The sequence below is a fragment of the Paenibacillus stellifer genome (assembly GCF_000758685.1).
Classification (GTDB): Bacteria; Bacillota; Bacilli; order Paenibacillales; family Paenibacillaceae; genus Paenibacillus_AQ; species Paenibacillus_AQ stellifer.
The window spans coordinates 204410-261734 of the sequence record NZ_CP009286.1 but is presented as its reverse complement, the minus strand read 5'-3'; the positions used below and the strand labels follow the sequence as shown (position 1 = coordinate 261734).

Sequence of the window (57325 nt, the reverse complement as noted above, 5' to 3'; positions counted from 1 at the left end):
CAGCGCAAGCGCCGCCAGCCTGGGAGCGAGGTCATCATGCAAATTATTTCGAATTTGGCGGCGCTCCTCCTCCCGGGCCAGCACCAGCTTTTCGCGCGATTCCTGCAAATCTTTTGCCAGCAGCTTCATGCCCAGCGTCATATTGACGTTCTCGACAATCGGTCCCGCCTGCCGCAGCAGAACATCGAGAAACTTGCCATCCTCCGGCGTGAACGCTTCTCCCGGTGAGCGGCTGGACACATAGAGCGTTCCGATCTCCTCACCTCTATGAATGACGGGGAACGAATGCACCTCGTTCACAGGCTCGCCCGCCGCAGCTACCATCTTCTGCTGACCGCCTACACCGATGGAAATGCCCGTGTAAGGAAGGCGCAGCGCATCTTTCACCGTCCTGACGACGGCGTCCAGCATGGCCTCCGGCGCAAGCGGCCGGATCAGCTGGTTCCCGAGCTCCAGAAGGACCGAGTAGGGATCGTCATGCCGTCCATTCATAAGACGGTTGATTTGGCGTTGAAGCCACTCCTTGAGCGGCGCGAACACCACGGCAACCATGGCGGTCGCCAGAAGGGATACGAGGAAGTTGTCCCTTGTCTGAAACACCTGGCTCAAATAAAGGACGATGATGCTGTACAGCAGAATAACGCAGACGGACAAGGCCGCATACACCAGCGTCCGGTTCACCAGTGGATCGATATTCCACAGCCTCGTACGCAGAATCGCCAGCATCAAGGTGACCGGTATGGCGGTTAACAATAAATTCAGGATCGCATTCAGATAGACAAAAGCGGCGGCTGAGCCGTCATTGAAGGTGGGGTCGAAGAGGATGCTCATGCCGACAAATCCCGCAAAACCGATCGAAACCCCATACACCACCCATTTGGTCTGCTGCCGCTGGGTAGGCCGGGAAACTTTGCGGAACCGGTAGACCTGGGAATAGATCAGGATCATGGTGGAGCCGATATACCACAGCAATGAAATAAACTCCGGCACATCAAAGCGACTCCACACTTGGCCGCGGTATAGAAATTGAAGGACATCTACGGCGAGGATGATGAGGAATACGGACCGGGTCCATTTCGGAACGAAGCGTCCGTCGGGAAAAAGGAAGAAAAACAGCGACAACGAGATCCAGCCCAGCATGGAAACCAGCATGAACCATTGCTGTGCCAGAAAGTGGCCTTCGGAGGCCACGATCGCGAGCGAAGGAAAGGTGGTCCCGAAAGCAACCATTGCGGCGGCAGCCAGTAAGCCCATCGGCTCGCGGAACCCTTTCCAGAGCATGGCCGCCGAGGTCACGTAATACACAAAGGTAAAGGCGCAATCGATCAGAACGAGCAGCAAAGCGTAGTTTTCCAGCGTCAGCCCTTGAGCGGGCATCGTCAAGGCTGGAACGGAAGTGCCGCAGCCATGGAGAATACAGGTCGTAACCATGGACGTGTAATATTGCGGAATGCTGGCGATATAGGTAACCATTGTGATCACGCAGAAAGACAGGACCAGCCATTGCAGGCTTGCCCATATCCAACGATTCGACTTCCAGGAGTTTGCCGCCATCGCCATACCCTATACACCCTCCTGAACAAAAGGATATCCCTCATTATAGCGTCCGTCCGCCGGACTTGACTACGGATGAGGCCGATTTTCCCGCGCAGCTTCCCGTTCTATTCCCGAGAACGGCTTCATTTTTCCCTATAAACCGGGAATCACATTCTCTGGCAGCCGGGAATTCCCGGCGATTAAGATCAATACATGGCAACACGAAAGCATATGGGAGGCTGAATGAAATGAATGAACATCATGTCATCAAATGGCTGGGAATGATCTGTATTCTTGCCGGAATTGCGCGCATAGGCATGACGCCAACGTCGATTATTTGGGGGACGGACAGTCCCCAGGAGCTGACGTTCGGATTAATCGCCTGTATTCTGATGTCGGTCGGCACAATCGTTACGTACACGGTGCAATCCCGTGAGACCGGAGTAACGGGCTTTATTACAACACTCGCGATTATTATCGCGAACATTGTCACGACCGCAATGGTATGGTCCCAATTTACCGCCGTCGCCGGCGCACCGATGCCGGAAGGCTTGGTAGTCAACATCTCTAGGATGATCAACATGATCGGCTTGATGGGAGGCTCTCTCGTCTTCGCCATCCTCACCTTCCGGGCCAATGTCTTTCCCCGCTGGGTTCCGGCCTTGCTGTTGCTGATGATCCTGATGCTGTTTATCCCGGTTGCGGATAACAAATTCTTCGCGGCCTTCTGGGGAATCGCCTATGTAGGGATGGGCTACTGCGTCTGGGCGGGTAAGCTCAATCAATCGGCCGCTGTGAGAACGGAATCTTTGAAGCTATGATGGATTTCGACCGAAAAAGGAAAGTATAATTAAGGAAACGCAGGAAGTCAAAACATAGGAGGAGATCATGGGCCGATTAGTTCATTTCGAAATTCATGTAGATGACATGGAGCGTGCCAAGAACTTTTATGGTGAGGTATTTGGATGGACATTTGAGGATTGGAGCGAATATGCCGGAATGCCCTATTTTGGGGCTACGACGGGCGATGCAGGCGAACTCGGAATCAATGGGGCATTGATGAAGCGTCAAGGACCTTCTCCTGAGCCTGGACAGGCTGTTAACGGTTATGCATGTACGATCGGAGTGGGGGATTACGATTCTACGGAGGCCCTGATTTTAAAGCTTGGCGGCAAGCTCGCACTGCCCAAATACGCACTGCCCGGGATGGCGTGGCAAGGGTATTACGTGGATACGGAAGGCAATCTGTTCGGCATTCATCAGCCCGATGAGCAAGCAAAATAAAATTATATAATTGCATAGATCTAAAAGCCCGGCCTTGTGAGGTCGGGCTTATCTGCCGTAGCCAACTGGCAGCAGCCTACTCGCCTGAAGATCACATCCAGCAATTTTGTTTTCGATAGCTTGAGGGGGAGAGTGTCGTATGCCTCTTGAACATTCTCCAGAAATGCGTGGTATTGTGAAAGCCGACCCGCTCCATGATTTCCGAGATCGGAAGCATGGTATCTCTCAATAATGTTGCGGCTATTTGCACGCGGTACTTGACCAAATAATCAATGATAGACAGATTTGTGAGCTGGAAGAACTGATGATTCATAGTGGTTCGATTCATATGAAACATCCGGCTGAGTTCATTCAGCGTTATTTTGTTCGAATAGTTCGTATGCAAATAAACTAAAACCTGGTTTGCAATGTCATTAGGGTCAGCATCTTCTTCTGGCGGACTTTCCTCTTCATGTATTAGCTTTGAGAGGAGAATAAGAACTTCCAAAAACAGCGAGCGTGCGCGACAAGGCCAATGGAAATTGCTCTGGGACACCAGTGTCTGGTTCATTTGCCGCAAGAGCTTAGTGATATGTTGTGCATTTGCAGTATCTATTGTGAACAGACCGGGAGATTTGCTGCCGCTCCCAATGAATGGCTGCAGCAGGTAAAGGTCCTGCTCTTCCGTGGCGGAGAAATCAGTATGCGCATGGCGAACATTCTCGAAGTTGAATTTGCTATTCACAACCAATGGATCAAAATAAACGGACTTCATGGATATATCCGAGGGCGAGCTTAGCTTAACAACTTCCTTTTCATTGATGCACAGCACTACCGGCGAAGTAAAGGGGGTATGCAGTCCCCCGGAAGATATAATGCCTGACCCCTTCTCGATTAGGATGAAGCCCCATCTGCTTAAGCTTACGGTGTTCTCTATACAAGATTCATCTTCAGTGAAAAATAGAGGAATACGGTATCCGGAATGCACTTCTCTACCAATGGTTACAAACTCCATATCCTTCACCCCAGTTGGCTATGTAAGACATTTTCAAAGCCTGCTTATAAGCAAACAACTATTGCGGATACACCATTCTTACAGCATAGCAGATCAGGTATGATGCCCTTGTAAGTTAAATCACCCGAGGGGGTCAAATTATGAAGCTTGAAAGCAAAAATAAAAACCTGGCTGTGCTCCTAATGATCTTGATCTGTTGTTCCCTGCTGGCAGCGTGCTCGAAAACGGACAAAACAAGCGTAAAAGCTAACGCGGGACCAACCGTCGCAGATATAGCATCTCCAGCACCGGCAAGCAGCGAACCCAGCGCTGAACCATCTGCCACAAGCGCACCATCTGCAGAACCGGCCAAAAAAGGTCCCTTGACGATCAAATACGTGGGGAATTCATGCTTTTACTTAACATTTCCTGATGGAACCACAATCCTGACCGATCCATATCCCGCGCAATTTACGACATTTTTTGGCCCAGCCCCCGATATGAAGGTGGACGCCTACACCGTCTCCCATTATCATGAGGATCATGTTCCGGGTCTAAAGCAGCTTAAGGGAGATCCCAAAAAAATCACTCCTGCCTTGATGGATAAACCCATCCAAGTCGGTGGCGTCGAAATAACCGGGTTCCCATCCAAGCATGTGGCCTCCTTAGGAGACAACGAAATTTACGTATTTCAATTCGGTGATCTGAAGATTGTACACATGGGAGAGACAGATCGGATAGAATCGCCAGATGCACTGAAGGCCGTGAAAGATGCGGATGTTATGTTGACCTATGCCGGTGAATACGGCCCAAGCACGTTTCATGATGCCGATATTTTCAAGACCCTGTATGGCATGAATATAAAAGTTCTGATCCCGCAGCATTTCAGCAACAATCCGGAAGCAATATTCTACGGAGAGCCGACAATTACCCAGATCCTGAAAGAAGTACCGCAAGGTATCGAAACGTCCACGCTGGATGAACTGGTTGTGACGAAAGATATGAAGAAACAATTTGTTGCGCTGTCGCAAATGAATGCGAAATAATTGTTACTAATAGCTGTTGGAATCTCTTGCTAACTGCAGCGGAGGAGTGTCAGCACAGCAGCAAAGCCAGTGGAACGACGGTTAATATGTCCATTGGCTTTGCTCTTCTCCGTATCCGTTTTAGAACGAAGTCCAAAAAGTCTCGTTATAGCTGCCAAAGGGCGGATAGTTTAAGGGTAGCAATTTCCGTTTTTTACTTAACAAATATGCTTTAGTATAATAGTGATGAAATATATAGCATAATTCTAAGGAGGACTTCGCATGGACATTAAAGCGAAAATTGATGAAATTGTTACCAAAGTTAAAAATGATAAAGATTTCTCATCGAAATTTATGAGCGACCCTGTTTCGGCGATCGAATCCGTTATCGGGATCGACCTGCCAAATGACCAGATCAACGCATTGATCGATGGCGTGAAAGCAAAAATAACGTTGGACAAAGCTGGCGACATGCTTGGTTCGATCAAGAAGCTGTTCTAATCAACCAAAGCATTATACATGCAGAAAAGCGACCATTATAGGCCGCTTTTCTGATCCTCCATATGAAACGTCTACTTCCGGTCAGTGCCGCCATAGAACAATAAATATTGCTCAACCTGGCTGCTCCAATAAGCATCATTATGATGTCCGCCTTCAACTAAATGGAATTCATACGATTTCGTTTTCTTGTGGCTCAACACTTCATCCAGCTTCTTCGCCGGAGTTTGGAAATCATCCTGATTACCAATGTCGAGGAAAATCTCTAGCTTAGCTAAGTTTTGGCTCTTGGCCAAATAGATCGGATCGCGCTCCTTTCTTGCCTGATCGGTCGGGAAGATTTTATCATGCAGCGGCTTCCACATATCATTAAGGAATAATGCAGGAGCATGTGCACCTACTTTACTAAATACTTGAGGATTGCGGAAAGCTACGTGCAGAGCAGCAAAGCCCCCCATCGACACGCCTCCAATATAACGTCCTTTTCTGGATGGTAATGTGCTGAAATGCGTATCCACGTAATGGATTACATCCTGGGTAATATAACTTTCATACAACCCTTCATTCCACAGTAATTACCTGCAAATCTACAGCATTATCCTTTCATCATCCAGCAATGCTGATTACGGAATTCTGCTGGCGTGCAGCTTGCATATTTACGAAAACTGCGGATGAAATGAGCGTCATCGACAATGCCGACTTTGCTCATAATTTCCGTTGTGGGGAGCAGTGTATTGCGAAGCATAGAACTGGCCATCTGCATACGGATCGTGTTCAGGTAGGAGATAATCGACAGCCCTGTAGCTTATCGAAAATGTTTGTTCATCGTTGTGTTGTTGATATGAAACAAGGACGTTAAAGTTTCAAGTTTGATTTTCTCGCGGTAATGCGTATGTAAGTATTCAATGATCGGCTTGATTTGGCTGATTTCGCTCGTATTGGGAAGTTTATTCGGTGTCGTATCGGCACTTAGATGAATTCGACGAATGAGGAACAGTAGTTCCAGCAAAAAGGATCGGCTGCGACAGGGCCACTGTTGGTCCGGCTGTAAGGACAGATTCTCGTCGATCTCATCGACCATCTGCGCAATATGGATGGCCACTGCCGGGTCCACCGGGATGCAGCCGTAGTAATTTTCCTGCCGCTCCATAAAAGGATCGAAATACCATCTATCCTGAAAGTCAGACTGAAATAGGCCTGCCTCTTCGGTCGATTCAGGAGTCGAGAGAATTCTGGCATTTACAACCGTTGGAAGAAACCGGAGGGCTTTGGCCTTTACTTGATTTCCTGCGACCAGCACTAGCGATTCGTTCTCATTCAAGCAATACACAGCTGGGGCAACAATCTGATAAAGATAGTCTCCGACCTGCACAATGCCGATACCCTCCTGAATCAACACAATGCGGTATCCACGGTTCTCTTCTTCATCTTGCTTCAACGCTTCTTCCGGCATAGTCGACAATGTGAGTAGAAATCCCGGATAATAACTTCTGCCCAAGGTCCACAATTCCATCAGCTTCAGCTTCCTCTCATGCAATCTCACTCACTAAATCTTATGATCCCAGCAAAAACATATTTTCTCCTTGTTGTCGTCCCCCACAACGATGTTTTCTAATAAATACAATACAGCAAATGGGAATATTTCCCTACAGCAAAAGAGAAAAATATCGGAAGGCAAAAACCACAGTTTGATTAAAGTCTACTGGCGGCTGCAGCTGCAAAAGAAAAAGCAGCCGTCGCAGAGGAATCTCTGCAACAACTGCTTTCTCCGTTCGGAGACCACTCGCTATACGTGTTGTAGGTACAGTTTGGATGTTACTCAGGCCTGGGCCTAAATATTATCGCTCTTCCGAGTGTTCTTTCAATATATGAGCAGTCCTCTCTAACGAATGTAAGCCATTTGCAATATCCACTATAAACTCCACTGCATATTCACGTTCCATTCGCAGATGGTATCCATTCAGCATTAAGAATGACTTGGTTACGAGATAGGCTGTACGCTTATTGCCATCGTGAAAGCAATGATTTTTCACCAGAGACTCCAGTATAGCTGAGGCCTTGTCAAATAAAGTCGGGTAAGCGTCCTCTCCAAAAACGCTTTGCTGTGGCCTATGTACCGCAGAATCCAGCAGGCCGCGATCCTTAACACCCGCTTGCTCTGCGTCGTTCATTCGTTTCATCATGTAATAGTGTGCTGAAATAACCTCTTCTTTGGTAAGAAAGATAATCATATTATCGATCCCTTAAGTCCTCAAGAATGCCTGTATCTTCCTCGAATACATCAAAGAACGCTTCAAGAACTTCTGGTCTTACATTATCGGGAAGCTGGACTTGCCGTACTTTTTTCAATACCACTTCACCGCGATCATTTTCAACAAATTCGATTTCATCCCCTTGTGAAACATTCAGCTTCTCTGCCAAAGCCTTAGGGAGGCTTACTCCCAGGCTGTTGCCCATGCGTCCTATTTTACGGGAATAACGGGTCTTGTTCGCGTCATCCTTCATGCCTTCGACACACCATTCATTTGATCTTTTCCTCCTATATAGTATGAACTTTTAGCCGAAAGTTATACCTTATAACAGTAATAATAATTATAACGTATGTACATTTTAACAAAATCCTGTGTGAGTTTAAAGCTGCTCTTACAAGCAGAGAAAGGACCACCGGCACATAAGCTTCTACGAGTCTTCTACGAGTGTATTCCCAGTTGTGATGTCACCCACGTAACGTCCCGTGACCGGTTATATGTTGGGTCAGCCTGATTGTTTTCTTCTTCTGACCCCAGACGGAGGTTTTATGCTAATCGCTCTTCCTTACGGCTAAAGAGATCGACCCTTACCATTTGATAAATGAGCCGCTGCAAAGCACAACAAAAAAGCGGTGAGGGTTTTCTCTCATCGCTTTTTTTGCGTTACTATAACCCTGCTTCCTCTGGCAGAGGGTAGGGGGAGGGATTATACAGTCACTCGCCCTTATAAGCCTTATGCAATGCTGCAAGGTCGAATTTTTTCATCTGCAGAAAAGCCTTCGTAACACGCGCAATTTGCTCCGGTGTTCCCTTCTCCAGCATCTCGTCCATCTCGGCCGGAACAATCTGCCACGACACACCAAACTTATCGGTCAGCCAGCCGCATTGCTCAGCCTCGGGAACTGCAGAAAGCTTCTCCCAGTAGTGATCAATCTCCTCTTGCGAATCACATTTCACCATAAAGGAGATGGCTTCGTTGAAATTGAATTTATGATCATGCGCGCTGTCCATTACGGTGAACCACTGCTTCTCCAGCATGAAGTCAGCGAACATAATGGTTCCTTCCTGGTCAGGCTCTGAGCCTTTAGGATAGCGGGCAATCGTTCCCTGCCGCGAGTTGCCAAATACAGATAAATAGAGAGACATGGCCTCTTCCGCCTTGCCACACTTATCACCGACAAACAGTAACGACGGGATAATAGCCGGCCGCTCCTCACCTTCCGGATTCGTAAGGATCAGCTGCCAGGACACGCCATATTTATCCTGAATCCAGCCGTACCGCTCACTGAATGGATACTTATCAAGCGGCATTAGTGCTTGGCCGCCCTCTGATAATTTGTTCCAGACCTCATCTATTTTCTGTGCTGCGTCCATGTCGCGTGACGGATCAAAATTAACGAAGAAAGACACTGACGGATTTAACTTGAAATACGGCCCTGCACTGATGGCCATAAACTTCTGTCCCCATATTTCAAATGAGACTTGGTCACAGTCACCTGACGGTGTGTCGTGAAGTGTCGTAACACTCGTAACCTTGGATTCGGGGAAAACAGAGGCGTAAAAATTAGCTGCTTCTACCACTTCTTTGTCATACCATATATGCGGCACGATGGTCTGATTCTCGTTTGCCACAAATCATTCCTCCTCAGCTGCTGTCCATCCGGACAGTAGGCGTATTGTGGGCGGAGTGAAAACTGCATAATGTTATCCCTGTGGCTGCTCCCCTGGGACATTCACTTGAAAAGTAACGCCGAACTTGTCCTTAACAATCCCATACAAAGGGCTCCAATCCGTCTTCTGCTGGGGCATGACCACTTGACCACCGTCTTGCAGTGCAGCGAAAATCTCCCGTGCGACTGCTTCTTCTGTAGGATGGATGGCAATCTGAACCGTATCCCCGTCTGCTTGATGCGACGTACCCGGAAAAGTATCGGAGAACATGAGATCTGCATCACCAACCTTCAAATGCGCATGCATCACAAGGTTTTTCATCTCATCGGTCAGCGGATGATTCGGATCTTCCGGCAAATCCCCGAACGTCATGATCCCGACCACACTCCCGCGCAGCGCTTTTTCATAAAAATACAGAGCTTCTCTTGTGTTCCCATTAAAGACAAAATACGGGTTCAAACGGATTGACATTATTCTTCATCCCCTTTGGATCAAGTTGGACAATCAGCTTTATTATACACAAAATTTGAAGGAAATAAACACTTTTTGCGAACATACGATCCCTTTTTTTCAAAGAAATAATCCGCCTCCTGCCCGAAGATAATGCCACATAAGATTCTACGAATGTAGTTACAGTTTTGATGTAACCCGAGAGACGCCCCGTAACCAGCTATACGTTGGGTCAGCCTGATTATCTTCTTCTGCTGACCCCAGGCGGAGACCAAACTCCCCCAAATTGGCCCCAACATATATCATTTCTTGTCTACATCTAAATATTGCTTAGCTCTACTTTGAAGTTGTTCCATAATAGATTCAACTTGTCCCGAAGAAAGCCTTAACTCATCAGAAATCTTTTTTAGATCATTCCCATTAATTAAAAGATGAGTAACTCGACTTTCTAAGGATGATAATTTCCCCATAAATATATCCACATCGATAGTAGTATCATCATATGGAATTGATCTTATAAATTCTAAGTGTGTGTGAGATTCATTGTGAGTGCGCACTGGTGCATCCAAAGAAAAAATAGATTCTATTCTCTTAACAGCCCATGCTTCTTTGTTTTTTTGGTTCATAATTATTTTCAACTGTGTTAGAAGATAATCTTCAAAGCAACCAAATTGGGTACTATAGGTACGGATAGCATGGATAAGAGCCACCCTACCCTCTGTGATCCTATCTTCTGCTTCCAAACCTTTATATGAATTTTTACATTCTCTAACGACCAGCGGAATGTAGTGCTTTACGACATCTGCCTCAGTAATTTTCTCTTTCACTGTATATCTTTCTTAGGAAGCATATTACGGAGTCCATTTTTTCTGGGTTTCTTAGGAGTTTTTTGGGGAGTAAGTGGCACTTGCTTTGGAGGAACTAACGCGGCAAACCATATATCATCTTTTTTTTCAACAATATAATTTGCTGGAAAAGAAATCCCGCGTTTTTCGATTTGCCTAATCAATTCATGGTCTTTAATTTTTCCATTTTTCAAAACTTGATAGCCTTTTTCAGCTATCCCTAACAATCCAATAATTTTTCCGTCTGAACTTATTCCTACTGTTAACTGTTTAGGAATAAATTCATAAAGCTTACTGTTTAAACAAAATCCCTTTTCATTAGATACATTTATTGAAAATACCGGCTTAGGAGGACCAGGTAAAAACCATTCTAACTGCTGGATATCAGATCCTTGATCTTTAAAATCATCGCTCATAACCATTCTCCCTTTTATATCAATTTGGAATTCCTAACCATAATTCACCTGTATTATCACTATTTTTCTATGACAATATATCTTTGAAAAATACATACATTGAACTAAAATAGTATAATTATGCTCTTGTAGCAACATAGCATCTATACTATGCTTAAAGGGTATGAGTCAGATAACTTTATCTGTGGATTGAAATAATGTGTGTATTTTTCAAGTCAAAATCGAATAAGCCACCAACTTGCTGTCTGGTGGCTTATTTGATTTGTTAACCATTTTTTTGTTTAACTCAACAATAAACGTCAGTTTTAAACTGTACTTCAACCTGCCATTATCAATGACTTCTCTATAAAGTAGTATCGCGAAACATTAATAACAAAAGAGCGCTTTTTCACCATAGGATACTCCTATTTTTCTTACTTCCTCAAAGCATTAATCTCTTGTTCCGATAATCCAGTGGCCTTTGCGATAGTCGCTATATCCATATTCATTTCAAGCATATTTTTAGCTACTCTTTTGATTCCAGCCAACTCTGCACTTTCCAGCATAGAGGCTTCATCATGCAAATACTTCTGCCTGGCCTCGTACAGCCGTCTGGCATCCGAATCCTGACTTAGATATTGAAGAGTATCCATCGCCTTTTCCAAACCCGGCTCATTCATCTTCAGCACCTCCCAGTGTGATGTATCGGCGCCTTTCAGAAACAACAACCAATTGATCAATCCGCCTTCAGACGGAACACTACGTTCATCCAGCTTCGGTAACTCCAGGAAGTGCACCTCAATGTCGTCAATCAAGGATATCCCTGTTCGGTCTTCCCGCAAATGAAATACATTATGATATTGTGTTTATGATCAAATAGAAATGGAGGTTTCGATCAGCGAAAAATCCCTGGTGTGATCAACAGGAAATCCCTGATGCGATCATCAAGAATTCCCTGATCGGAACTGGAAATTCAGAGTGTGGAATTCCCCCGGGTCATCCTGAAATTTCGTACAATTCTCCTTGTTATGCAAGGAGGAGAAAGGATGACGAAGAGCATGGAGCAAGTCCACCGCATTAAAGAGTTGCAGCTTCAACAGAAGGGGCCCTATCAGATTGCCCAAGAGGTCGGGATGGACCCCAAGACCGTACGCAAGTATATGGCGCAGGAGGATTTCTCACCGAAGCCCCCAGCGCTGGAATCTCGAATCTCCAAGCTGGACCCCTATAAATCCACCATTGAGTCTTGGCTCAAAGAAGATGAACAGAATCGCTACAAACAGCGTCATACCGGCAAGCGGGTCTATGACCGGTTGTGCCAAAGCGTTCCTGAATTCGACTGCTCCTACCCGACGGTTGTACGCTATGTAAGAGAGATTCGCAAGCGGCAACAGCTCAGCAAAAACGGCTTCCTGGAACTCCAGTGGCACCCGGGAGAAGCGCAGGCCGATTTCGGCGAATGCGATGTCATCCTGAATGGAATTCGGAGCGTCTGTAGGTATCTGGTGGTTTCCTTTCCCCAAAGCAACGCGGCTTTTGTCCAGTGTTTTCTCGGCGAAACCGCCGAATGTCTCTCTCAAGGACTGATGGATGTCTTCCGTCACATTGGGGGAGTGCCGTGGCGACTGGTGCTGGATAATGCCACGGGAGCCGGACGGCGAATCGGGGAAAGCGTACGGCTCACTCAACTGTTTCAACGCTTCCAGTCCCATTTTGGCTTTGAGGTCACCTTCTGCAACCCGGCCAGCGGCCATGAAAAAGGCAATGTCGAGAACAAGGTCGGTTATGTGCGCCGAAATTACTTCGTCCCTCTGCCGTCGGCGCCGTCCCTACCCGAGTGGAACACCGAACTGCTCCAGATGTGCGATCTGGACAACCTGAGGGAGCATTACAAAAAAGACACACCCATTTGCGATTTGTTTCAGGCCGACCAAGCCGCACTGCTGCCTCTCCCCCGGTTGCCGTTTGAAGCCTGCCGCTATGTAGAGGTGAAGACCAACGGCTACGGCAAGTTTGTGCTCGAAGGCAAGCATACCTATTCGTCGTCACCCATGTACGCGGAGCAAGACGTCATGGTACGTGTGAGCGCTCATTTCATTGAACCGCTGGACGAAGCCGGTGAAGCCATCTCCCGGCATGCCCGGCAGTTTGGCAGCGAACGGACGGACACCGTCGATTGGCTGACCATGCTGGACTCCTTGATTGCCAAACCTGCCGCCTGGAAGAACAGTGTCATGCGCTCTCAGATGTCCTATGATGTGCGGGATTACATGGACGATCTTGACCGCAGCGGGCTTAGACAAGCTCTGCGTATGGTCAAGGATCTGTCGGATCGCTATGGACTGGACGTGGCCGTGAGCAGCCTGCAGGAAGCGATTGTCCGCCGCCGTGCCGATGGCCTTTCCGTGAATACAGCGGTCATTGCCGCCCGGATGGCAGGCTATGGACTGGATACGGCAGCCTCGCCGGGGCCGGACATGCGTCTTTACGATGAAGCTCTATTACCTCACCCGACGACAGGAGGCGAGCTCTATGGACCGCAGTGAAATCCGCAGTGAAATCTCACGGTTTTGCCGACAACTGATTCTTAGCCAGAATGCCGTGCGCCTGTGCGATGTGGAGGCGACGCCCAAGCAGGAAGAGTTTGTACACCAGGTGTTTCGAGAAGAGCTCGAGCACCGGGAGAGGATGCGGAAGCTCCGTCTGTTTCAGCGTGCCGCCTTTCCCATCCGTAAAACGCTGGAAGGCTATGAACTGAATGCCTTACGCCTGCCCTCCGGGCTGAGTACGGACGAACTGACCTCGTGTCAGTTTGTCCGGGACAAAAAGAATCTGGTGCTGTACGGCCCCGTTGGCACCGGAAAAACGCATTTGGCGATTGCCCTAGGCGTGAAAGCTTGCGAACTTGGGCTGTCCACCCGCTTTTTCACGGCGGCGTCGTTGGTAACCCGCCTTAGTGAAAGCAAACGTGCCGGGTCGCTGGAACGAACGATGAAGGATTTGGAGAAGGCGGAGCTTGTGATCCTGGATGAATGGGGATATCTGCCGATGGACCGGGAGGAAGCCCAACTGTTGTTTCAGGTGATTGCCGCCAGCTACGAACGCCGCAGTCTGGTTCTGACCACGAACCTGGAGTTCTCCAAGTGGGGCTCAATCTTTACTGACGACCAGATGGCTGCCGCGATGATTGACCGGCTCGCCCACCATGGACAACTGATTGTCTTTGAAGGGGAGAGCTACCGCCTGAAGCACGCCCTGATGCGCCAAAAGTAACAGAAGCAACTGGAAATTCACCAGGGATTTTTGATGATCCGACCAGGGAATTTCTGATGATTACACCAAGGAATTATTTTGATCCGACCAGGGAAAAACCGATGATCCAAACAGGGAATTCCACTTGACAAAACACAATATTGTTTATTCTTCAAGAACGCATAGTTTAAAATGTTAATCGTTACGCATTTCTTTAGCTCTGGATACTTGTCTCTCTCACTCAGTTGACTCGCATATCGTTTGCTCCAATAGAATAGCGTTCGTTTCTCGATGTCGTACTTATTAAACAGTTGCATCTCTATATCAATCAGTTTGCCTTCCGAGGTCTTAGCGTAAACATCAAAGATGGATTGTTTGTCGAGTGGATCATCTTTATCCGTGTAGGGATTCATCAGAATAATCTCGGTCAGCGGCGGCTCGCCAGCTTCGGTGAAAATGCGATTAAGAAAAGCCAACAGCACATCCTTGTTGTTCTCGCTGCCAAATATCCGTTTGGATACAAAATCAACACGCGGGTCCAGCAAATCCATCGGCATCAGCTCCATTCGTTATTATTATACCATCTTTCAAGGGCACTAAGCCTTGAAGGAAAGTAACTAAAACGAAAAAAGACACCATTCAAGGTGTCTTCTACTTTACTCTATATGGGGCCGAAACATGGACGTGCAGAGCCATAATTTGAGGGGAGTTGCTGCTGGAATTACAAGTACAATTCCAAAGCTCCCGTAGCCCATGTAGGAATCTCGTCTCGGCAAAAGCTAATCTGTGAACGTTTAATTTCCGCCACAACTTCAGGTTCACTGGTGTTGTCGATAATGGTGACTTCATCTGAAATCTCCATGGCAGGCATCAGGTTACTTAAAGATTGGCCATATCTCCACCGGATATCTTCTTCCGCAATCCAGTGCCCGCCCTGTTCCACTCTTGAAGCTACCCGATCAATATGCATTTGCACATCCTGTAAACCAATATAATACATGACGACTTTATAACCTTGTTCCTTAGCTGTCTTCATATGACGTAAAACAAAACTTCCCGACAGAGTGGTTTCTATAGCGAAATTTTCTTTTCGCCCGATTAATTCCCTTATTTGCTTTACAGCTTCTCGTCCGGCAGACAGGTCTGCACTTCTGGGATCTTCCGGGTTAATCCTTTTGGCAATCTGGTCAGGATCAATAATCGTTCCAACATAATCCCTCATTTGAAAACTGATTGTGCTTTTCCCGGCTCCATTAGTGCCAGCAAAAACCGTCATTACAGACTCCCAATCAGTCATGACTAACAAGCTCAGTTCGATTTCCGGCTACATCGTAAGTAATCTCAAATTTTTGCCCAGTGGCATCTTCACGTATCCGTTTGCCGTCTTTTATATAATAAATGGAGGCTCCAGCCTTTTTGGCCTCTGCGACTGCATGCTGATTGGCCTTTTTCAATAACCGCTGCAACTCTTCTCTTTGGGGCAGCATTGGATAGCACCTCGCTCGAATTTTGAATTTATTTTATAATATTATAACACAATCCTTACGGTTAAATAATTCGTCCGTATACGTTACTCAAGGTCTTCTTCTACATCCATGTGTCCTAAATAATCGCTATACAAATCCATCATCCCATCTCCAAAACCCCAGCCAATATCCTGACTGCTCTGCATTAATACATTGCATCGATCTACAAACTTGTCTTCTAATTGATTTTCCACAATATACTTTAAAGCTTGTTCATATATACTTGAAATAGTACGATAGAATTTTTCATCTATGTCTCCATACGAAAGCGTAAAGTCTACTCCACATTCCACTGTAAAAATCATTATCTCTGCAATTTGCCCCTTATTTGTTGAAACATTACTAAAGTCCTTTATTGCTTGCTTCATAACCGGGTAACGCAGAATCTCTCCCTTGTGGTGACCGAATTCCTTTTCAATAATTTTCTTGTACTTGTCTAAGACCTCCTCTTGATCAGGAAATAACACCGAAAAATAATGCTCTTGAATAATCGGGTATTTCTTGACCAAATTCAAGATTTCAGCCTCAAGCTCTTCCTTCGTAAGATTGTTCAAATGCTTTCTAATGGTTGAATTTCTTAATTTCAGCATTAATGATCTCCTTAATTCGCTTATAATTCTCAGTATTATTACTCAGCAGCTTACAAGGTATAATATAAATAAAACGCGAGGACCAATCAATGGACAATATGGAGGACAAATATAATGCAGCTCTAGCGCATATTGAGGAACTTAAGCTAGAAGTCACCCGGTTGAGGGGTCTACTGGGGCTTTTGGATGACGATATCAGATCGGCATGGAGTCCTATGATCGCCTGTTCCCCAAACAGGATACGCTGCCCAAAGGCGGATTCGGCAACCTCATTGCTCTACCTCTTCAAGGTGGGCCACGTAAACAGGGAAACAGTGTCTTTGTTGATGAACACTTTGAGCCCTATGCTGATCAATGGGGGATATTATCCGAACTTGGCAAGATAGACGAAGACCTGGTGAAGCAATTTATATATAAGCACGGGGAGCGCGGGCTTTTTAACAATGACCGTATTACTGCGGGATTAGACCACGAAGCAGGATTGACCTTGTTACAAGAGAACCAGACTCAGATCGAAGAGGTTCTGATGGAACCTTTGCCTGCTGAAATACAGATCCTGCAATCGGATCGTCTGTATATCCTCAAGTCTGGACTACCCTCAAGTGCAATTCATGCTCTGATCAAAATAGCTTCCTTCTCCAACCCTGATTTTTATAAAGCACAAGCGATGCGGCTCTCCACCTACGGTAAACCTCGGGTCATCTCATGCGCAGAGGATATGGGGAGTTATGTAGTTCTACCAAGGGGATGCTTGCAGGACTTGTTATCTTTTTTCGAGCATAATCGGGTCAAAGTATCGCTTGAGGATCGACGTTCGTCCGGAACTTCAATAGAGGCGGAGTTCTACGGTAAGCTGACCACTCTTCAGGATACAGCAGCCAGAGCGATTTTAAATCGTGATATAGGCGTTCTCTCGGCGGCAACCGCGTTCGGTAAAACAGTCGTAGCAGCCAGCATCATCGCTTCAAGGAAGATAAACACCCTTATTCTGGTTCATCGCCGGGAGCTTATGGAACAATGGCAGGAACGCTTGCAAACCTTTCTCGAAGTTCCTAAACATTCGATCGGTATGATCGGCGGCGGCAAAAATAAACGAACAGGCATTATCGACATTGCTGTCATTCAGAGCCTCAACTATAAAGGGAATGTTAAACCTTTCGTTAGTGAATACGGCCAGGTCATTGTAGATGAATGCCATCACGTATCCGCCTATAGCTTCGAACAGGTTCTGCGAGAAGTCAAGGCAAAGTATGTATTTGGCCTAACTGCTACACCTAAGCGACAAGACGGACAAGAAGCAATCGTGCGATTCCAGCTTGGCCCCGGTATACTCATTTTCATATCAAACCAGGTGAGCAGGTTTCCGGTATCCAGGACATCTATCAGCAGCTTGTTGACAATGAGGAGCGTAACACGCTTATTTTTGATGATTTGCTTACCTGCCTGGATGAAGGCCGCTCTCCGCTGCTGCTGGTTGAACGGACCGCTCATGCTGAATATTTTGCAGAGAGATTGCAGTCTTTTGCCAAAAACGTAATTGTACTTCGAGGCAAATTGGGTAAGAAGCAGAGAGAGGCTCTGCGCGCCCAAATCGCCTCTATTCCGGATGATCAGGAGCAGGTAGTTATTGCTACCGGTAAGCTGATCGGCGAAGGCTTCGATGACGCCAGACTGGACACTTTGTTTCTGGTCCATCCCATCTCCTGGTCAGGCACCTTGCAGCAATATGCAGGCCGCTTGCACCGAAGTCATGTGAATAAAGAAGAAGTGAAAATATATGATTATATTGACCTTCAGGTCCCAATGTTAATGGCGATGTTCAAGAAAAGAGTGAAGGGTTATCGGAAGATGGGATATGAGGGAGCGGAGTTGTAGCAAAGTTTATATCATTGTAATAGGCGTGTGGAACCCTTTCCCAAAAGGGGCTTAATGCCTTACTGGGAAAGGGATTCTGGAAACTGAGGGGAGTCGAACCCCTGTCCGAAGATAACGGCACATAAGTTTCTACGAGTGTAGTCATGGATTTGATGTCACCCGAGAGACGCCCTGGAACCGGCTTCTCGTTGGGTCAGCCTGATTGTTTTCTTCCGAATGACCCCAGGCGGAGACCATTCGGCGTATCCCACTAAAGTTGAGCCCCTATCCTGCCACATGGGCGATGCAGGGTAGAAGCACGCACTATTCCTCCAAAAAGAAGTCAGAATCTATTCTCTTCTCTTCATAAATAGCTACCGTTGTCACTCCAAGATTAAAGTCAATCATAAAACTAGCAACTTGTTCACCATCAAGCAAAACTACTTTGTTATCTATATGAGTTACATATTCTCTAGCTTCTTTTGTAAAGTCGGATGTTGTAATAAAAACACCTTTTCTAGCGCGGTTACCTTGTAATGCTCCAACAAATTTTTGGATTTCAGGACGTCCAACAACTCCGTCCCATCGCTTTGCTTGTATGTAAATAACGTCAAGACCTAATCGATCCTCTTTAATAATTCCATCAATTCCACCGTCACCACTTCGTCCAATAGCTTTTCCTGCATCAACAATTGACCCTCCATAACCCATTTTTACAAGTAATTCCACGACTACTTTCTCAAAGAAGCCTGGTGTTCCTATTTTCAGCCTTAAAAGTAATTCTTGAATTAACTCTTCACGAAGTTTTAAATAGCTATACTCTAAGTTTTCTTCAGGAGTACGTTGCTCAGACTCATTTTTACCCTCTAAGTTTTGACCCTCATTTAACTTATTACTATGAAAAGCAACAAACCCGGAAAATCTTTTTAAATACCCTATGTTAATGAAATCTGGACTTTCCCGAAGAACTTCTAGACCTATATCTGTAATTTTGCAGTAACCACGCCGAGTGTATTCGATTAAACCCGCCTTCATCAAATAAGTGCGTGTCCATCCTACACGGTTTGTAAATATGGCTTGGCGACCACTTGGTAATAATTCTCTCAGTTCATTCGCATTTAATTGAAAATGCTCGCCTAAGTTTTGTATTGTATCGCTATGTTTATACTCACGTTTGTCACCAACACTTTTAAGAAACGGTAACATAATACTCTGAAAATCAGGGATTGTCATTTTACACATCCTTTCATCGCGTAGAATCTTTATATGTCAACCCTTCGCTATTCCTTGCAGATTTCCTATCATTAATGACTTTTACTTAAACGTCTCTAGAAACCATTTAGCTGTCTTTGATCTTGATTCCGTATTTAGTACTTCTCTTATTTGTTTATCTTGTCTCTCTGTAAATCTAACAGAATACATATTATTAACAAGCTTGTTCGTCTCTCTGTTATAGATATTAATACCGACTGTATTATTTAAATAATTACTGATGTTAAGACGTACATTACTAAGATCCATTTCTTCGTTCATTATTTCAACCTTATAATCCCCACTTTTAATATCACTCCCTTCAGGTATTATTGAAAAAGCAAGAATCAGACCTTCATTCTCCTTCATTACATCCTCTGTATCAATAAAAAATTTAACATTTTCTACCGAATCGATTCCATAAATAGTGATTATTGTTCTAACAATAATGTTTTGTAATCTTTCTTCTGTTACTATATAAGTCATATAACTATTTGTGATATAACTGTACATAGCTAAGTTTATGAAAGCACTGATTATAACCCCCCATAAAATTCTATTCCAGATGAATCCAAATATTAATTTCATTAAAAATTCACGTTTGCTCTTTTTGTGCGTTTGCTTCCTTGAAACAATAATTCCACCCATCATCCACCTCATTCAAAATAATTCAAATAAGAAATGGTGTTTCACTTTACCTTGATTTCTGAGAACAAAGGACTTTTCGTTAAAATTTTCTAATATATGGAATATAACAAACTAATACTCTCACAGCAAAAACTCACTGTCAAAACATTTTCTGTCAATCACATCATACCTTCAACCAAGAATACTAATCCTCCAGCAATAAAACGAAAAAAGACACCATTCAAGGTGTCTTCACTGATACTCCATATGGAGCCGAGGGGAGTCGAACCCCTGTCCGAAGATAACGGCACATAAGCTTCTACGAGTGTAGTTACAGTTTTGATGTCACCCGAGTATCGCCCCGTAACCGGCTATACGTTGGGTCAGCCTGATTATCTTCTTCTGCTGACCCCAGGCGGAGACCAGACAGCGTATCCCACTAAAGTTGAGCCCCTATCCTGCCACATGGGCGATGGAAGGTAGGAGCTAGCTCACAGGTTATTAAGCTGCGAAAGCTAAGTTGTTGTTTTGTTTGCCGTTTAATTGGCTTTAGCGTTGATGAAGCGGACGCGTCCCCACTACTCGCTACTCATGCTCGAACTACCCCCGTCGAATCCAAAAACGGCCCCTCATTAAAAGGGCTTCTTCGGATCAGCGCAAGCCGCCGGCAAGAGCGGTGCTATCCAAGTCCCGCCGCCTCATAGGCGATGTCGGGAAACTGAAGCGTGATGTCTTACATGAAAGAGTATATCACATTTTACAGACAATTTATATAGATCTTGCAGGAAACGAAGCCGGAGTTTGCCACTAGCACCATAAAATCAGGAAACGGGCATCGACACAGTGAATCGGCGCGTATCAGACATGTATTGTATCAACTACGACCGCCAAAAGCAAGAACACCGCAACCCTGTTGTATGTTCGAGCTCGAACTCAAACTTGTCCCCGGCAGGGCTAGTGCCCTTGCCTTCCCCTCTCCACTCAAGCCTTCCCGCGCGGCAGCTTATCGGCATATTTTGCCCGCAGTTCCCCCAGGTATTCGAGCTTGGAGAGCACTTTTTCCTTATTTAAAAGGCCAATGCTCAAAATAATCTGCTCAACCAGCAGCAGCGGCGTCACCATCGAATGAAATTCCCCCATTTCGCCCCGCCTAACGTAAAAAGAAGCCTGTACCGGCGCCCCATACCGGAAATCCTCACGGTCCGTAATCATCACGGCCGAACAGCCCACCTGCTTCACGCAATCGAGAATCACTTCAGTTTCGGGAAGCAGCCGGGTGAAGTTGAATAGCAGCACGACATCCTCGGACTGCATATGCGCCAGCGATTCCAGCAGCTCATGCCCGCTCGCCGCCATCATCCGCACCGACATGCCGAAGCGTGACAGACGGTAACACAGCAGCTCCCCGATCGCTACGGCCGGTCCCGGTGCGTAAACGTAAATCCGTCTGGCCCGGTCCATCAGCGAAGCGGCCAGCTTCAGCTCCTCCGGCTCCGTCTGCTCTGCCGTCTCCCGCAGGTGCACAATTGACTGCTCCAGCATTTTGAGCGGCAGACTGAAAGGGTCCATTTGCGAAATAGTCGTATGAAGCTTCAACGCAGGAGTCGTATCGGAGGCCAAGCGAAGCTTCTGCCTGAAGTCCTTGCCGTTCTCATATCCCGCCGCGCGCCAAAACCGCGATACCGTGGCGATGCTCGTGCCGATCCGGTCGGCGATCTCCTGCTCCGTCATAAACAGCACCTCATCCGGATGTCGCTCGATAAAATCGGCGATCTTCATTTGACCCGGCGAGAATCCGGTTTTATCGGCGAACACTTCATTTTGTCCTATTGGCATGAACGTCCCTCTCTTTGCTCTCTTTTTGCCATTCTGACCCCATCTTAGCTGATGATTATTATGTAAATTTTATTACATCATTTTCACCGTGTAAAAAATATTACAATCCGTTGACATACTGTTCCGTCCCTCTTAATACTCCAACCCTACACTAAACTTGCAACCGGATAAAAAAATCCCCCATAACTATTCAAGGAGGCCAATCTTCATGAAGAGCAAGACCTTCTACACCCTTACATCCTCGCAAAAAATGATGATCTTTGTGCTGTCCATGTCGCTGTACGGTCTGTCCAACATGTTCACCGAGCTCATCCCCGCACTGCGGCTAGGGCCGATCGAGCTGTCCATCGAGTATTTCGCCTTTATCCCGCTTACCCTGTGCATGCTGTTTCACCCATTCTATGCCGCCGTCGGCGCAGCGCTTGGCGAAATTATCTTCGGCGAGCTGATGCTCGGGCAGTTTGGCGGAATCGGGGAACTGGAGAAGTTCCTGACCTTCTCGTTCGCCATGTACGTCGCCGGCCGGATGGTCCGCAACCCGCAGAACCGTATGCAAGTCGGTACCGCCGCCATCACAGGCGTTATCATTCACCAGCTGTGCAGCAGCCTCGTCGATATCGGCAAAGTCTGGATCGGTGTTGAGGAATTTGAAGCCGTGCCCGGTCTCGCGCAAAGTGTCGTGATCGTCGAAGGCGTGAGCTTCCTGAATGACGTGTTGTTCTCCGGCATCCTGTTTGCACTGCTGCCAACGCTCTACCTGGTTCCTAGACTCTATGGAAAAATAGAACCGCTGCTCGGCATCAAACCGCGCGAAAAAAGCACCAAATACGAAGCAGCCGGCGTCATTTCGCCCAAAGTGGTCGTAACCGGACTTGTTCTGGCGCTCACCGCTTTCGGAGCCGAAGCCCTGTCCGAGACGGACTGGAACTTCGGGGAATGGGAGAGCGGTTTTGCAGAACAATGGGGAACCGGCGCCATTTGGCTCAGCATCGCGGCAGCGGCAGCCGTCGCTATCGCTGTCTTGCTCGTCATGCGGGCAAAGAGAACACGCGGCGTCCAAGCAGGGAATGATCCAGAGAACTTGCCTTATGCATAACCCTACACCACTGCAGCCCGCCGTCCCAGCCTTAGCCATCGAAATCAGCGAAGTCTCCTTTACATATCCGGGCTCGGAGCAGCCGGTACTGAGCCAGGCTGCGCTGACGATTGAGCAAGGAGAATTCACCGCGGTCATTGGCGGCAACGGCAGCGGCAAATCGACGCTGTGCAAATTGTTCAATGGCCTTATTCCATACTATTATTCGGGTGATTTTGAAGGTGAAGTGAAGATAAACGGTCAGTCCACTGCGGGCAAAAGCGTCGCCGAACTGTCCAGAATGGTCGGCTATGTCTACCAGGACTTCGACAACCAGCTCGTTAGGCCGACCGTGCTGGACGAGGCCTGCTTCGCCCCGCTGAATTACGGGCTCGCCGATTACAGGGAGCGCGCCTTTCGCGCGTTGGACATGTGCGGCCTTACCCACCTTCAGGACCGCTACATCTGGGAGCTCAGCGGCGGGCAGAAGCATCTGCTCGCGCTGGCCGGTGCTCTGTCCCTGGAACCGGACATCCTGATCGTGGACGAGCCGGTCTCCCAGCTCGATCCCCGGCACGCACGCCAAGTCTACGAAGTCCTGCGCCAGATCAATCAATCTCACGGCAAAACGGTCATCGTGATCGAGCATCATACCGAGTTCATCGCCGATTACTGCCGTGATGTGTGCCTGATGGAACAGGGCCGGGTACGGTGGAAACGGCCGGTGACAGAAGCGTTGAACAGCCTCGAGGATTTGCAGCGGCTCGGCATTCAACCGCCGGAGGTAACCCAAACGGCAGTAAGCCTGCGGGCTGCGCTGGAGGCGAGGCCTATGCCGGAGGTGCGGCTTTCGCTGAAGGAGTGGCCTGTGCCGGAGGAGCAGCCTTCGCTGGAGGAGCGGGCTGTGCCAGAGGAGCAGGCTATGCCGGAGGTGCGGCCTTCACTGAAGGAGCGGACTGTGCTGGAGGCGCGGCCTGCGGCCGCTTTATCGGAGCCGTCGCCCGGCAACACGCATCCGCTTCCGTACCGTGCATCCGAAGCACCCGATTTGCAGCAGCCTCTATATCCAATAACGACCGAAGAAGCGACCCAATATTTCGGCACTCTGCTTCCTGATGGAGGCGTTAGCTCCAGGTCTTCATGGAATTCCGGCTATAGACGGACCGAGGCTGAAACCGCCGCCTTGAACAACAAGACGCAAGATCAAAATGCCGTCATCCGGTTTCATAACACATCGCTCAACTACCGCACCATCCGTAAGAAGGAACAATCCGTGCTGCACGGAATCGGGCTAACCATCTACGAAGGTGAGCGCATAGCGCTGGTGGGCAACAATGGTGCGGGCAAATCCTCCTTGATGAAGCTGATCGCCGGTATCGCCAAACCGTCGGCGGGCTCCGTTGCCGTGCTCGGGCAGGACACGAACACTGTCTCCATTGAGCGGCTGTCACGGCATGTGGCCTATGTCTTTCAAAATCCGGAGGACATGTTCATTGAAGACAGCATACGGAAAGAAATCGCTTATTGCCTGAAAAGGCGCGGCTATCCCGATGCGGATCAGACCGTCGCCCGCATGCTCCACAGCTTCCGCCTTGAGGAACTCCAGGAGCGGGATGCCCGCCTTCTGAGCGGCGGCCAGCAGCGCCGCGTATCGCTGGCGATCGGCGCGGCGGTTCAGCCCGCAATTATGCTGCTCGATGAGCCAACGGCCAATCTTGATATGGCCACCCGGGAGGAACTGCTCAGCACGCTTAAGGAGCTCGACCGGCATGTCCGTACGGTCATTATCGCCACGCATGATATGCAGCTGGTTAACCAGTGGGCCACGCGCGTCATCGTCATGAATCAGGGCGCCGTCTGGGCCGACGATACAGCGGCGCGGGTCTTTGCCGATCCGGATCTGATCGGCCGGGCCGGGCTTGCTCTTACACAGAGCATGGAGCTGTCTAACGCTCTCGGGCTCCAGCCGGCCAGCAGCTCACCGGCCGAGCTGGCTGCACGCCTGCATTACGTCATCACAGGAAAGGAGAACATCCCGAATGGAGCTTGTTCGCAATTGGTTTAATAAAATCTCGCTTGACCGGATTCAGCTCGAGTTGATGAACACGGCTTACGGCAGTGGCCACGCCTCCCTGTCCCGGCTCGACCCGCGCGGCCTGCTCATCTGGTACCTCTTTTTCGCCGTCGTTCCCTGGTTTGTCAGCAGCTATGCCGTTCTAGCCGGGATGTGCCTGTTCATGATTGTTACTACCGTGCTGTCCCGCGTCTCGCCGTTTATCATTTTTGTGCTCTGTCTCGGCTTGATCGGCCAGGTCGGCTGGCTGTTCATCATCTCGCTGTTTTTTGGCGGTGACATTTCCTCCGCACTGCCGCTGCTTAAGCTGACGATGAAGCTTTCGATCGTCTCCTTGGCCAGCATCACCGTATTCTCCGGCATGGACCCGGAAAAAATCAGCGACGGGCTTCTGGCGTTCGGCGTTCCCGCCGCGTTCTCGTTCAGCTTGTCCTACGGTTATCGCATTCTGCCTGTGCTGTTCGAGGAATTCCGCAATGTGCTGCTCTCCTACCGGCTGCGCGGCAAGGGACCGGAGCGGAACGGATTTTTATATTGGCGGCTTGGCGTGTATTATTTAAAGCTGCTGGTGTACGCTTTTTTCCCTCTGATGCTGGCCACGGCAAAACGTTCTCGCACCACGGTAGAAGCACTCGAAACACGCGGTTTCTCCTACGGCATGAAAAATCCGGTTTCCAAAAAGCTGAAGCTGGCCCATCTCAAGCTGCAAAGGCGAGACATCCTGTTCCTAAGCGGATCGGCAGTTTACGTCGCAGCATTGTTCTGGCTTAGCTAAGCCGTTGTGTACCCGAATATAAGCTCACCATAACGCGCACGAAGGAGTGTTCTGCATGCGGATCGACCTGCACACCCACGCCAAATTATCCAAAGCCAGCGACTTTTCGCCGGTCTACTATGAAGAAATGATCGCAGAAGCAGTGGGGAGCGGGCTCAATGCCCTGGCCTTGACCGAGCATTTCAACACGCGCAATTTCTTTGAGGTTTATGAGCGCCTGGACCGGATGTATCCCTTTAACGGGGAGTACTATGAAGCCGGCCGGCTCCACATTTTCCCGGGCATGGAGGTGGACATCCGCGAAACCGGCCACATCCTGCTGATTGGGCGCAAAGAGCATATTTTGGGTATCAGACGCCAGCTTAACGATTACACGGAGGAAGACAGCTTCATTCCCTTCGCCGAGCTGATGTCCATAGCCGATAACTATCCGCTGTTAAAAATCGGGGCGCATCCCTTCCGCGAATCCACTCCGCTTCACCATTTGGACCGGTCGCAGCTCAAGCGCCTCGACGCCTTTGATTTGAATGCCAAGGACATGTATGAATATGGCAGCAGCGTCAACCGCGATAAAGTTGAGCGTTTCGCGGACGAGCTCGGCAAGCCGGTGACCGCCGGAAGCGATACGCATCAATGCCTGCAATACGGCAGTCTGTACAACGAACTTCATGTCCCTTGCCATTCGGCAAGCGATGTGAAACAGGCGATCCTAAGCGGCGCCTACGAAGTCCATGTTGCCGACAGTCTGCAGCTCCAAGTAAAAGCCTCCATCATGCTCAAAGGTGTGCTGAAGCGCCTGGCTGAGCTGGAGGCACCTATTTCAGCTTCAGGGCAAGCCGTCATTGCCGCTCCCGGCGCTGTATCCCTCTAGCCCTCAACTCCGCAATCCGGCTACCGGGTCCGGCAGCCTTCCATTTCTGCGAAGAGGAACAATCGGCAGCTCAAAATAACAAAGGCAATCCCGGGTGCTTAGTACCATCACCAGGATTGCCTTTAATTTAGGGGTTGCTGTATGGATTGTGCTGCGCTTTATCTAGCGATCTTCTGCTTCTCCCGAAGCGCCCGCTGGATGTCGCGCTGTGCGTCGCGCTTGGCGGCGGAGTCGCGTTTGTCGTACTGCTTCTTGCCTCGGCCGATGCCTAGCAGCAGCTTCGCATAGCCGTTGCGTACATATACCTTGAGCGGCACGATCGTGTAGCCCTCCTGCTTGGAGTGACCGAGCAGCTTGCTGATCTGCTCCTTGTGCAGCAGCAGCTTCCGTGTGCGCGTGGGGTCGTCCGGATTGGACCGGTTGCCCTGCTCAAACGGACTGATGTGCATGTTATGCACGAAGATCTCGCCGCCGCGAATCGTGGCGAAAGCGTCCCCTATGTTCGCGCGTCCATTGCGCAGCGATTTGATTTCCGTTCCCGTGAGGACCATGCCCGCCTCGTAGGTATCCTCGATAAAATAATCATGGGAAGCCTTTTTGTTCTGGGCGAGCACTTTCCCGTCTGCTTTTTTACCCATGACAATCACTCCTAGAATCGGTTAATGCGGCGAAAAACATCCGATCTTTATTGTATCAAAACGCCTTGACTCCGCGCAAGCGGAGTTAAAGCGTTTCCGTTCATTCATGCAGAGCACATGGACAGAACGGTGAACATCCTTAGCGATAAGCCCACGGATCAGAACATCAATCCCTTGAAGACTGCTTCACTCCGATCCGTATCAAAAAAGCGTCAAACCCGCAACCGAGCTTGGCGCTTGATATCCTATGACAGATCAAAGGCTGTTAAGCCGCTTTATTTGTTCGCTTTCTCTTTCTTTTTCTTCTTGCGCTTCTTGCGCTCCCCGTTGCCATTGCCAGAGCCGGCCTCGATCGCGCCGCTGCCCGGCGTTACCGACTCGCCGATGAAGACGCCGCTCTGCGTCTTCTTCTTGCGGCGGCCTTTACCGCCGGACTTGCCGCCGTAGTCGCCCCCGAGATCCTCGCGGGTGCGGAACTTCGTGTCACCGCTGACACCGGTGTACACGTCCCCGCGCGCCCCGGGAGGCGCGCCATAACCGCCCTTGCCCGAGCCGAAGCCGAAGCTGATGCCGCGCGTTCCGCCCGCGGCGTCCCCGGCTTCGCCTCTCGGGCTGCGGGCGCCCGCGCCGCCGCTGCGCTCGGCGGCGCCTGCAGCCGGGCTGGCGGCGAGTACGCGCCCGCCGCGCCCGCGTTTGCCGCGGCTGCCACCCGCCGCGGCTCCGCCCTTACCGGCGGTGCGTCCCTTGCCGCCGCCGGGGCCGTGGGCGACCGCTGCGCCGTGGCCGCCTCTGCGATCGCGGCTGCCGTGGCCGCCGCGACCGCCTCCGCCAAAGCCCCCGCTGCGGTGCTCGCCTGCCGCGCGGGGCTTCATGTCGACCAGCTCGAAGTCGATCGTGTGGTCGTCCATGTTCACCTTGGCGACGCGAATCTTCACTTCGTCGCCGATGCGGAACACCTTCGAGGTGCGCTCACCGATCAGTGCCATATGGCCTTCGTCGAAGTGGTAATAATCGTCCGTCAGATGACTGAGACGAATCAGGCCTTCGACGGTATTTTCCAGCTCAACGAACATGCCGAAGCTCGTCACGCTGCTGATCATCGCGTCGAATTCCTCGCCCACCTTGTCCTGCATGTATTCCGCCTTCTTGAGCTGCTCCGTATCCCGTTCGGCTTCGACTGCAACCCGCTCGCGCTCGGAGGACTGCTGGGCGATGTCCGGCATCCGGCTCGCCAGGTACTCCTGGCGCTTCTCGGTAAGTGCTCCGCCGCCCTCCAGCACCTCGCGGATGACACGGTGAATAACAAGGTCCGGATACCGGCGGATTGGGGACGTGAAGTGGGAGTAATACTCGGCAGCAAGGCCAAAGTGGCCCGTGCTCTCTGCATCGTACTTCGCCTGCTTCATGGAGCGTAGCATCATTGTGCTGATAACCGTCTGCTCCTTCGTGCCCTGAATGTCCTCCAGCAGCTTCTGCAGCGCCCGAGGATGAACGGAGTTCCCGCGTCCCTTGACATGGTAGCCGAAATTGGCCGCGAACGCCATGAAGTTCTGCAGCTTCTCGGGGTCCGGATCTTCATGGATTCGATACAGGAACGGAACCTTCAGCCAGTGGAAATGCTCCGCCACCGTCTCATTGGCCGCCAGCATGAATTCCTCGATGATCTGCTCCGCGATCGAGCGCTCTCTTTTGACAATATCAACGGCTTTGCCGTTCTCGTCCACGATAATTTTGCTCTCCTGGAAGTCGAAATCCACCGCGCCCCGGCACATCCGGGCGTCCCGCAGCTTCATAGCCAGCTCGCGCATGAGCTTGAAGTCCTCGATCAGAGGCGCATAGCGCTCCAGCAGCTCGGAGTCCTCGTCCATCAGGATTTTACGCACATTGGTATACGTCATCCGCTCTTTTGTACGAATCACGCTTGTAAAAATATCATGCTTCACGACCTTCATATTCTCGTCGAATTCCATCGTACAGGACATCGTCAGCCGGTCCACCTGAGGATTGAGCGAACAGATGCCATTCGACAGCCGGTGCGGCAGCATCGGAATGACGCGGTCCACCAGATACACGCTGCAGCCCCGGTCGTACGCTTCCTTGTCGAGGGGGGCATTCTCCCGCACATAATAGCTGACGTCGGCAATATGCACGCCCAGCGTGTAATGCCCGTTCTCCAAACGTCCTACGTTGACGGCGTCGTCCAGGTCTTTGGCATCCTCGCCGTCGATCGTCACGATATTCAGTCCCCGCAGATCGCGGCGTCCCTGCTGCGCAATCTCTTCTTCCGTGATGGAATCCGGAGCAGCGTTCGCCTCGGCCATAACCTCTTCCGGAAAAGCCTCCGGCAGTTGATGCTTGCGGATAACGGATAAAATATCGACGCCCGGATCATCCTTATGCCCCAGTATTTCGATGATTTCCCCTTCAGCCGCCGCCCGGCCTTCCGGGTAGTTCACGATACGCACGACGACCTTCTCGCCGTCCACGGCTCCATTGAACGATTCCTTCGGGATGAAAATATCCCGGTTAATCCGCTTGTCATCCGGCAGCACGAATCCGTACGTCTCCAGGCTCTGGAATACGCCGACGGTCTGCAGCACGCCTCTGCGCACGATCCGCACAACCTCGCCTTCCATTCTGCCGCCGGAGTGGCTTCTGGAGGTAACGCGCACCAGCACGATATCGCCGTTCATAGCGCTCTTAATATCATTCGCATGGATATATACATCGGGATGATCCCGGTCGTCTGGAATGAGGAAGGCGAAGCCCTTCGCATGGGCCTGCAGGCGTCCGCGCAGAAGGTCCATCCGTTCCGGCACTCCATACCGCTTCGTGCGTGTCAGCACAATCCGTCCGTCCTGCTCCAGCTCGCCCAGCAGCAAATTAAAGGCCTTCAACGGCTCCTCGTCTGCAAATGCAAAATGGTCGATCAGCTCTTCATACGTCATCGGTTTATAAGCGGTTTCCCGCATGAAATCCAGCAGATTCTCTTGAGTAAGCATCTCTTCACCTCGGCTAAGCCGCGGCGAAAGAGGCCGCCGGCTTGTATGTATGATGGTTGTCCTATAATACTTCATACCCTAGTATACACAAAATCAATCCCGAGCATCCCTGCGGCGCCATCTCTCTTGCCTGTTACGCATAGGGTACATTTCCATTTCTCATCCGGTTACAAAAAAGCCTCCGCTCATCTCGAAGAGCGAAGGCTTCGTGTGTTCTATGATTAATCTAAAACAACCGCAACGATAATCGACATAATGAAGAATCCGGCTCCGAGTCCAACCGTAATCCGCTGAAGCACCAGATCCATGCCACGGGCTTTCGTCTTACCGAACAGATGCTCCGCACCGCCGGAGATGGCACCGGAAAGACCTGCGCTCTTGCCCTTTTGCAGCAGAACCACAGTAATCAGACCGATAGAAAAAATCAGAAGCAGCACCTTCAGAAAAATATCCATTCCTTCCACCTCCTACGCTACAGGTTACTATCTATGTAAAGTCAAATTATCGATCCATAAACAGCATTTTTATTGTATCACAGCATATCTTCGATTACAAGGAAACTTCCTTTTATGACCAAAGAGAATGCATCTATAAGAAAAAGGGCGCTCCTGCCCGAGTAGGCTTGGAGCACCCTTGTATGGTTCAGTGAACCTGATTATCTCTTCAGGTTGTAGAAGGATTTCAGACCGTTGTATTGAGCCAGTTCGCTCAGCTCGTCTTCGATGCGAAGCAGCTGGTTGTACTTAGCGATACGGTCTGTACGGGAAGGAGCACCTGTCTTGATCTGGCCGGCGTTGGTTGCAACGGCGATGTCAGCGATGGTGCTGTCTTCGGATTCACCGGAACGGTGGGATACAACAGCTGTGTAGCCTGCGCGCTTAGCCATTTCGATAGCGTCGAAGGTTTCAGTCAGGGTACCGATTTGGTTAACCTTGATCAGGATCGAGTTACCGATGCCTTCTTCGATACCTTTAGACAGACGCTCGGTGTTGGTTACGAACAGGTCGTCACCAACGAGTTGGATCTTGTTGCCCAGCTTCTCGGTAAGCAGCTTCCAGCCTTCCCAGTCGTCTTCGGAGCAGCCGTCTTCGATCGTGATGATCGGGTACTTGTCAACCCAGGAAGCCAGCAGGTCAACGAATTCAGCAGAAGTGAAGGATTTGCCTTCGCCTTCCAGATGGTATTTGCCATCTTTGTAGAACTCGGTGGAAGCTACGTCCATGCCCAGGAATACGTCAACGCCCGGTTTGTAGCCGGCTTTTTCGATAGCCTCGATGATGGAGGACAGTGCGTCTTCGTTGGAAGTGAAGTTAGGAGCGAAGCCGCCTTCGTCGCCAACAGCTGTGTTCAGGCCTTTGGCTTTCAGAACAGTCTTCAGGTTGTGGAAGATTTCAGCGCCGGTACGCAGCGCTTCTTTGAAGCTAGGAGCGCCAACAGGCAGGATCATGAATTCCTGTACGTCGACGTTGTTGTCGGCATGAGCGCCGCCGTTCACGATGTTCATCATCGGAACCGGAAGCTGCTTAGCGTTGAATCCGCCCAGGTAAGTGTACAGCGGCACATCCAGATCAACAGCGGCAGCGCGGGCTACAGCCATGGATACAGCCAGGATGGCGTTAGCGCCCAGCTTGCCTTTGTTAGGCGTTCCGTCCAAAGCGATCATAGCCTTGTCGATGCCCAATTGGTCAAGAGCGTCCATGCCGATTACTTCAGGAGCGATGATTTCGTTCACGTTCTTAACGGCAGTCAGTACGCCTTTGCCCAGGTAGCGGGATTTGTCGTCGTCGCGAAGCTCAACGGCTTCGTGAGCGCCTGTGGAAGCGCCGGAAGGAACGATGGCGCGGCCTTTAGCGCCGGATTCCAGGTATACGTCAACTTCTACAGTAGGGTTGCCGCGGGAGTCCAGTACCTCGCGAGCATATACATCAGAAATAATAGTCATTCGATTCATTCTCCTTTAATTTAAATATGGTTCAGGCTAGCCTGATGAAGCCAAAATTATTTGCGGCTTGCGATCATGGATTGGCCGGTCATTTCCACAGGCTGCGGAATTCCCATCAGATCCAGAATCGTAGGTGCTACGTCCGCCAGAATACCATGCTCGCGGAGCACAACGTTCTCGTCGGTTACGATGAACGGAACCGGGTTGGTCGTATGCGCCGTGAACGGACGGCCTTCTTCGTCGAATACCATATCAGCGTTGCCATGGTCGGCGATAATGATCGTTACGCCGCCTTTAGCCAGAACAGCGTCAACCACTTTGCCTACACATTCATCCGTTACTTCAACCGCCTTGATTGTCGGCTCCAGCATGCCGGAGTGTCCGACCATATCCGGATTGGCGAAGTTCAGGATGATAGCGTCGTGCTTGTCGGCTTCGATCTCGGCTACACAAGCAGCAGCGACTTCATACGCACTCATCTCTGGCTGCAGGTCATAAGTAGCGACCTTCGGCGAAGCGATGAGGACGCGGGTCTCTCCCACCAGTTCAACGTCACGGCCGCCGCTGAAGAAGAACGTTACGTGCGGATACTTCTCAGTCTCCGCGATGCGCAATTGCTTCTTCTGATGGTGAACCAGAACTTCACCGAGGGTGTTGTCCAGGTTCTTCGGCGGGAAGGCTACATAGCCGACAACCGTTTCGCTGTAAGTCGTCATGCAGACATAGTGCAGGCTCTGCGGGAATTCCGGTCCGCGGTCAAAGCCGGCAAAGTCAGGCATAGTGAACGCTTGGGACAGCTGAATCGCGCGGTCCGGACGGAAGTTGATGAAGACGATGGAATCGCCGCTTTCAACCTTGGCCGTCGGATTGCCGGCTGCATCCGTAATAACAGATGGTACGAGGAATTCGTCATAGACCGAGTTCTGATACGAAGCTGTTACCGCAGTCAGGCCGTCGGTGAAGGCTGGGCCTTCGCCGTATACGATTGCGCGGTAGGCTTTCTCCACGCGATCCCAGCGCTTGTCGCGGTCCATCGCGAAGTAGCGTCCCGAAACCGTTGCGATTTTGCCGACTCCGATTTCTTCGATCTTCTGAATCAGATCCTGCATAAACTTCTGTCCGCTGTCCGGAGGAACGTCACGGCCGTCCATGAAGGCATGGATATACACATCTTCCAAGCCTTCCTTCTTGGCCAGCTCCAGCATGGCGAACAAATGGTTGATGTGGCTGTGTACGCCGCCGTTCGACAGCAGGCCGAACAGATGCAGCTTCTTGCCGGTCGACTTGGCGCTGCGTACAGCGGAGACCAGCGTCTGGTTCTCGAAGAACTCGCCTTCGCGGATGGACTTGTCGATCATGGTCAAATCCTGGTACACGATCCGGCCTGCGCCGATGTTCAGGTGTCCTACTTCGGAGTTGCCCATTTGTCCTTCCGGAAGTCCGACAGCCTCACCGCATGCGGTAAGCGTCGTGTTCGGATACTGCTTCAGGTAACGGTCGTAATTCGGCTTGTTGGCTTGGGCAACGGCGTTGCCTTCCACTGTGTTCCGAAGACCGAAACCGTCCATGATGATCAGTGCTACCGGTTTTGGTGCAGACATTACTTCGCCCCCTCAACCAGTGCGATGAAGGAAGCTGGCTGCAGGCTTGCACCGCCGACGAGCGCGCCGTCGATGTCGCTTTGGCCCATATACTCTGTGACATTCTCCGGCTTCACGCTGCCGCCGTATTGGATACGAATGACTTCAGCCGTAGCTTCGTCATACAGATCCTTGATCAGGCTGCGGATATAGGAGATGACTTCGTTCGCGTCAGCCGAAGTGGACGATTTGCCGGTACCGATAGCCCAGATTGGCTCGTATGCGATTACCGTCTGAGCCGCCTGTTCGGCAGTCAGTCCCTGGAACGCGCCTTCAGTCTGCACTTTGCATACTTCCTTCGTCTGGTCGGCTTCGCGCTCTTCGAGCTTCTCGCCTACGCACACGATTGGAGTGATGCCGTGGCGGAACGCCGCGTGCATCTTCTTGTTCACGATTTCGTCCGTTTCGCCGAAATAAGCGCGGCGCTCGGAGTGGCCGAGAATGACATAATCCACGCCCAGATCCTTCAGCATCACGCCGCTGATTTCACCGGTGAACGCGCCGCTGTCCTCGAAATGCAGGTTTTGAGCGCCGATCTTGATGGATGTGCCTTCAGCCAGTTTGGTCAGAACCGGCAGATTGGTGAACGGCGCGCAAATTACGGTCTCCACGCCTGCCACTTCAGCCTTGCCCTTAACCTCGGCAAAGAAGCTTTCGGCTTCCGGAACAGTCTTGAACATTTTCCAGTTGCCAGCGATGATTGGTGTTCTACTCATAGCAAAGCTTGCCTCCCTCTATCCTGAAATAACCTAGTGTCCGACTAAATGGCAACAGGTTATAGAGCCTCGAGTTTGGCGAAGCCAAACTCTGAGGATCTTCTTTGAGAATTTCATCATCTAACGGTGCCGCGAAGGGCGGCATGAATCGTCTTACTTATCGTTCAGTGCCACTACGCCAGGAAGAGCCTTGCCTTCCATGAATTCAAGCGAAGCGCCGCCGCCGGTCGAGATATGGTCCATTTGGTCAGCCAGCTTGAACTTCTCAGCTGCAGCAGCGGAGTCGCCGCCGCCGATGATCGTGTAGCCTTCCGTCTTGGCGCAGGCTTCAGCCACCGCTTTGGTTCCCTCGGCGAAGATATCGATTTCGAATACGCCCATCGGTCCGTTCCATACAACAAGTTTGGAGTTCGCGATGACGTCTGCGTACAATTCGCTAGTCTTCGGTCCGATATCAAGACCCATCCAGCCTGCAGGGATTTCCGAAATGTCGACGGTCTTCGTGTTGGCATCGGCGCCGAACTTGTCGGCTACAACAACGTCAACCGGAAGCAGGAAGTTCTTGCCGAGCTTCTTGGCTTTCTCGATGAAGCCCAGAGCTGTATCAATCTTCTCTTCGTCCAGAAGGGATGTTCCGACTTCGTACCCTTGAGCTTTGGAGAACGTGTAAGACAGGCCTCCGCCGATCAGCACGTTGTCGGCCAGCGTCAGCAGGTTGTCGATAACGTCAATCTTGTCCTTAACCTTGGAGCCGCCGATGATCGCGGTGAAAGGACGTTCCGGGTTGGATAATGCTTTGCCCAGTACGGAGAGTTCTTTCTCCATCAGCAGACCGGATACGGCCGGCAGGAAGTGAGCGATGCCCTCAGTCGAAGCATGCGCGCGGTGAGCAGCCCCGAACGCGTCGTTCACGAACAGATCAGCCAGTTCGGAGAACTGCTTCGCCAGTTCCGGATCGTTCTTCTCTTCGCCCGGGTAGAAACGGACATTTTCAAGCACGAGCACGTCGCCGTCTTTCAATTCGGCAATCTTGGCCTTAACCGCTTCGCCAACGGCTTCGTCAGCCTTGGCTACCGGCTTGCCCAGCAGTTCGGAGAGGCGTACAGCCGCCGGAGTCAGACGCATGGAATCAACAAATTGGCCCTTCGGACGGCCCAGATGGCTCGCCAGAATGACCTTGGCACCGTTCTCGATCAAATACTTGATCGTCGGCAGCGTTTCGCGGATACGCGTGTCGTCGGTGATTTTGCCGTCTTCGAGCGGCACGTTGAAATCGACGCGCACGAATACGCGTTTGCCTGTTACTTCTACATCACGGACACTTTTCTTGTTCATGACTTTAACCTCCACACCCGGGTATTGTTCCAATTCAATGGAATTTGGGGCACCACACAGCGTTTGCACAAGAAGAAACGGCTGCGCCGAGTGGTAAGGCGGCGTCCGTTCTTCCGGTTAGACGTATGTCGCTGGTACATGAAGATGCTGCATTCATTAAGTATTTCGGAAAAGAGCGGAAACAATGGACTGCTGTTCCCGCTCTACGGATGACTCTATGAAGTTAATTATTTAGCCAGCTTAGCGAAGTGTTCCAGCGTACGAACGAGCTGAGCAGTGTAGGACATTTCGTTGTCGTACCAGGAAACAGTCTTAACGAGCTGCTTGTCGCCTACAGTCAGAACCTTAGTCTGAGTAGCGTCGAACAGGGAACCGAAAGTCAGGCCCTTGATGTCGGACGATACGATTTCGTCTTCTGTGTAGCCGTAAGTTTCAGGATCGGAAGCTTCCTTCATAGCAGCGTTGATTTCATCAGCAGTTACAGTCTTACCAAGAACGGTAACCAGCTCAGTCAGGGAACCTGTAGGAACCGGTACGCGTTGAGCGGCTCCGTCCAGCTTGCCTTTCAGTTCAGGGATAACCAGACCGATGGCTTTAGCTGCGCCAGTCGTGTTAGGCACGATGTTCTCAGCAGCTGCGCGAGCGCGTCTGAAGTCGCCCTTGGCATGCGGAGCGTCCAGCGTGTTCTGGTCGCCAGTGTAAGCATGGATTGTAGTCATCAGGCCTTCGACGATGCCGAACTTGTCGTTCAGGACTTTCGCCATAGGAGCCAGACAGTTCGTTGTGCAGGAAGCACCGGAGATTACAGTTTCGGAACCATCAAGAATGTCGTGGTTAACGTTGTATACGACAGTCTTCATGTCGCCAGTAGCCGGAGCGGAGATAACAACCTTCTTGGCTCCGCCTTTCAGGTGAAGCTCAGCTTTTTCCTTGGAAGTGAAGAAGCCTGTGCACTCCAGAACGATGTCAACGCCGAGGTCTCCCCAAGGAAGTTCTTCAGGGTTGCGGTTAGCCAGAACCTTAACGTCCTTGCCGTTTACTTTGAAGAAGCCATCATGAACTTCAACGTCTCCCTGGAATTTGCCTTGCGATGTATCATATTTCAACAAATGCGCCAGCATCTTGGCATCGGTCAGGTCATTGATCGCTACGACTTCGATTCCTTCCACGTCTTGAATGCGGCGGAAAGCCAGGCGGCCAATACGTCCAAATCCGTTAATACCTACTTTTACAGTCATTGAATAGTTCCTCCTAAATTTCGTTTTTATTTATTCAAGACAAGCCATAGGCTCGTCAAGACAACAAGTTAAGTATAATGCATAATAAATGCTAATGCTCGCCATAATTAGGCAACTGCGGAAAGATTTCTATCAGCCGATTTCCCTGACAATTTCTTCGGCAGCCGCTTCATCGATAACAAGTATATTCTCCTGGCCAAACCGCAGGACGGCGTGGATGGCCTTGGCCTTACGCTTGCCTCCGGCAATTCCGATCACGATTTCCGTTCTGACGATGTCTTCAAGCCGAAGACCCATTGTCAGCATCGAATGAACCACTTCGCCCTGTTCATTGAAGTAATGGCCGAAGGATTCCGCCACCGCGCCCGCCGCCCGAATCTTCTCAACCGTCTCACGGTCGAGCCTCCGTCTGCGGGTCATCTCCAGCGCATCTCCGATTCCGTGCACAATGACACGCGACCGCCGTATAATCTGAACGATTTCGGCGATATTCGGCTCATGCGCCAGCGACTGATAGGCTTCCTCGCTGAGCAAGTCCGGTACATGCAGCAGCCGGTAATGCGCGCCCAGCCGTTTGGCCATCGTCGAGGCGATCGTGTTCGCTTGAATCTCCATACTCTCCCCAAGACCTCCGCGCGCCGGTACAATCAGCGTCTCGCGGCAGGACAAATTCAAGGGCGCACTCATCTGCTCCGCCACTTCCGACAGGGTGGAACCGCCTGTAACGGCGACCGTGTCGTCAGTTCGCAGCACTCCCAAGAGCGCCTTCGATCCGGCTCTTCCGAGCTCTCTCTTGGTGAACGGGGAAACTTCGCAGTCTCCCGGAACCACAATTACCTTCTTCAGTCCGTAGCTCGAACGGATCTTCTCTTCCAAGTCCTCAAGGCCGAACAAACTCTTGGCCACAGGCTCCAGCATATCAAGCAGATTCCTGCCAGCATCGCTGATTCGCATGCCTACGCTCTCGATCTCGATGAGCCCCTGCGACTTCAGAAGGTCTGTCTCCGCACGCAACACCCGTTCCGTCATATTGAGCGAAGCGGCGAGCGTTCGGCGGCCGATAATATCGGACAACAAGATCTGATGAAGAATCGTGTACCGTCTTTTGAGGGTTTCCATGAGATCAGGCAGAAGCTGCTTTTGGATTTCTAATAAATTACGCATGCTTTCACTCCTGCAACTTCGTCTTTCTCTTTTTCCCCTTCTCTATGGTCTTAAAACGTCCCGGGTTAACTTTTTAAGTCCCACCACCTATTCTACCCAAATATTGCACTAAGCGCAAGGGCTCCCAAATTAGAATTCACTAGGTCTTTCTTTCTTATTCATAGCCTATTTTTCATTGCTCTGACAGGGGGTTCTTGTCCACTTATGCGAGAAAAAAGGTTTATGAACAGGGGAGTTGCATTCATTTGAAATTTAGATTATAATAATTTCTGTTGCGCCCGTGGTCCAATGGATATGACGTAGGCCTCCGAAGCCTGAGATCCAAGTTCGATTCTTGGCGGGCGCGCCACATTACATCTTTAACCAAACCTTGATTATTCAACCAGCGCCATTAAATGTGGCGCTTTTTTGTATCCCGCATTTGACTTTCTCTGACTTTTTGTTTGACTTTCTTTGACTTTTTGTTTGGATTTGTTTATCATGTGGTTAATACGGTAACAGTATAATGAAGCTGTACGAAATCCATCTGACATTTCATGAGGAGGTTTTCCACGTGAGTTACATTCCTATGGTCGTTGAACAAAGCAACCGCGGCGAGCGGGCTTATGACATCTATTCCCGCCTGCTGAAGGACCGCATCATTTTCCTTGGAACCGAGGTTAATGACGTGGTAGCCAATTCCATTATCGCACAAATGCTCTTCCTGGCCGCCGAGGACCCGGAGAAGGATATTTCTTTGTACATTAACAGCCCGGGCGGTTCCATCACCGCAGGGATGGCCATCTTCGATACGATGCAGTACATTAAGCCTGATGTCTCCACGATCTGCGTCGGCATGGCCGCCTCCATGGGCGCCTTCCTGCTGACAGCAGGCGCGATCGGCAAGCGCTACGCGCTGCCTAACAGCGAAATCATGATTCACCAGCCGCTGGGCGGAGCGCAAGGACAGGCTTCCGATATTGAAATCCGTGCCCGCCGCATTCTGAAAATGCGCGACAAGCTGAACCAGATTCTGGCGGAACGCAGTGGACAGCCGCTGGAGCGCATTGAGAAGGATACCGACCGTGACTACTTCATGAGCGCAGCTGATGCCGCAGCTTACGGCCTGGTGGACAAAGTCATCGAGAAGCCAATTGCCGTCGGCGTATAAGACATAATTTCGCGACACACTGGCAAAAATAAATCAAGAGGGCGCTTCCGCAAGCAGAATTGATGCTGCTTGCCGATGCGCCCTCTTTTTTACCTATTGAATTAAGAATCAGGAACGGAGCAGCCGGCTGTATCCCAAGCTCTGCAGCCGCTCTGCGATCAGGCGGTAGCCTCTGCCGTTCGGATGAAGGCGGTCGATGGACAGAAGCTCCCGCTCATGTCCCGCGAACGCTTCGTAAATGTCGGCGAAAGCACACTCCCGTCCGCAGTATTTCGCCAGCTGGCGGTTGAACCGCTGCACCCAGTCCGAGGCGCCGGCCATCTGCGGATATGGATTGTACAGCCCGACGATTCGCACCAGCCACGGATTCGAAGCTCCTTGCTTCTCCTGATAAATCCGGCTCATGACCGCTGCCAGATGCCCTTTGGATTCCTGAAGCGCCCGGTCGAATACCGCCTGGGAAGAACGGCTCTGGCCGCTCGCTTCCCGTGCGGCATGAATCAAGTCATTGCCACCGATCGAGATCGTGATAAGATCAGCTTCGCGAATCGATTGGCGGAACAACGGATGGTGGCGGACCCGCTGCTCCAGCTCGGATGTCGTTAGCCCGTTGATTCCCAGATTCGTATAAGCCACGAAGGAGCGCAGTGCCACCTCCGACATCCGCCGGTAGACAGGAACGAATCCGCTTCCCGGCAAGGCCCCGAATCCCGTCGTCAGTGAATCCCCTAACGCTGTATATTGATAAACCAAGGTTTCCCCTCCTAGCGCCCTAAGGCTCGTCACCATTCAGCATATGAATGGAGTTGGCGCTGCGGAACGGGGAATGCCCATCGGTCTACAGATTATTTCAACCGGTCGAACGGACTGCTTCCGTCAGGAAGAATGTCCTTGAAGCTAAATGTGAATTGCGGAAATCCTGCGGCGTACGGCGTATAATCATACTGCTGGAAGAACAGCGTCACCCGGCCTTCTTGCACATAGAAGTATTTTTCCGTCTGAAGACCCGTAAATCCGCCAGTGTATCCATAGTAATCCCGACTCTTCTTAAAAGCCTCGCTCACCTTGGTGTTCAGCAGTTTCTTGTAATTCGGATTGGCTCCGAACAGATCACCGAGAAGCAGGCGCTTGCCGTCCTTCAGAGAGAAGGTGAACCCTTGCCGATAAGTCCCGCCATGGGCGCCTCCCAAGTATTCATACTGGTCCATCACCAGACTCAGCACGCCGTTCTCGTTGTAAGTGACAACATAATCGGACTCAAAATCATAGGGCCGGATATCCTCATCTCTCTCTTTCAGTGAACTATTAATGGAGTTGGAGAAAGTCTGGAAGGTCTGTTTCAGCGTGTTGTTGATGGCCTTCTGAGCTTCCGCATTGGTCAGTCCCGCAATCTGCGGATATTTCAGGTTGATCGTATATCCTTCGGTTGTTTTAGCATAAGTCTCTGTTGTAACGGTGAGAGCATTCAGCTTGCGGCTTGTAATATTCAGTCTGCCCTCCGACTTGCTGAAATCGCCCTTATATCCAAGATAATCGTTCAGTACACCGAACGGCACATAGAGATGGCCGCCGTAGTTCAGACCGTCATATTCTGACAAATAGTGGCCGTTCACTGCAAGAAAGACCCCGTATTCGTTAACGCTCAGCTTGAGCGGGTTCGTTCCTTTGCCGATTGTATACGAACTATCCGCTTTATCATATGACAGAGGCATGCCAAGGGTTTTGTTCAAAAAGGATACCGGAATCCACACCTTCCCGTTCTGGTAGATTCCCTGCTGGGTGCTAATCTTGCCGTTGACTTTCAGAACGATGGACGTTTGACCGGTCTTGGACGCGGCCGACGCGGCCCAGCTATGATTAGCTGGAAGAATGGTTCCTCCCGCCAGCAGACCAGCCGACAGCAAGCCGACTCCCAGGATGCGCGTAATTCGATTGTTCAGATTCATAACTGATGTTCCTTTCTTCATGTGAGAGTATGTCGGGAATAACACCGCTCTTCCATTATATAGACAAGAAGGCAGACCAAGGGTTACATATCCGCTTACAATTCCTTCATCGTTGCTCCCCATATGGCGGATGCTTATGACAATTTGCTAAACAAAAGAAACAGTGCTCAACCGTCGATAAAATCCTTTTTACGATAAAAAAGGCCTTTACCACCTCCAGACGGATGCGGTAAAAGCCCTGCTGTACCGAAGTTTAGTTCAATTGATAGATGACGCTGAGCTGAGTCGTGATCTTCACTTCTCCCGCCTGAACTTCCGTGCTGCCGGCGTCGGCGGCGGATGACTTCATCAGGCTCTCGCTCTGGGCATACAGAACCGGCGGTGCGGCATTGTCGACCTGGCTCACGGACAGAACCTGTCCGAGGCTCCGCTTGGCGGCTTTGGCAATCGCGCCTGCCTTGACGTCGGCGTTCGCCATCGCTTTCTCAATGACCTGTGCTTCGAAGGCTGAAGTATCCTCGACGGCGAAGCGGGCGCTGCCGAGGTTGTTCGCGCCGGCTGCGGAAGCCGCGTCAAGCAGCGAGCCTACCTTGTCCAGATCCCGGTAAGTCACCTGGAGGACATGATGCGCGTTGTACCCTTTTACCTGCTGACCCTCTTTGTCATTGTACGTATAGTTCGGCTGCACATAGAATTCGGCGGTCTGAATGTCCTTGTCGCTGATTCCCCAGGTATTCTTCAGCAGCGCCGTTACTTTCGAAATCTTGGCGGCGTTGCTCTTCTGGGCTTCCTGGGCAGTAGACGCCGAGCTGTCCGCTCCGATCGACAGATAGACGACATCCGGCTTCATGGAGAGCTCTCCCTTGCCGAGGACACTCACCACATTCTTCTGCACTTCTTCAGCGTAAGCCTTCTGCGGTCTGTCAACAATTCCACCTGCTATTGCTCCACCCGCCAGTACACTACCTGCGATAAAAACGGCCGCAGCCGGCTTGATCCACTTCTTCATATATTGCCATCCTCCCTTGTCGTTCGCATGTTTTTGCGATTGTACCTTCTAGACGGACAGGATTGGCAAAAGTTGCACACCTTTATTCATCGCCTTATACCAAAATAAAAAAGCCCTTTCAGGGCTTTTCTTCAATAATGCGGCCGGTTGGGCGATACCTGCGTATCGCCGGCCTTCCTGTTCAAGTGCCTGGACAACGGGTGAACCGCTGCCGGACATCCTATTGCAAAGAGGGTTCAGACTGCGACTATTACTGATTCTCCAGCTCTTCCTTGCTGACAAGTCCTGTCAGGGCGGCTACAGCTTGATCGGCGTCCGCGCCTTCCGCGCTGATGAAGATTTCCGTACCGGAGCTGATCGCGAGGCTCATAATCCCCATGATGCTCTTGGCATTCACTTTTTTATCTTCTTTCTCAACGAAAATCTCGGACGAGAACTTGTTGGCTTCCTGGACGAACAATGCTGCCGGCCGGGCATGAAGCCCCGTCTTCAACCGGACGACTACCGGGTGCTTTGTCATGAAACGCTTACCCCCTAATTAAGATATGCCCCAAAAATTTCACAATAATTTTATCATATTATATCATTATAACCGAATCCACACTACAAAAAAATATCATTCCCCTGCCCGAAGCTTCTCCGCCATCTCATCAATCTTGCGAAGCCGGTGATTCACGCCCGACTTGCTGACAGTGCCTTTGAGCATTTCCCCGACTTCCTTCAAATTGATATCCGGGTGGGCCAGACGAACCTCCGCCACCTCCCGCAGCTTGTCGGGAAGCTTGTCGAGGCCGATTTCCTTCTCCAGAAACTTGATGTTCTCAATCTGCCGTACTGCCGCGCTGATGGTCTTGTTCAAATTGGCAGTTTCGCAGTTCACAATCCGGTTGACGGAATTGCGCATGTCGCGCATGATCCGCACATCCTCGAATTTGAACAGAGCCTGGTGCGCGCCGATCAGATTCAGGAATTCGATGATCTTCTCGCCTTCCTTGATATACAGAATGAAGCCCTTCTTGCGCTCGATGCAGCGGGCGTTGAGATGAAAAACATCGGCCAGCTCAACGAGCGCCTTGCAGTGCTCCTCGTACATCGAGGCGATCTCCAGGTGATACGACGAGCCCTCGGGGTTGTTGACCGAGCCGCCCGCCATAAAAGCGCCGCGCAGATACGCGCGTTTGCAGCAGTTCTTGCGAACTATGCTCTCGTCGATACCGTCGTTGAACACAAAGCCTTGGGAGACGATCTTGAGATCGTTCAGAATCTCCTCCACCCGGGCGGGGATGCGGACGATATAGACGTTATTTTTCTTCAAACGCATTTTTTTACGCACGAGAAGCTCGGTATGCACCTGGTAATATTTTTTAAGCAAGGAATAAATCCGCCTTGCGATCGCGGCATTCTCCGTTGAGATATCGAGGACGATCCGTTTGCTCGAGAGCTGCACCGATCCGTTCATCCGGATCAGAGCCGACATCTCCGCCTTGTCGCAGCAAGGGCCGTTCTCGATCATCGTCAGTTCTTTTTTAGTTAGCGCCGCAAAAGACAAGGTCCTCACCTCTTTCGTGTTATCCAGTCCTGTACCAGCTGGTAAATATGCTGGCTCAGCTTCTCCGTATCATGCCGGAGGTAGGTGCGGAACAGCACAAGCCGATCGGCGATCAGCTTGTAGCGCGGATCTTCGATCGCCTCCCGGTCGAGCTCGACCGGGCTTGCTCCCTTCTCCGCATATTTCTGCTGCACCTCGGGCGGAATTTCGCCGTTGTTGACAATGACATAATCGAACAGATGCAGCCCAATGTGATCGTACACGGCCTGCAGATGGTCGCTGACCGTGTAATAGTCGGTCTCGCCCGGCTGGGTCATCACATTGCAGATGAACATCTTGATCGCATCCGAGGCGACGACCGCCTCAGCCAGCTTCGGCACCAGCAGATTCGGCAGAATGCTGGTGTACAGGCTTCCCGGGCCGAGCAGGATGGCGTCCGCCTCGCGGATCGCCTCCAGCGCTTCCGGCAGCGGCTCGACATCCGGCGGTTCGAGAAAGACGCGCCGGATCTTGCCTCCGGCCTCGGGAATCTTCGACTCCCCGGTGACGATGCTGCCGTCCTCCATCTCGGCGCTCAGCACCACCGCTTCGCCCGCTGCGGGCAGAACCCGGCCTCTTACGGCGAAGAGGCGGTTGATCTCGCGGACGGCGGTGACAAAATCGCCCGAAATATCGGTAAGCGCAGCCAGAATCAGGTTGCCGAGACTGTGCCCGGCAAGCCCTTCCCCGCTGCTGAATCGGTACTTCATAATTTCGGCCATCAAAGGCTCGACATCCGCCATCGCCGTCAGGACGTTGCGGATATCGCCAGGCGGCGGCATCTGCAGCTCACTGCGCAATATGCCGGAGCTTCCCCCGTCATCCGCCACCGTTACGATGGCGGTAATATCAAGCGGCTTCTCTTTGAGGCCGCGGAGCATCACGGACAGGCCCGTGCCGCCGCCCATAACGACGACTTTCGGGCGCTGTCCCGGTTGTTCAGCCACGTTGATCCCTTCTCTCTTAATGCCGGTCGCGTTCGGCATCCCGGTGGCTGACTGATACCGATTCCGTCTCACTGACCCCGAGCATCTTGCCCAGATATTCCGCTATGGCCACCGAACGGTGCTTGCCGCCCGTACAGCCGATGCCGATAATGATCTGGGATTTGCCCTCCTTGTGATACTGGGGAATCAGAAAATGCAGCATATCGAGCAGCTTGGTCAGGAATGCCTGCGTTTCGGGCCACTTCATTACATAATCGTATACATCGCTGTCCTGGCCCGTGTGGGGCCGAAGATGGTCCACATAATGCGGATTTGGCAAAAAGCGTACGTCAAACACAAGGTCTGCGTCGATAGGAATGCCGTATTTGAAGCCGAAGGAGGTGATATTGACGGAAAGCGTGCTTTTACCAAGATGGGAAAAGCGGGATACGATCTTCTCTTTAAGCTGCGCCGGCTTCATGCTGCTCGTATCAATGACAAGCGTCGCCGAATCCTTGAGCTCCTCCAGCATTTGCCGCTCCAGCCGGATACCGTCCAGCGGCATGCCTTTGGGAGCCAGCGGATGACGGCGTCTGCTCTCCTTGTAACGCTGCACCAGCACGGAATCGGTTGCATCGAGGAACAAAATTTCGCAGCCTATGGTAAATTGGTCTTTCATAAAGTTCAGCGATTCCGACAGGGCGGTGAAGAACTCACGGCCCCGGAGGTCAATCACGAGCGCGACTTTGGCGATCTTGCCCTTGGACTGCTCGATGAGCTCCGCGAACTTCGGAATAAGCACGGGCGGAAGATTGTCGACGCAGAAGAACCCGAGGTCCTCCAGACTCTGCACCGCGATTGTCTTCCCCGCCCCCGACATGCCGGTAATGATAATAAGGGTGGCCGCAGCCGACGGGACGACTTCTTCTTCAGTCATCAGGCTTCCCTCCCCACGTTAGTATATGAATGAATGATATCGCTTAAGAACGCAGCAGAAGGCCAGCCGCGCCCACAATTCCGGCGTCATTGCCGAGCTGGGCGGCTACAATCTTAACGTCTTTCTGAAGCGGCTCGGGAGTGAACTGCGCATATACACGGCGGATCTCCTCGAACAGGAACTCGCCAGCTTTGGACACGCCTCCACCAACGATGAACACTTCAGGATTCAGCACAGCCGCAACGGCAGCCATTGACTTCCCGATGTAGTAAGCAGCGCGGTTCACGATGCGGATCGCAACCTCGTCGCCTTCCTTGGCGGCGTCGAACACTTCCTTGGCCGCGATCTTCTCCACCGTAGACAGAGAGGTCCGGTCTCCACGGGCAACTGCATCATTGGCCATGCGAATAATGCCGGTTGCGGAGGATACGGTCTCCAGGCAGCCCTTTTTGCCGCAGCCGCACTGGATGGCTTCCAGATCGGGAACGACGGAAATATGGCCAAGCTCGCCGGCCAGGCCGGAGAATCCCTGATAAATCTTGCCATTAATGATGATGCCGCCGCCGACGCCGGTTCCGAGCGTATAGCACACGCAGTTCTCGATGCCTCTGCCCGCACCGCTCCATGCTTCCCCAAGCGCCGCCACGTTGGCGTCATTGTCTATTTTGACCGGCTTGTTCAAGCGATCCTCCAGAATGGCACGGATCGGCACATCCCGAAAACCTATGTTAGGCGCAAGAACGATAATGCCTTCGCGAATATTCGTGAAGCCGGCTACTCCCGCCCCAACACCGACAAGCTGATCCCACTCGTACGGGGATTCAGCAACAATTTGACGCACGTATTTCGCGATGTTGTCAATGACGGTATCGACACCGTCCGAGGTTCCTGTAGGCCCCTCAAAAGTATGCAATAAATGGCCCTCGCTGTTGCAGATGCCCACCTTGATTGCGGTTCCGCCCAAATCCACGCCTACGTAGATATTTTCCGACATGTAAACAAGCCACCTTTTTCTTTAGCAAAATAGTAAATCCCACGTTAATCACTATAATAGAAGCCCTTCCCGCGGTCAAGGAAAGGCGGCACACCCGGGCCGGGTGTGCCGCCATATAGCCAAATATTCGGATATTAGAAGGATTCGGACCGATCTGGAACGCGCTTTCGGCTGCCAGCACCCCGCAGCGGCGCGATATCCTGGCTGAATTGCAGCGCTCCCGCATACCGGCCCGAATCATCACGCACGGCGGCATAACGGATATGAACGAACTGGTCGGATGTGTGAATCCAGAAGTCGCCGCTGTCCTTAAGGCCGGACTGGAACTCTTTGAGCAGCTTTCGCACGGCCAGATCGTCTATGCCTTTTGGGTCGTCCGTGAACAGAGTCTCCGGTCCAGCCGCATGGGCATACTCGCATTTTCCAAGCCCACTCGTTAATACAATGCTGCCATCCGGGTCAATGAATGTCAGCCCCCCCGGCAAATGCTTCAGAATCAATTCCAGCTTCTCGGCAGGCAGCCTTTCACCGGTGTCGCCTTCCTGCTGCCCGGCAGCAGAAGGGTTTTCTTCCGGAGGCTCGCAGGAATGATCTTCCGGAAAATCCGGATTCCATACTTCTTCCGGTTCCGACAGGCAATAGCCGATCGCTCCGCTGTCTCTGGCTATACCTGCCCAGTCCTTCTCCGTCAGCTTCTCCAGTGCTGCGGGGAGCAGCACCTGTTCTTCTTCCCGGATCATGTCATTAATTTCGCGGATAAGACGGTAAATAGCGTTCCCCGTCTCCGCCGGGTTGCCCCGGTAAGGCATCAGCATCGCTCTCGCTTCCTTGATCAGGCCGCGGATATGATCGTCGATGCCCCACATCATGCTGGATTTCCCGTAAGCCTGATACTTCCGTATATAGGGAAACAGCAGAATTTCCTTGCGGCTGTAATGTCTGTCAATCTCCGATACAAGAGACAGATCGTTAAGCAGCTTCTGGACGTTGGCGGCGGAGTCCTGCTTCAGGAATTTACCGGCATGCAGCTTCAGCTTGAAATTGACAAGCCGCTCGATATCCCGGTTCTCCCTTTTAAAGGTATGCACCGGATGTCCCGGCAGCTCTTCGGGGATTGAGAATCGGTGGATTTCCTGTACCGTTCCCTGAAATACGGCCTCGTGTACAGCGCACAGACGCCTGATATCCTGGGCAGGCACGCCTTCTTCGGTAATCAGCTCATTTTCCATGGCCGCGATCTCGGATACATGCACCCCTCTTACCGCCTGCTCAAATCGATCCTGTACGTCCGCCGCTGATTTGCCGGCCCGCAGCTCATCGACCACTTCTTTCAACAGCCCTCTGCGGGCCTCCCTTGATGCTCCCGCTTCGACTCCGTTTAAATACCGATACATCCTTTTCTCCCCCTTAACCCGATTTGGCTTCCGTCCTCTGCCAGAATGCCAGCAAGTGAGCCGAATTTTTCAATGCGTAACTGAGAATAATTCTCATTGTATCATGATGGGATAAGATGCTTTATGAGAAGCGTCACATGAGCAGGGGGATTTGCCGCAACAGGCGGTTAATCATAATTCCAGGCAGGTTGGAATTATTTCTTCATATATTAGGCAGGAATAAGGTAAGGGGATTGACGAACGGTCCCGCCTTGTCGCGCCGAATGGACTCGGCCACCGTGTCGACGCCGTTCAGGCAGGCGAGCGGGATCATCACCGTATGCTCATTTTATCAGCGGAGCCGCCGATTTTCGGATAATCAGCTCTGTATTGATCAGAATTCGCTCTCCAATCTCCGTCGGCTCCTTTATCAGCTTAAGCAGCTTGCGCGCGCCCTGCTCGCTGATGGTCTCGATCGGCCGCTTCACCGTCGTGAGCGACGGATTGGTAAAGCTCGAGAAGCCGCTGTCGTCAAAGCCGACGATGGAGACATCGCCCGGCACTTGAAGACCGCATTCGAACACACAATTCATTGCGCCTACCGCCATATCATCATTGGAACAAAATACGGCCGTTGGCGGGTTGCTTAAAGACATCAGCTGCGTCATAGCCTGATAGCCGCTCTGCATATCGTAATTGCCGCGGACGATATAATCTGCCTGCACCGGGATATCATGATCAATCAGGGCGCGGTGGAAGCCTTCCCGACGTTCGACGGTCGACTTGAAGCCCTCCACTCCTTCAATAAGGGCGATATCGCGATGGCCGCACTCGATCAGATACGCCCCTGCGCTGTACGCGCCCTCCCGGTCATTCGAAACAATGTTCACAATGGAGCTGTCGTCAATAACGCGGTTCAGCACAACCAGCGGAATTTCATGCTGAAGCACGTGATGCATAAATTCATTATCGGCTTCGCTCTGGCTCATGAGAATGATGCCGTCGAACCGCTTGCTGTGAACGGGGGAATAATCCTGGTAATCGTCTATGCCCCGCACGGACAGGTTGTAGTCGACGTCGACCACCCGGTTGACCCCCCTGAACGTATCGGAGAAGAAGCTGGGCGAGGTGCCTTTTGCAATGCTTGTAAAAAACAGACCGATGGTGTAAGAGCGCTGCATGACAAGACTCTTCGCGTTATAATTCGGCGTATAATTCAGTTGGGCCGCAATTTCAGCAATGCGTTGTCTCGTATTCTCCTTAATCAGCGGGCTGTTATTGAGCGCTCTGGATACGGTTGTATGAGACACGTTGGCCAGCTTGGCGATATCCTTAATGGTGGCTGCCATAGGCTTACCTTCCTTATTATCCGGGTTTGTCCATCCTCATTAGGATATCATATGCACCGCCCTTTTTCACGGCAGCTCCACTGTCCTCCCACCTATTACCCACACACTGCCTGTAATCCAGATGCTACCAGTCAATATGCGGATGCGGCCTTTGAAAAACAAAAAAGCCCCGTCCTGCCCGGATGGAGCCGTTCCATTGTGAGAGATGCATTTACCGCGCTTTACGAAAGGGCAGCCTGCCGATTTTTTTCATATGGATGGTCAAAAGGGAAAGGGGAGTTCTATTCAGAGGCTTGGGAATCGAAATCGCCCCACAGCGCTTCCAATATCCCCCCGCCAAGCGTTCAAGCTCTCCCCTCTCCTTCTCCAGCAGCATCTCGGCTATTGTCGGATGATCCATCACTATCCCGCCTCTCTTGTTTGATCAGGAAGGTAACGTTCCTGTGTTACTTTTATTGTAGCTATCAGAAAAGGGATAAAAAGGGTATAATTCAATCCAACACCTTCACCTTTTTAAGAACGGAGCTTGCCGAAGAACATAAAGGAGGTCGATTGAATGCTCGCCTCATTGCGTTTGTTTGAGCTTGCCTCGGTTTATCCGGACCATGTAACCAAGGAGCCTTTTCCGGTTACGGTCGAGACGCTGACAGGCATCTGGCACTGCACCCCGAGGAATGTCAAAATGATTCTGCGCAAACTGTCGGAGCTGGAGTGGATTGCCTGGCAGCCGGGACAGGGCCGGGGCCACAGCTCCACCTTGACCGTGCTGGCCGATCCGCAGGAACTGCTGGCGCTGGAAGCCCGCACGATGACGAAGAAAGGAGAAGTCCGGGAGGCGCTGGAGCTGATCGAGCGCTACGGGCTGTCCCACCGGCTCAAGAATGATTTTATGGAATGGCTGTCGGACGGGATGGGCGTCAACCGAACCATCGGCTCCGAGAGTGGCGCTGAGCTGGATACGCTCCGTTTTCCCGTATACCGCTCCATCCAGACACTGGACCCCGCCGCTATTCATTTTGCATTCGATGCGCATGTGATCGGCCATATTTATGATACGCTCGTGGACTTCGATTATCGGAGCGGCACCGTCAGTCCCGCCATTGCCCATTCCTGGGAGCACTCCATCGATATGAAGGAATGGGTGTTTCACCTTCGTAAGGGGGTTCTGTTCCATCATGGGCGGGAGGTCGCAGCCGAGGATGTCGTTTACAGCCTGAACCGGCTCCGTCTGGAGCCGCAGCGGCATGCCCAGAGCTGGATGTTTCAGACGATCAGCAAGATTGAAGCCCTGGATCGCAAAACCGTCCGCTTCCAGCTCAGCGCGCCGGGCGCTCTGTTTCTGCACTTCCTGTCCGCCAAAGCGGCCTCCATCCTTCCCTCCGATATGATCGGGCAGGAGGATACGGCGCTGCTCAAGCATCCGTCGGGAACCGGTCCCTTCCGGCTTGTCCGGTATGACGCTGGGATTTGCGTTCTTGAGGCGAACCCCACCTATTATCAGGGTAGACCCCATATCGACCGGGTGGAAATTCTGTGCTTGTCGGAGCGTGAAGACGGGCTTCTGAAAGAGCCGGACTGGTCCTGCGCGACGTGCGCGCAGCCGAACACTTTTAACGGCTATATGGTATTGAACGCGGGGATGGACGCCAAGTGGCTGGAGGTGGAATCGATCTTCTCCGGCTGCAGCCTGCTTGTGTTCAATCAGAGAAAAAGCGGGCCCCAGCACAATCCTTACTTCCGCGCGGCGATCGACCGGATCATTGACCGGGAGGCAATGATTGCGGAGCTTGGGGACAACCGGATTCACCCGGCCTACAACTTCCACTATCAAGACAGCGTCGAGACGGCCGGAATCCGGCGGAGAAAGCCTCCGGAGAAAGCTGAGATTTCCGCGCTGCTCGCCCATAGCGACTATCAGGGAGAGACGCTCCGGTTATATGCATATGCCAAGCATTCCCCGGAAGCGGAGTGGATCGCTCGGCAGTGCCGTTCTTATGGCGTGAATCTGGAGTTTGAGCAGTGCTCTCCCGGTCAAATGACCGATCCGGAATTTATGGCACAGCGGGACTGCCATTTGATCGAAATCGCCATCCGCAATGAAATCTGCGAGCTTGAGCTTTATTTGCAAAAGCATTTCTTCCCGGCCTTCCTGAAAGGCGCGCTTGCGGCTGAAATGAACCAGGCGGCCCTCTCCGTGATGGCAGAGCCCGATCCCGGACTTCGGCGGTTCAAGCTCCGGAAGCTTGAGGAGATGCTGCAGCAGAATGCCGACGTCTTGTTCCTCATTCACAGGAAGAACAACACCCGGTTCCACTCTTCCATACAGGGTATCTCCCTCAATGAGTGCGGGTTGATCGATTTCCGCAAAATCTGGTTCCACTCGCCGACCGCCTCTGCCGTCGGAGTGGCACTATAGGTTCCGGGCCTGGATCGCTCTGTGGCAGAAGGAACACGACGGACACAGCTGAATGTAACTTACGGATGAATACGGCAAGTGCGGACGGGTACACGGCAAGCACAGGCGAATACCATAAGTGCGGATGAATGCCACAAGTGTAGACAGGTACGCAAGCACAGGCGAAGCCTGACAGGTACAGACAGACGGATGCTGACAAGTACAGACTGACGAATACGACAAGTACAGACTGACGAATACGACAAGTACAGACTGACGAATACGACAAGTACAGACTGACGAATACGACAAAAAAGCCGGACTCTTCTCTCGGGAAGAATCCGGCTTTCTTATTCGCCTCAAGAAATCTCGGCGTTATTTATCCAGCGTTTCGCTCCAGTCATGCACCATGACGCCTTCTAGATACTTCTCGGCATCCATGGCCGCCATGCATCCGGTTCCCGCCGCCGAGATCGCCTGGCGGTAACGGGTATCCTGCACGTCGCCGCAGGCAAAGACGCCGGGAATGTTCGTCTCCGTCGTTCCGGGACGAACCATGATATAACCGTTCTCGTCGGTTGTGATCTGACCTCCGAGGAATGCCGTATTCGGCGTATGGCCGATCGCCACGAACACGCCGTCGGCCTCGATCAGCTCTTCGGCTCCGCTCTCGTTGTTGCGGACGAGCAGGCCTTTGAGGCCGGTCTCGCCTGTTACGACTTTCAGCGGTGTACGGTTAAGCGCCCAGGAGATTTTGGCGTTCTCCTTCGCGCGGTCCTGCATAATCTTCGAGGCGCGCAGCTCCTCCCGGCGGTGAACCAGCGTCACATTGCTCGCGAACCGCGTCAGGAAGCTCGCTTCCTCCATTGCGGAGTCGCCGCCGCCGATGACGATAATCTTCTTGCCGCGGAAGAAGAAGCCGTCGCAGGTCGCACAGGTGCTGACACCGCGTCCGACGTTATCCTGCTCTCCCGGGATGCCGAGATACCTGGCGGAAGCGCCGGTGGAGATGATGACAGTCTCGGCTTCCAGATCGCCGAGCCCGTCTACCTTAACCTTGAAGGGCCGCTGCGAGAAGTCGACGGAATCGACCCAGCTGCTCTTGAATTCGGCGCCGAAGCGTTCAGCCTGCTTGCGCATATTGTCCATCAGATCCGGGCCGAGAATGCCTTCCGGGAAGCCCGGGAAGTTCTCGATTTCCGTCGTGGTCGTCAGCTGTCCGCCTGGCTGCAAGCCCTCAATAACCAGCGGGTTCAAGTTCGCGCGCGCCAAATAGATGGCGGCAGTGAGACCGGCAGGACCGGTTCCGATTACAATCGCTTTATACATCGTTAACATGGCCTCCTCGCAATACAGATTATGATAAGGTTTGGCTGTTACACCAAGCTTGTAATCCTATTATGCCCAAGAGAAGCGCTTTGGCAGGCCAAAGCCGTGATTCCGCTAAGCCTACACCCCGGGCAGACGCCCTTTGCCTTCGCCCGGGGGCTCCTTCTCCGCCTCCATGCCGATCAGCTTGTGCAGCCGGGCCAGGCCGGCTTCCTCCTGCTGCCCCTCTTTACCGGGCTCGTGCAGCAGCTCCTTGAGCGCCAGCGTCAGCTCCTGATCGCCGATCCAGCTCAGCGCGTCGGTAACCTGCTGCTTCAGGCTGTCATCGCCGTAGCGCAGCGCCCAGAAGAAGGAGGAACGCAGCAGCGGATTTGCCTTCACTTCCTTGGCGAAGCTGCCGCTGCTCTCCTTCCACTGCTTCAGCTGCTCCTGAAAGGGAAGCTGATAGTTATAGCCGACAACTGGAAGCGCCGCTCCCTCTGCGGAAGACTGGAGCAGCTGATTGAGAAAGAAGCGGGGAACCGCTGAGTCGGGGTCCAGCTTGGCAGCCTGCCGCCAGCAGCGCTCCGCCTCGCGCCGCAGGCCGCTGTTGCAAGCCGCGGCTGCGCAGTAGTGGTAGAGCCCGGCATCCCCGCCGACCTCCTCATCTTTCAGGAGACGGCGGAAATGACCGTAGGCGACCCGGTGACGGCCCAGAATGCCCATGGTCGTCGCCAGCTTGAACACATGCTCCCGGTGAAACGGCACGGTAACCTCCAGCATGCGAAGCAGGCCTTCCAGCGTCTCGCGGTCTCCTTCATATTGGAGGAAGATCGCCAGATTGCAGAGCGCATGCAGATTGCCGGGCTCCTGCTTCAACACCGCGTATATACATTCCTTGGCCTTGCCGAACCGTCCCATATAGAAATAGGCCAAGGCCAAATTATTATGCGCCGCCTGAAAGCCCGGGGCGTTCTCGATGATCTCCTCCAGCAGGGCCAAGGCCTCCGGAAATTCGCCCCGTTCCAGCAGCATGCGGGCCCGGTCATGCTCCACGACGCCCTTGCGGCTGCGAATCCGGTGCAGCGGAACGGGGCGGCCGCGCTCGTAATGCAGCAGCTCCATCAGTTCCTCCGACTCCGCCATGAACTCCCCTCTGTCGTCTTCCTCCAGATAAGCGATCAGCGAACGCTCGGCCTCCTCGAAGTTCTCCATGTTGGCGTAATTGTTCGCCATATAAAAATGGCATTCCGTCATCGAAGGGTCGACCTTCTCCAGCACATGGGCCAGCACGGTGTTGGACTCCTCGTAATCTCCCATCTCCGACAGGATGCCCGCCATATTGCAATGATTAACCGCATTTTCAGGTTCGTACTCAATCGCTTTGCGGAAATTTTTGAGCGCCTTTTCATATTGGAAGCGGTCCAGCGAACGCACGGCCCGTTCAAAGAAAAAATTTGCGTTCAGAGCGACCGGAATCACTTTATCCATTGATCCGTGCGGCTCTGAAGTCTGTTCCATCATGGAAGCAAGGCACCTCCCTTGTAAGCTTCCTTAACCCTTTCATTCCGTGAGACGCCTCAGGGGCGGTCATAACTGGCCGCCCTCTTGCCGTTCCCGGCTGTCATCACACAGTATACCACAAAACCATGAAAGGGGCTCAACCGGAAGCGGCCGCGAGGCTTGAATAAAAACCGGAAGAATCGGCGGTGGTTCTACCCGCTGTATCAAAAGGCCCGGCAAAAAAAGAAGACGGGGAATATCAGATTCCCGCGTCTTCGAGCAGCTTATCGATAGAGCCGCCTTCGATGATAATCCGCGTGGCCCGCGCCAGCATGGGCGCGACCGATAGAACCGTGAAGCGGCTCGAATGGCCCTCCGGCAGCGCGATAGAATCGGTAACAACCACTTCCTCGATACCGGGATTCTCCAGCCGGTCGAGCGCCGGGCCCGAGAACAGGCCGTGCGTGGCGCAGACGATGCTGTTTCTCGCGCCTCTCTCCTTCAGCCCTTCCACCACATTGACGATGGTGGTTCCGGTATCAATCAGATCCTCGATGATGACCGGGGTCCGACCTTCCACGTCGCCGATAACATGAGTAATAACCGATTCATTATGGGCCGGACGTTTCTTGATCATGATTGCGAATGGCGAGTCCAGGCGGCTTGCCAGCTTCTCGGCCATGGAGGCCCGGCCGGCGTCGGGGGATACGACCACCACATCCTCCAGCTGCTTCGTCTTCAGATAGCCGCTGATCAGATCGAGCGCGGTCAGATGATCGACGGGGATGTTGAAGAATCCCTGGATTGCCGCCGCGTGCAGGTCGATCGTAAGCACGCGCGTCGCTCCGGCGGTTGTCAGCACGTCGGCGACCATCTTCGCGGAGATCGGCTCGCGCGGCGCCGATTTGCGTTCCTGACGCGCATAGCCATAGTACGGAATGATGATGTTGACCGTCCGGGCCGATGCCCGTTTGGCCGCGTCGATCATAACCAGCAGCTCCACGAACAGCTCATTGATCGGATGGGAGAGGGATTGCAGCAGAAAGACGTCGCAATTTCGGATGCTTTCCTCATAATGCACGTAAATTTCACCGCTCTTGAAACGGGTCAGCTTGATCCTGCCCAATTCCACGCCGAGCCGGGCAGCCACGTCCGACGCCAGCTTCGGGTTCGATGAACCCGAGAAAATACGCAAAGAATGGTGCTGCATAACATCCCTCCTATACTTGCATGGTTATTCCGTCAAAGGGACGCTCATGCGGCGCCGGCCTTCAAATACTGCAAGCTCACGGAATCCCGTGTCCCGCAGAAGCCTGCGTGCTTCGCCAAGGCCTTCCCCCAGCTTCGCCGGATCATGCGCGTCAGAGCCCAGCGTAAGCGGGATGCCCAGCGTAAGCGCCTGCGCCAGCACATGGGGCGCCGGGAACATTTCCGCGCACGGCTTGGTGAGACCCGAGGCGTTCAGCTCCATGGCGATGCCCGCTTCGGCAATGGCTTCAAGCGCGCTCCGCTCCAGCTCGCGGACCTCGGCCCGCCCCTCGGCGGTGTCCGGTCCGTAGCCGAAGCGCTTGATTACATCCATGTGGCCGATAATATCGTACAGCCCCGAGGAAGCCGCTTGTCTCACCGCACGGTAATAGCGCCGGTAGACTTCAAGGGCATCCTGGCCCTCCCAGCCGTGAACCTGGCGGAAGTCGGTAATATCCCACTCACCGAGGAAATGCACCGAGCCAATCAGGTAATCCCAGGGGTAAGGCGCCAACAGCTCGCGGATGCGATCCTCGTAGCCTTCGATATAATCGGCTTCAAGCCCGACACGGATCTCGATCACGCCCCGGTAGCGTTCCTTGAGCTCCAGGCATTCTTCCACATAACGGGGAAGCTCCTCAAGCGGCATCGCCATCTCCGGATAATAGGAGGCCGGGTCCACATGAATTAGCGGCAGATGATCGGACAGCCCCAGATGATCCAGCCCAAGCTCGATCCCGCGGCGCACATAGTCTTCCAGCTTGCCGACGGCATGTCCGCAGCGCTCGTGATGGGTATGATAGTCGATCTGCATGGACTTTACCCTCCTAGTCGCGGCGGGGACGCTCGTGGCGCGCGCTCAGCTCGGCCATAATCTCGTCGAGCGGGAGCTTGCGCTCCTGCAGCAGAACCAGCAGATGGTAGATCAAATCGCTAACCTCAAGGCGCAGCTCCGCGTTGTCCTTATTCTTCGCGGCAATAATCGTCTCGGCCGTTTCCTCGCCGACCTTCTTCAGGATCTTATCGACGCCTTTGTTGAACAGATACGTCGTATAGGCGCCCTCAGGGCGTTCCGCTTCCCGTTCAGCAATAATACGCTCCAGCTCCGCCAGCACGGCAAAACGTCCGCTGTCTGCGGCAGCTCCGGCCTCAGCGTCAGCCCCCGGCTTGCCGGCAGCAGTCTGGCCGCCCAGCGGAAGCTCACGGTAGAAGCAGGATACCTCTCCCGTATGGCATGCCGGACCTTCCGGCTTCACTTTTACCAGCA

55 protein-coding genes, 1 tRNA gene, 2 other RNA genes and 3 pseudogenes (2 of these 61 cut by a window edge) are annotated in these 57325 nt (G+C 51.9%); 15 read left to right on the top strand and 46 right to left on the bottom strand.

What is annotated here, in order from left to right; translation table 11 throughout:
• Positions 1 to 1560: the 5' portion of a GAF domain-containing sensor histidine kinase gene (locus tag PSTEL_RS01415; RefSeq protein ID WP_052098109.1), read on the bottom strand. 573 nt of this gene lie to the left of the window's left edge; only the first 1560 of its 2133 coding nucleotides appear in the window; it begins with the start codon at positions 1558 to 1560; the stop codon falls past the left edge of the window.
• A 224-nt stretch (positions 1561 to 1784) separates the two neighbouring features.
• Between PSTEL_RS01415 and PSTEL_RS01410 the strand changes: the two genes are divergently transcribed.
• The gene (locus tag PSTEL_RS01410; protein WP_038693028.1) at positions 1785 to 2357 is read left to right on the top strand and encodes a hypothetical protein; all 573 of its coding nucleotides are present in this window, start codon (positions 1785 to 1787) and stop codon (positions 2355 to 2357) included.
• A gap of 67 nt (positions 2358 to 2424) precedes the next feature.
• On the top strand, positions 2425 to 2820 hold the full coding sequence (locus PSTEL_RS01405) for a VOC family protein (protein WP_038693027.1): 396 nt from the start codon (positions 2425 to 2427) through the stop codon (positions 2818 to 2820).
• 91 nt (positions 2821 to 2911) lie between these two features.
• Here PSTEL_RS01405 and PSTEL_RS01400 read toward each other — a convergent pair whose 3' ends face one another.
• Positions 2912 to 3814, bottom strand: coding sequence for a helix-turn-helix domain-containing protein (locus tag PSTEL_RS01400; protein WP_038693026.1), 903 nt, complete (start codon positions 3812 to 3814; stop codon positions 2912 to 2914).
• Between the two features lie 140 nt (positions 3815 to 3954).
• Between PSTEL_RS01400 and PSTEL_RS25930 the strand changes: the two genes are divergently transcribed.
• Complete coding sequence (locus PSTEL_RS25930) at positions 3955 to 4839, top strand: MBL fold metallo-hydrolase (protein ID WP_084064561.1); 885 nt, start codon at positions 3955 to 3957, stop codon at positions 4837 to 4839.
• A gap of 261 nt (positions 4840 to 5100) precedes the next feature.
• Entirely contained in the window at positions 5101 to 5319 is a 219-nt protein-coding gene (locus PSTEL_RS01385) for a hypothetical protein (RefSeq protein WP_038693024.1), read from the top strand.
• A 71-nt stretch (positions 5320 to 5390) separates the two neighbouring features.
• Here PSTEL_RS01385 and PSTEL_RS01380 read toward each other — a convergent pair whose 3' ends face one another.
• The 10 genes and pseudogenes from PSTEL_RS01380 to PSTEL_RS01340 form a co-directional block, all read right to left on the bottom strand.
• Positions 5391 to 5873: an alpha/beta hydrolase gene (locus PSTEL_RS01380; RefSeq protein ID WP_281176748.1), complete on the bottom strand. Its 483-nt coding sequence runs from the start codon at positions 5871 to 5873 to the stop codon at positions 5391 to 5393.
• 38 nt (positions 5874 to 5911) lie between these two features.
• Complete coding sequence (locus tag PSTEL_RS28870; RefSeq protein ID WP_425415271.1) at positions 5912 to 6106, bottom strand: helix-turn-helix domain-containing protein; 195 nt, start codon at positions 6104 to 6106, stop codon at positions 5912 to 5914.
• 15 nt (positions 6107 to 6121) lie between these two features.
• Positions 6122 to 6829 (bottom strand): hypothetical protein, encoded by a 708-nt coding sequence (locus PSTEL_RS01375; RefSeq protein WP_038693023.1) that lies wholly within the window; start codon positions 6827 to 6829, stop codon positions 6122 to 6124.
• Between the two features lie 325 nt (positions 6830 to 7154).
• Complete coding sequence (locus PSTEL_RS01370; RefSeq protein ID WP_038693022.1) at positions 7155 to 7547, bottom strand: type II toxin-antitoxin system death-on-curing family toxin; 393 nt, start codon at positions 7545 to 7547, stop codon at positions 7155 to 7157.
• 1 nt (position 7548) lies between these two features.
• Positions 7549 to 7821 (bottom strand): AbrB/MazE/SpoVT family DNA-binding domain-containing protein, encoded by a 273-nt coding sequence (locus PSTEL_RS01365; RefSeq protein WP_038693021.1) that lies wholly within the window; start codon positions 7819 to 7821, stop codon positions 7549 to 7551.
• 458 nt (positions 7822 to 8279) lie between these two features.
• Positions 8280 to 9197 (bottom strand): VOC family protein, encoded by a 918-nt coding sequence (locus PSTEL_RS01360; RefSeq protein ID WP_038693020.1) that lies wholly within the window; start codon positions 9195 to 9197, stop codon positions 8280 to 8282.
• Between the two features lie 72 nt (positions 9198 to 9269).
• Positions 9270 to 9707, bottom strand: coding sequence for a VOC family protein (locus PSTEL_RS01355; RefSeq protein ID WP_038693019.1), 438 nt, complete (start codon positions 9705 to 9707; stop codon positions 9270 to 9272).
• Between the two features lie 281 nt (positions 9708 to 9988).
• Entirely contained in the window at positions 9989 to 10513 is a 525-nt protein-coding gene (locus tag PSTEL_RS01350; RefSeq protein WP_038693018.1) for a DNA-directed RNA polymerase sigma-70 factor, read from the bottom strand.
• Entirely contained in the window at positions 10510 to 10947 is a 438-nt protein-coding gene (locus PSTEL_RS01345; protein ID WP_038693017.1) for a hypothetical protein, read from the bottom strand. The genes PSTEL_RS01350 and PSTEL_RS01345 overlap by 4 nt, the downstream gene beginning before the upstream one ends.
• A gap of 413 nt (positions 10948 to 11360) precedes the next feature.
• A pseudogene (locus tag PSTEL_RS01340) lies at positions 11361 to 11789 on the bottom strand (Rpn family recombination-promoting nuclease/putative transposase); the annotation flags it as partial.
• Positions 11790 to 11972: 183 nt separating this feature from the next.
• Between PSTEL_RS01340 and istA the strand changes: the two are divergent.
• Both istA and istB read left to right on the top strand, forming a co-directional pair.
• Positions 11973 to 13472 (top strand): IS21 family transposase, encoded by a 1500-nt coding sequence (gene istA / locus PSTEL_RS01335; protein WP_156995737.1) that lies wholly within the window; start codon positions 11973 to 11975, stop codon positions 13470 to 13472.
• Positions 13459 to 14199, top strand: a complete 741-nt coding sequence (istB, locus tag PSTEL_RS01330; protein WP_038693016.1) for an IS21-like element helper ATPase IstB — start codon at positions 13459 to 13461, stop codon at positions 14197 to 14199. The genes istA and istB overlap by 14 nt, the downstream gene beginning before the upstream one ends.
• A gap of 137 nt (positions 14200 to 14336) precedes the next feature.
• Here istB and PSTEL_RS01325 read toward each other — a convergent pair.
• The 4 genes and pseudogenes from PSTEL_RS01325 to PSTEL_RS01310 form a co-directional block, all read right to left on the bottom strand.
• A pseudogene (locus tag PSTEL_RS01325) lies at positions 14337 to 14729 on the bottom strand (Rpn family recombination-promoting nuclease/putative transposase); the annotation flags it as partial.
• A 170-nt stretch (positions 14730 to 14899) separates the two neighbouring features.
• Entirely contained in the window at positions 14900 to 15454 is a 555-nt protein-coding gene (locus PSTEL_RS01320; RefSeq protein WP_245625048.1) for an ATPase, read from the bottom strand.
• A gap of 13 nt (positions 15455 to 15467) precedes the next feature.
• Positions 15468 to 15665, bottom strand: coding sequence for a hypothetical protein (locus PSTEL_RS01315; protein WP_038693014.1), 198 nt, complete (start codon positions 15663 to 15665; stop codon positions 15468 to 15470).
• An 83-nt stretch (positions 15666 to 15748) separates the two neighbouring features.
• Complete coding sequence (locus PSTEL_RS01310; protein WP_038693013.1) at positions 15749 to 16294, bottom strand: DUF6155 family protein; 546 nt, start codon at positions 16292 to 16294, stop codon at positions 15749 to 15751.
• 205 nt (positions 16295 to 16499) lie between these two features.
• Between PSTEL_RS01310 and PSTEL_RS01305 the strand changes: the two genes are divergently transcribed.
• Together PSTEL_RS01305 and PSTEL_RS25925 are read left to right on the top strand one after the other, a co-directional pair.
• On the top strand, positions 16500 to 17831 hold the full coding sequence (locus tag PSTEL_RS01305; RefSeq protein WP_052098105.1) for a TOTE conflict system archaeo-eukaryotic primase domain-containing protein: 1332 nt from the start codon (positions 16500 to 16502) through the stop codon (positions 17829 to 17831).
• A complete protein-coding gene (locus PSTEL_RS25925; RefSeq protein WP_156995736.1) occupies positions 17726 to 18169 on the top strand; it encodes a helicase-related protein in 444 nt (147 codons plus the stop codon). Before PSTEL_RS01305 ends, PSTEL_RS25925 begins: the two co-directional genes overlap by 106 nt.
• A gap of 85 nt (positions 18170 to 18254) precedes the next feature.
• Here PSTEL_RS25925 and ssrA (PSTEL_RS26615) read toward each other — a convergent pair.
• From ssrA (PSTEL_RS26615) to PSTEL_RS01290, 5 genes and pseudogenes are all read right to left on the bottom strand, one after another.
• Positions 18255 to 18541: a transfer-messenger RNA gene (gene ssrA, locus PSTEL_RS26615) on the bottom strand.
• A 12-nt stretch (positions 18542 to 18553) separates the two neighbouring features.
• Positions 18554 to 19354: pseudogene (locus PSTEL_RS01300) on the bottom strand (restriction endonuclease); the annotation flags it as partial.
• A gap of 108 nt (positions 19355 to 19462) precedes the next feature.
• Entirely contained in the window at positions 19463 to 20059 is a 597-nt protein-coding gene (locus tag PSTEL_RS01295; protein ID WP_169744519.1) for a hypothetical protein, read from the bottom strand.
• A gap of 232 nt (positions 20060 to 20291) precedes the next feature.
• Positions 20292 to 20655: a transfer-messenger RNA gene (gene ssrA, locus PSTEL_RS26610) on the bottom strand.
• 352 nt (positions 20656 to 21007) lie between these two features.
• A complete protein-coding gene (locus PSTEL_RS01290) occupies positions 21008 to 21862 on the bottom strand; it encodes a MurR/RpiR family transcriptional regulator (RefSeq protein ID WP_038693010.1) in 855 nt (284 codons plus the stop codon).
• A 208-nt stretch (positions 21863 to 22070) separates the two neighbouring features.
• On the opposite strand from PSTEL_RS01290, the gene PSTEL_RS01285 reads away from it, so the two are divergent.
• The 4 genes from PSTEL_RS01285 to PSTEL_RS01270 are packed head-to-tail and all read left to right on the top strand — an operon-like array spanning position 22071 to position 26657.
• On the top strand, positions 22071 to 22958 hold the full coding sequence (locus tag PSTEL_RS01285; RefSeq protein ID WP_038693009.1) for a DUF8171 family membrane protein: 888 nt from the start codon (positions 22071 to 22073) through the stop codon (positions 22956 to 22958).
• Positions 22951 to 25002 (top strand): ABC transporter ATP-binding protein, encoded by a 2052-nt coding sequence (locus PSTEL_RS01280; RefSeq protein ID WP_052098104.1) that lies wholly within the window; start codon positions 22951 to 22953, stop codon positions 25000 to 25002. The genes PSTEL_RS01285 and PSTEL_RS01280 overlap by 8 nt, the downstream gene beginning before the upstream one ends.
• A complete protein-coding gene (locus tag PSTEL_RS01275) occupies positions 24977 to 25786 on the top strand; it encodes an energy-coupling factor transporter transmembrane component T family protein (protein WP_038693008.1) in 810 nt (269 codons plus the stop codon). Before PSTEL_RS01280 ends, PSTEL_RS01275 begins: the two co-directional genes overlap by 26 nt.
• A gap of 55 nt (positions 25787 to 25841) precedes the next feature.
• On the top strand, positions 25842 to 26657 hold the full coding sequence (locus PSTEL_RS01270) for a PHP-associated domain-containing protein (RefSeq protein WP_038693007.1): 816 nt from the start codon (positions 25842 to 25844) through the stop codon (positions 26655 to 26657).
• 158 nt (positions 26658 to 26815) lie between these two features.
• Here PSTEL_RS01270 and smpB read toward each other — a convergent pair whose 3' ends face one another.
• The 9 genes from smpB to PSTEL_RS01225 all read right to left on the bottom strand — a co-directional run bounded on the left by smpB (position 26816) and on the right by PSTEL_RS01225 (position 38332).
• Positions 26816 to 27295, bottom strand: a complete 480-nt coding sequence (gene smpB / locus PSTEL_RS01265) for an SsrA-binding protein SmpB (protein WP_038693006.1) — start codon at positions 27293 to 27295, stop codon at positions 26816 to 26818.
• A gap of 275 nt (positions 27296 to 27570) precedes the next feature.
• The gene (gene rnr, locus PSTEL_RS01260) at positions 27571 to 30297 is read right to left on the bottom strand and encodes a ribonuclease R (protein ID WP_038693005.1); all 2727 of its coding nucleotides are present in this window, start codon (positions 30295 to 30297) and stop codon (positions 27571 to 27573) included.
• A gap of 221 nt (positions 30298 to 30518) precedes the next feature.
• Positions 30519 to 30752: a preprotein translocase subunit SecG gene (secG, locus tag PSTEL_RS01255; protein ID WP_038693004.1), complete on the bottom strand. Its 234-nt coding sequence runs from the start codon at positions 30750 to 30752 to the stop codon at positions 30519 to 30521.
• 200 nt (positions 30753 to 30952) lie between these two features.
• On the bottom strand, positions 30953 to 32239 hold the full coding sequence (gene eno / locus PSTEL_RS01250; protein WP_038693003.1) for a phosphopyruvate hydratase: 1287 nt from the start codon (positions 32237 to 32239) through the stop codon (positions 30953 to 30955).
• Between the two features lie 56 nt (positions 32240 to 32295).
• Positions 32296 to 33840, bottom strand: coding sequence for a 2,3-bisphosphoglycerate-independent phosphoglycerate mutase (gene gpmI, locus PSTEL_RS01245; protein ID WP_038693002.1), 1545 nt, complete (start codon positions 33838 to 33840; stop codon positions 32296 to 32298).
• Complete coding sequence (gene tpiA / locus PSTEL_RS01240) at positions 33840 to 34595, bottom strand: triose-phosphate isomerase (RefSeq protein WP_038693001.1); 756 nt, start codon at positions 34593 to 34595, stop codon at positions 33840 to 33842. The genes gpmI and tpiA overlap by 1 nt, the downstream gene beginning before the upstream one ends.
• 153 nt (positions 34596 to 34748) lie before the next feature.
• Positions 34749 to 35930, bottom strand: coding sequence for a phosphoglycerate kinase (locus PSTEL_RS01235; RefSeq protein ID WP_038693000.1), 1182 nt, complete (start codon positions 35928 to 35930; stop codon positions 34749 to 34751).
• Between the two features lie 227 nt (positions 35931 to 36157).
• Complete coding sequence (gene gap / locus PSTEL_RS01230; RefSeq protein ID WP_038692999.1) at positions 36158 to 37168, bottom strand: type I glyceraldehyde-3-phosphate dehydrogenase; 1011 nt, start codon at positions 37166 to 37168, stop codon at positions 36158 to 36160.
• 132 nt (positions 37169 to 37300) lie between these two features.
• Positions 37301 to 38332 (bottom strand): sugar-binding transcriptional regulator, encoded by a 1032-nt coding sequence (locus PSTEL_RS01225; protein WP_038692998.1) that lies wholly within the window; start codon positions 38330 to 38332, stop codon positions 37301 to 37303.
• 274 nt (positions 38333 to 38606) lie between these two features.
• Between PSTEL_RS01225 and PSTEL_RS01220 the strand changes: the two genes are divergently transcribed.
• Both PSTEL_RS01220 and clpP read left to right on the top strand, forming a co-directional pair.
• Positions 38607 to 38681 (top strand) — tRNA-Arg (locus tag PSTEL_RS01220).
• Between the two features lie 204 nt (positions 38682 to 38885).
• The gene (clpP, locus tag PSTEL_RS01215) at positions 38886 to 39482 is read left to right on the top strand and encodes an ATP-dependent Clp endopeptidase proteolytic subunit ClpP (protein WP_038692997.1); all 597 of its coding nucleotides are present in this window, start codon (positions 38886 to 38888) and stop codon (positions 39480 to 39482) included.
• Between the two features lie 108 nt (positions 39483 to 39590).
• Here clpP and PSTEL_RS01210 read toward each other — a convergent pair whose 3' ends face one another.
• The 11 genes from PSTEL_RS01210 to PSTEL_RS01160 form a co-directional block, all read right to left on the bottom strand.
• Positions 39591 to 40235, bottom strand: a complete 645-nt coding sequence (locus PSTEL_RS01210) for a GDSL-type esterase/lipase family protein (RefSeq protein ID WP_038692996.1) — start codon at positions 40233 to 40235, stop codon at positions 39591 to 39593.
• Positions 40236 to 40327: 92 nt separating this feature from the next.
• Positions 40328 to 41428: a DUF3298 and DUF4163 domain-containing protein gene (locus tag PSTEL_RS25920; protein ID WP_052098103.1), complete on the bottom strand. Its 1101-nt coding sequence runs from the start codon at positions 41426 to 41428 to the stop codon at positions 40328 to 40330.
• A 253-nt stretch (positions 41429 to 41681) separates the two neighbouring features.
• The gene (locus PSTEL_RS01200) at positions 41682 to 42437 is read right to left on the bottom strand and encodes an SIMPL domain-containing protein (protein WP_038692995.1); all 756 of its coding nucleotides are present in this window, start codon (positions 42435 to 42437) and stop codon (positions 41682 to 41684) included.
• Between the two features lie 250 nt (positions 42438 to 42687).
• Entirely contained in the window at positions 42688 to 42957 is a 270-nt protein-coding gene (locus tag PSTEL_RS01195; RefSeq protein WP_038692994.1) for an HPr family phosphocarrier protein, read from the bottom strand.
• Positions 42958 to 43053: 96 nt separating this feature from the next.
• A complete protein-coding gene (gene whiA / locus PSTEL_RS01190; protein ID WP_038692993.1) occupies positions 43054 to 43986 on the bottom strand; it encodes a DNA-binding protein WhiA in 933 nt (310 codons plus the stop codon).
• Positions 43987 to 43991: 5 nt separating this feature from the next.
• Positions 43992 to 45011 (bottom strand): gluconeogenesis factor YvcK family protein, encoded by a 1020-nt coding sequence (locus PSTEL_RS01185; RefSeq protein ID WP_052098102.1) that lies wholly within the window; start codon positions 45009 to 45011, stop codon positions 43992 to 43994.
• Positions 44989 to 45888 (bottom strand): RNase adapter RapZ, encoded by a 900-nt coding sequence (gene rapZ, locus PSTEL_RS01180; protein WP_038692991.1) that lies wholly within the window; start codon positions 45886 to 45888, stop codon positions 44989 to 44991. The genes PSTEL_RS01185 and rapZ overlap by 23 nt, the downstream gene beginning before the upstream one ends.
• Before the next feature lie 43 nt (positions 45889 to 45931).
• Positions 45932 to 46882 (bottom strand): ROK family glucokinase, encoded by a 951-nt coding sequence (locus PSTEL_RS01175; protein WP_038692990.1) that lies wholly within the window; start codon positions 46880 to 46882, stop codon positions 45932 to 45934.
• A gap of 134 nt (positions 46883 to 47016) precedes the next feature.
• Entirely contained in the window at positions 47017 to 48276 is a 1260-nt protein-coding gene (locus tag PSTEL_RS01170) for a DUF438 domain-containing protein (RefSeq protein WP_038692989.1), read from the bottom strand.
• A gap of 323 nt (positions 48277 to 48599) precedes the next feature.
• Positions 48600 to 49604, bottom strand: a complete 1005-nt coding sequence (locus PSTEL_RS01165; RefSeq protein WP_038692988.1) for a LacI family DNA-binding transcriptional regulator — start codon at positions 49602 to 49604, stop codon at positions 48600 to 48602.
• A 211-nt stretch (positions 49605 to 49815) separates the two neighbouring features.
• Entirely contained in the window at positions 49816 to 50004 is a 189-nt protein-coding gene (locus tag PSTEL_RS01160) for a hypothetical protein (protein ID WP_038692987.1), read from the bottom strand.
• 156 nt (positions 50005 to 50160) lie between these two features.
• On the opposite strand from PSTEL_RS01160, the gene PSTEL_RS01155 reads away from it, so the two are divergent.
• Positions 50161 to 52020, top strand: coding sequence for an ABC transporter substrate-binding protein (locus PSTEL_RS01155; protein ID WP_038692986.1), 1860 nt, complete (start codon positions 50161 to 50163; stop codon positions 52018 to 52020).
• A gap of 354 nt (positions 52021 to 52374) precedes the next feature.
• Here PSTEL_RS01155 and trxB read toward each other — a convergent pair whose 3' ends face one another.
• From trxB to hisIE, 5 genes are all read right to left on the bottom strand, one after another.
• The gene (gene trxB, locus PSTEL_RS01150) at positions 52375 to 53328 is read right to left on the bottom strand and encodes a thioredoxin-disulfide reductase (protein WP_038692985.1); all 954 of its coding nucleotides are present in this window, start codon (positions 53326 to 53328) and stop codon (positions 52375 to 52377) included.
• Positions 53329 to 53448: 120 nt separating this feature from the next.
• A complete protein-coding gene (locus PSTEL_RS01145; RefSeq protein WP_245625046.1) occupies positions 53449 to 54831 on the bottom strand; it encodes a tetratricopeptide repeat protein in 1383 nt (460 codons plus the stop codon).
• A gap of 238 nt (positions 54832 to 55069) precedes the next feature.
• A complete protein-coding gene (locus PSTEL_RS01140) occupies positions 55070 to 56020 on the bottom strand; it encodes a ribose-phosphate diphosphokinase (RefSeq protein WP_038692984.1) in 951 nt (316 codons plus the stop codon).
• 24 nt (positions 56021 to 56044) lie between these two features.
• Positions 56045 to 56872 (bottom strand): histidinol-phosphatase HisJ, encoded by an 828-nt coding sequence (gene hisJ, locus PSTEL_RS01135; RefSeq protein ID WP_038692983.1) that lies wholly within the window; start codon positions 56870 to 56872, stop codon positions 56045 to 56047.
• Between the two features lie 13 nt (positions 56873 to 56885).
• On the bottom strand, positions 56886 to 57325 hold the 3' portion of the coding sequence (hisIE, locus tag PSTEL_RS01130) for a bifunctional phosphoribosyl-AMP cyclohydrolase/phosphoribosyl-ATP diphosphatase HisIE (RefSeq protein WP_038692982.1). The gene runs 268 nt beyond the window's last position; only the last 440 of its 708 coding nucleotides appear in the window; its start codon lies off the right edge, out of view; the stop codon is at positions 56886 to 56888.

Excerpts from the sequence above, each read along its gene's own strand:
- istB (WP_038693016.1), top strand. The coding sequence starts at position 13,459 with ATGGACCGCAGTGAAATCCGCAGTGAAATCTCACGGTTTTGCCGACAA.
- PSTEL_RS01165 (WP_038692988.1), bottom strand. The coding sequence starts at position 49,604 with ATGGCAGCCACCATTAAGGATATCGCCAAGCTGGCCAACGTGTCTCAT.
- PSTEL_RS01160 (WP_038692987.1), bottom strand. The coding sequence starts at position 50,004 with ATGGATCATCCGACAATAGCCGAGATGCTGCTGGAGAAGGAGAGGGGA.
- PSTEL_RS01175 (WP_038692990.1), bottom strand. The coding sequence starts at position 46,882 with ATGTCGGAAAATATCTACGTAGGCGTGGATTTGGGCGGAACCGCAATC.
- PSTEL_RS01235 (WP_038693000.1), bottom strand. The coding sequence starts at position 35,930 with ATGAACAAGAAAAGTGTCCGTGATGTAGAAGTAACAGGCAAACGCGTA.
- secG (WP_038693004.1), bottom strand. The coding sequence starts at position 30,752 with ATGGATATTTTTCTGAAGGTGCTGCTTCTGATTTTTTCTATCGGTCTG.
- PSTEL_RS01370 (WP_038693022.1), bottom strand. The coding sequence starts at position 7,547 with ATGATTATCTTTCTTACCAAAGAAGAGGTTATTTCAGCACACTATTAC.
- PSTEL_RS01290 (WP_038693010.1), bottom strand. The coding sequence starts at position 21,862 with ATGCCAATAGGACAAAATGAAGTGTTCGCCGATAAAACCGGATTCTCG.
- istA (WP_156995737.1), top strand. The coding sequence starts at position 11,973 with ATGACGAAGAGCATGGAGCAAGTCCACCGCATTAAAGAGTTGCAGCTT.
- PSTEL_RS01200 (WP_038692995.1), bottom strand. The coding sequence starts at position 42,437 with ATGAAGAAGTGGATCAAGCCGGCTGCGGCCGTTTTTATCGCAGGTAGT.
- PSTEL_RS01400 (WP_038693026.1), bottom strand. The coding sequence starts at position 3,814 with ATGGAGTTTGTAACCATTGGTAGAGAAGTGCATTCCGGATACCGTATT.
- PSTEL_RS01225 (WP_038692998.1), bottom strand. The coding sequence starts at position 38,332 with ATGCGTAATTTATTAGAAATCCAAAAGCAGCTTCTGCCTGATCTCATG.
- PSTEL_RS01365 (WP_038693021.1), bottom strand. The coding sequence starts at position 7,821 with ATGAAGGATGACGCGAACAAGACCCGTTATTCCCGTAAAATAGGACGC.
- PSTEL_RS01195 (WP_038692994.1), bottom strand. The coding sequence starts at position 42,957 with ATGACAAAGCACCCGGTAGTCGTCCGGTTGAAGACGGGGCTTCATGCC.
- PSTEL_RS01285 (WP_038693009.1), top strand. The coding sequence starts at position 22,071 with ATGAAGAGCAAGACCTTCTACACCCTTACATCCTCGCAAAAAATGATG.
- PSTEL_RS01170 (WP_038692989.1), bottom strand. The coding sequence starts at position 48,276 with ATGTATCGGTATTTAAACGGAGTCGAAGCGGGAGCATCAAGGGAGGCC.
- hisJ (WP_038692983.1), bottom strand. The coding sequence starts at position 56,872 with ATGCAGATCGACTATCATACCCATCACGAGCGCTGCGGACATGCCGTC.
- PSTEL_RS01405 (WP_038693027.1), top strand. The coding sequence starts at position 2,425 with ATGGGCCGATTAGTTCATTTCGAAATTCATGTAGATGACATGGAGCGT.
- tpiA (WP_038693001.1), bottom strand. The coding sequence starts at position 34,595 with ATGAGTAGAACACCAATCATCGCTGGCAACTGGAAAATGTTCAAGACT.
- PSTEL_RS01275 (WP_038693008.1), top strand. The coding sequence starts at position 24,977 with ATGGAGCTTGTTCGCAATTGGTTTAATAAAATCTCGCTTGACCGGATT.
- PSTEL_RS01270 (WP_038693007.1), top strand. The coding sequence starts at position 25,842 with ATGCGGATCGACCTGCACACCCACGCCAAATTATCCAAAGCCAGCGAC.
- PSTEL_RS01305 (WP_052098105.1), top strand. The coding sequence starts at position 16,500 with ATGGAGTCCTATGATCGCCTGTTCCCCAAACAGGATACGCTGCCCAAA.
- smpB (WP_038693006.1), bottom strand. The coding sequence starts at position 27,295 with ATGGGTAAAAAAGCAGACGGGAAAGTGCTCGCCCAGAACAAAAAGGCT.
- PSTEL_RS01140 (WP_038692984.1), bottom strand. The coding sequence starts at position 56,020 with ATGCAGCACCATTCTTTGCGTATTTTCTCGGGTTCATCGAACCCGAAG.
- PSTEL_RS01280 (WP_052098104.1), top strand. The coding sequence starts at position 22,951 with ATGCATAACCCTACACCACTGCAGCCCGCCGTCCCAGCCTTAGCCATC.
- PSTEL_RS01375 (WP_038693023.1), bottom strand. The coding sequence starts at position 6,829 with ATGGAATTGTGGACCTTGGGCAGAAGTTATTATCCGGGATTTCTACTC.
- PSTEL_RS01310 (WP_038693013.1), bottom strand. The coding sequence starts at position 16,294 with ATGCTGAAATTAAGAAATTCAACCATTAGAAAGCATTTGAACAATCTT.
- gpmI (WP_038693002.1), bottom strand. The coding sequence starts at position 33,840 with ATGTCTGCACCAAAACCGGTAGCACTGATCATCATGGACGGTTTCGGT.
- rnr (WP_038693005.1), bottom strand. The coding sequence starts at position 30,297 with ATGCTTACTCAAGAGAATCTGCTGGATTTCATGCGGGAAACCGCTTAT.
- PSTEL_RS01320 (WP_245625048.1), bottom strand. The coding sequence starts at position 15,454 with ATGACGGTTTTTGCTGGCACTAATGGAGCCGGGAAAAGCACAATCAGT.
- PSTEL_RS01185 (WP_052098102.1), bottom strand. The coding sequence starts at position 45,011 with ATGCCGAACGCGACCGGCATTAAGAGAGAAGGGATCAACGTGGCTGAA.
- eno (WP_038693003.1), bottom strand. The coding sequence starts at position 32,239 with ATGACTATTATTTCTGATGTATATGCTCGCGAGGTACTGGACTCCCGC.
- PSTEL_RS01295 (WP_169744519.1), bottom strand. The coding sequence starts at position 20,059 with ATGAGGTGGATGATGGGTGGAATTATTGTTTCAAGGAAGCAAACGCAC.
- trxB (WP_038692985.1), bottom strand. The coding sequence starts at position 53,328 with ATGTATAAAGCGATTGTAATCGGAACCGGTCCTGCCGGTCTCACTGCC.
- PSTEL_RS01410 (WP_038693028.1), top strand. The coding sequence starts at position 1,785 with ATGAATGAACATCATGTCATCAAATGGCTGGGAATGATCTGTATTCTT.
- PSTEL_RS25920 (WP_052098103.1), bottom strand. The coding sequence starts at position 41,428 with ATGAATCTGAACAATCGAATTACGCGCATCCTGGGAGTCGGCTTGCTG.
- PSTEL_RS01385 (WP_038693024.1), top strand. The coding sequence starts at position 5,101 with ATGGACATTAAAGCGAAAATTGATGAAATTGTTACCAAAGTTAAAAAT.
- PSTEL_RS01315 (WP_038693014.1), bottom strand. The coding sequence starts at position 15,665 with ATGCTGCCCCAAAGAGAAGAGTTGCAGCGGTTATTGAAAAAGGCCAAT.
- PSTEL_RS01145 (WP_245625046.1), bottom strand. The coding sequence starts at position 54,831 with ATGATGGAACAGACTTCAGAGCCGCACGGATCAATGGATAAAGTGATT.
- PSTEL_RS01345 (WP_038693017.1), bottom strand. The coding sequence starts at position 10,947 with ATGAGCGATGATTTTAAAGATCAAGGATCTGATATCCAGCAGTTAGAA.
- PSTEL_RS01355 (WP_038693019.1), bottom strand. The coding sequence starts at position 9,707 with ATGTCAATCCGTTTGAACCCGTATTTTGTCTTTAATGGGAACACAAGA.
- gap (WP_038692999.1), bottom strand. The coding sequence starts at position 37,168 with ATGACTGTAAAAGTAGGTATTAACGGATTTGGACGTATTGGCCGCCTG.
- rapZ (WP_038692991.1), bottom strand. The coding sequence starts at position 45,888 with ATGACTGAAGAAGAAGTCGTCCCGTCGGCTGCGGCCACCCTTATTATC.
- PSTEL_RS01155 (WP_038692986.1), top strand. The coding sequence starts at position 50,161 with ATGCTCGCCTCATTGCGTTTGTTTGAGCTTGCCTCGGTTTATCCGGAC.
- PSTEL_RS25930 (WP_084064561.1), top strand. The coding sequence starts at position 3,955 with ATGAAGCTTGAAAGCAAAAATAAAAACCTGGCTGTGCTCCTAATGATC.